Raw genomic sequence first — 57671 nt, forward strand, 5'->3', positions numbered from 1 at the left:
CGCCCGGTTACATTCCGAACCCGGAAGCTAAGCCTCACAGCGCCGATGGTACTGCAGGGGGGACCCTGTGGGAGAGTAGGACGCCGCCGAACAATTCTTCAAAGGGTTGGATCCGGAACTTCGGTTCGGGGTCCAACCCTTTTTTGTTGCGCGTCACTTGAAGTTCACGTTGCGCAACCAACATCCCCGACATGGGTACTGCTGCAATGCTCAGGGCCGCCGGCGTCGGAGTCGGTGACGAGGTCGTCGTACCGGCCTTCGGGAACGCCGAAGTTGCCGAGGCCGTGGTCCTGGCGGGGGCGCTTCCGGTGTTCGCCGACATAGATCCGGTGACCTACTGCCTGGATGCCGCCGCCGTCGAGGCGGTCGTAAGTGCGCGGACGGCGGCTGTCGTTGTCGTGCATCGCTTCGGGCGGTCGGCCGATGTCGTGCGGTTGCGCGGTGTCGGACAGCGGCACGGGCTGCTCGTGCTGGAGCAGGGGGAGTCCGAGGCGCCGTACGACGAGATTGCTCAGCGGCGGCAGCGGGCCTCCTATCTGGATGCCAAGCTGAAGGGTGTGGGAACGCCCGACGGGGGCGACGGGCACACCTATCAGCAGTACGTCGTGCGGGTGCCGGGGAACGGGCGGCCGGACCGGGACGCTTTCGCCCGGGCCGTGCGGGCCAGGGGAGTTGACTGCCGGGTGCCGGTGAAGACGCCCGTGCACCGGCTGCCCGAGTTCCGTCGGTGTGTGTCGCTGCCGGAGACCGAGCGGGCCGCCGACGAGACGCTCGCGCTGCCCGTGGACGCCGCGCTGACGAAGCGGGACATGCAGCGGATCGTCTCCGCGTGCAACGCGCTGGGTGGGTTGTTGCAGCCTGCCGTCTAGGTGCGCTTCTTGGGGTGGGAACGGAAGAACTCCCACAGCAGGTCGGTGGCGTTGACCGTTGTGTCGGTGAAGGCCATGTCGCTGCTGGGGCCGCCGGGCCATGAGTGGGTCATCTCGGCCAGGCGGTAGGTGACCACTCGGGAGCCGTCGGGGCAGCGGGCCGTGGTGCGGGTGGTCTGTTTCGCCACCTTGCCGGGTGGGCCCGTCTCACAGCGCAGGCGTTTCTGCCAGGCCGTGATGCCGGCGTCGAACTCCTCGTAGTACTTGTCGAGTTCGCCGATGAAGGTGATGACCGAGACCGGGGTTTTGGGGACGTATGTGTCGTCGTCCATGGCCGGGCCTATGTAACCGCCGCTGACCGGGGCGATGGCGGCGAAGATGTCGTGGAGTTCCACGGCGGCCTTGAAGGACATGTCGCCGCCGTTGGAGATGCCGGTCGCGTAGATGCGGTCGGGGTTGACGTTCCACTTGTCGACGAAGCGGTCGGTGATGGTGCGGAGAAGGCCCACGTCGTCCTCCGAGCCGCAGCAGATCAGGGCGTTGAAGCCCTGGCCGTGGCCGTCCGGGTAGGCGACCAGGAAGTCCTCCTTGTCGGCCTTCGCTGTCAGACCGGAGATCTGTTCGGCGTCCTCGCCGGTGCCCGGGTAGGGGTGCATGGCGATCACCAGGGGGAGTTGCTGGTCCGTGGTGTAGCCGGGGGGTGCGTGCACCTTGTAGGTGCGGGGAGTGCCCTTCCAGGTCAGTTCTACCGTCTGGTTGCCGGGGCGTGGGGTTTCCTTTTTCGGTGACGGGGTGGGCTTCGCGGACGGGGTGGCGCCGGCGTCGGTGTCGGAATTGGCCTCGGAGGAGCAGCCGGTCAGGCTGAGGGTGGTGCACAGGGCAGCGGCGATGAGTGGGCCGCGTAAGGACGGAGTGCCTCGGGTCAGCATGCGCGCATGGTGGCAGGAGCGGATGGGGCGGTCCAGAGGAATGGGTGGTTCGAACCACGCGCGAATTCGGGGTATGATCTATCTCGTTGCAGCGCGGGAGACCGTAAAGGCAACAGGCCCCTATAGCTCAGTCGGTAGAGCGTCTCCATGGTAAGGAGAAGGTCAACGGTTCGATTCCGTTTGGGGGCTCCACAGATAAGGCCCCTCGCCCTTCCGGGCGGGGGGCCTTACTCATGCCCTGTGTCCTCTCGCTTTCAGTCCTTGTGGAGGCCCGGCACCCGCATCGCCAGGATCGCCATGTCGTCGGACGGGGCGTCCGAGGCGAAGCGCTCCACGGCTCGCATGATGCGGGCGGCGACCGCGCCGGCCGTCAGGCCCGTGCAGGTCGTCAGGACGTCGGTGAGGCCGTCGTCGCCCAGCATGCGGCTGCCCTCGCGGCGTTCGGTGACGCCGTCCGTGACGCAGAGCAGGACGTCGCCGGGGTCGAGGGTGACCGTCTGCTCGTAGAGCTCCAGGTCTTCCATGACGCCGAGCAACGGCTGGGGTTCGGCGGCCGGTTCGACCGTGCCGTCCTGGCGCAGGCGGAGCGGGAGGGGGTGACCGGCGCAGACCACCTTCAGCTCGGCGCTGCCGTCCTCCTGGGGGCGCAGCTCGCCGTAGAGGAGGGTGAGGAAGCGGCTGCGGGCGCCCTCGTCGAGGATCGCGGAGTTCAGGCGCTCCAGGACCGCCGGGCCGCTGAGGCCCTCGCGGGCGAGGAGGCGGAGTGCGTGGCGGGCGAGGCCCGTGACCGCTGCCGCGTTGGGGCCCGTGCCGCAGACGTCGCCGATGGCGAAGCCGTATGCGCCGTCGCTGATGGGGAACAGGTCGTAGAAGTCGCCGCCGACCTCGTTGCCCTCGCCGGCCGCGCGGTAGATGACCTCGACCTCGACGCCGTCGATCTCGGGGAGCTCGGGGGGCAGGAGGCTGCGCTGGAGGGACTGGCTGATGGCCGTGCGCTCCGAGTACAGGCGGGCGTTGTCCAGGGCGAGCGCGGCCCGGCGCGACAGGTCCTCCGCCAGCTCCAGGATTTCCTGGCGGAAGTGTTCGTCGGTGGGCTTGCCGAGGGTGAGCATGCCGATGACGCGGTTGCGGGCGACGAGGGGGAGGACGACGGTCTCGCCGCCCACCGCCGAGGCGGTGGCCAGGGTGGGGCCGATGCCCGTGCTGATACGGCCGACGGGCTGGCCAAGGCCCAGGCTGCGCATGGAGGTGCGCAGGGCGGCCTCGTGGGCGGACTGGGCGGGGGCCGACCAGACGCGGGCGCCGGGGGTGGGGACCGGGTCGGGTGGGGCGATCTTCGAGAGCAACGACTTGATGCCGTCGATGAGTTCCTCGTCCTCGTGCAGGACGTACGACAGGTACGGTTCCGAGGCCTGGTCGGCGATCGTGTAGACGGCGCACCAGGTGGCCAGGGTGGGGACCGTCATCTGGGCCATCAGGGCCAGGGTCTGGTCGCGGTCCAGGGTGCCGGCCAGCAGGTCGGAGGCCTCCACGAGGAAGCTCAGTGAGCCTCGGCGCAGGCGCTCCAGTTCGCCCAGGCGGGCCGACTCGACGGCCAGGGCGATGCGGTCGGCCGCGAACTGGAGGCGAAGGGCCTCTTCGTTGGAGTATCTGCCCGGTCCCTCGGCGGCCACGCCGAGGGAGCCGGTGAGGCGGCCCTCGACCTTCAGCGGGACCGTGACGACCGAGCGCATGCCCGTGCCGCTCAGCAGCGGTACTGCGCCGGGGACCATGGTGAGGTCCTCGTGGACGGCCGGCATGCGGGCGGAGCCGTAGCGGCCGGGGCCCGCCTCGACGGGGACGCGGGCGAAGCGCTGGCGGGCGGAGGGCAGTCCGGTGGAGGCGCGGACCTCCAACTCCGTTTCGTCGTCGGTCGCGAGGAGCAGGAAGGCGGAGTCGCCGTCGAGCATGTCGCGGGCGCGCTCCACCGTGCGCTGGAGGAGGCCGTCCAGGTCGTCCGGGGCGGGCGAGCCGATGAACACCTCGAAGGGGTCGGTGCTCTGGCCCTCGGAGGATGAGGCGTCGGAGGACGGGACGCGCAGCGGGGTCTGGAGTACGGCGCGTTCGTGGTCGCGGACGAGAAGGCAGACGGTGGAGGGCTCGCCGCCGGTGTCGCGGACGCGGAGATGGGAGGCGTACACCGGTGTCACCCGGCCGTTGGCGCCTCGGATGCCGTAACTGCCCTCCCAGCGTGAGAGTTGGAGCGCTTCCGCGATGCCTGTGCCGGTGCCGGGGGTGTGCGGCCAGGCCGCCAGGTCGGTCAGGGGCTTGCCGACGACCTGTTCCGCCGTATAGCCGAAGAGGTCCTCGGCGTCCTCGTTCCAGGACGTGAGGGCGCCGGTGCGGTCGATCTGGACGACGGCGACGCGGACGCGGCCGTCGGCGAGCGGGAGGAGGTCGGCGGGGAGCGACGGGCCGGCGGCGCGGGTGCCCACCGGGCGCTCGGGGAGGTCGAGTTGGAACCAGACCTGCTTGTGCGTGGGCGTGTACTCCACGCCCCAGCGGCCGGCCAGGGCCGCGCACAGCTGGAGGCCGCGGCCGCCCTCGCGGTCGGGGCTGCCCATGTTGACGGCGGCGCCCTGGAGGGGGATCTCGCGCTCCGGGTAGCGGTCGGCGACCTCGATGCGTACGCCGTCGTCGCTGCGCAGGCACAGGACGTCGGCCGAAGTTCCCGCGTGGACCACGGCGTTGGTCACCAGCTCGCTGGTGAGCACTACGGCGTCGTCGACGATGTCGGCGAAGCCCCAGCCCTGCAGGGTGTCGCGGACGAACGAGCGGGCGCTCGCGACCGAACGCCCGACGGGCTCGAAGCTGGCGGCCGCGCGCGCGGTGATCACAGAACTCCTCGACCGGTTGTCGCTGTGCAGGGCTCCGTGGCCGACCGGCTCGTGCCGCTGATGCGGCAGGCCGCCCGTCGGCCGGGGGTCCGAGGGCTGTCCCCCCGGAATCAGTCCGGTGGTCATGTGTGCGGCCGCCCCTCCGATGCCCGCTTGTATCCGTGCCACCGCCCAGGCCGGACGGACCGGTGCGGCTGGACAGCCGCATGCAAGGTTACTTACCTTCGCGGTCCATGCGGATGCCGGTCCGCAGTGTTTCCGTCCGGAGGGTGTGCGGACGATGTGCGAAGCTGCCGAACTGTTATGGCCGGGTTCAGCCAGGGTGAAACACTGGGCAAGCTTCTTGTGAAGGTCCGGGCAGGCTGAGTGTCTTCCGCGTACGACGGGCAGCAGCCCGTGGTGCGGCCTGGTATATCCGGCAGAAAAGCGCAGCAGTACCCGGTACGCCGAGCAGCAGGTACCGCGGAGCACGGCAGTAATGGTCGACCCCTGCGGGAGGGACACAGTGGAGTCTGGCGCAGCGACGCAGGGCACGAGGACGCGTGCGAAAGGCGGACAGTCCCTGACGAACCAGCGGAAACCGCGGGGCGGGACGACCGCGGTGGACACGGCCGCCCTGAACCGACTGCTGGCGGCTCTGGTGTCGATGCGCGACGGGAACTTCCGCAAGCGGCTCACGGTGACCGGCGACGGCGTGATGTCCGAGATCGCGGCGGTTTTCAATGAGGTGGCCGACCGGAATCTCCATCTGACGGGCGAGTTGTCCCGGGTGCGGCGCATGGTGGGCCGTGAGGGCAAGCTCACGGAGCGGCTGGAAACCGGCGCGTGCGAGGGCTCCTGGGCGGCCGCCGTCGACAACTCCAACGCCCTGGTCGACGACCTCGTACGGCCCGTCTCCGAGGTCGGCCGGGTGCTGTCCGCGGTGGCGGAGGGTGATCTGTCGCCCCGTATGGAGCTGCGGACGCAGGCGACGGACGGGACGGGGCATCCGCTGCGCGGTGAGTTCCTGAAGGTCGGGCGGACCGTCAACAATCTGGTCGACCAGCTGTCGACGTTCACCGACGAGGTCACGCGGGTGGCCAGCGAGGTGGGCACCGAGGGCAAGCTGGGCGGGCAGGCACGCGTGCGTGGCATGTCGGGTTCGTGGAAGGACCTGACGGACTCGGTCAACACGATGGCGTACCGGCTGACGGCCCAGGTGCGGGACATCGCGCTGGTGACCACGGCGGTCGCCAAGGGTGATCTGTCCCGGAAGGTCACGGTTCATGTGGCCGGCGAGATGCTGGAGCTGAAGAACACCGTCAACACGATGGTGGACCAGCTGTCGTCCTTCTCCTCCGAGGTGACCCGTGTCGCGCGCGAGGTGGGCACCGAGGGTGAGCTCGGCGGTCAGGCGCAGGTGCCCGGTGTGGCCGGCGTGTGGAAGGACCTCACCGACTCGGTGAACCTGATGGCCGGCAATCTGACCGCCCAGGTGCGCGGTATCGCCGAGGTCACCACCGCGGTCGCCAGCGGTGACCTGTCGCGGAAGGTGACCGTGTCGGCGCGCGGCGAGGTCGCGCAGCTCGCGGACACGATCAACCAGATGACCGAGACGCTGCGCATCTTCGCGGACGAGGTCACGCGGGTGGCCAACGAGGTCGGTGCCGCGGGGCAGCTGGGTGGGCAGGCGAACGTGCCGGGTGCCGCGGGGACCTGGAAGGACCTGACGGACTCCGTCAACACGGTCTTCCGGAACCTCACCACGCAGGTGCGGGACATCGCGGCCGTCACCACGGCCGTGGCCAACGGTGATCTCTCGCAGAAGGTCACCGTCGACGTGGCCGGCGAGATGCTGGAGCTGAAGAACACCGTCAACGGCATGGTCGACCAGCTGTCGTCCTTCGGCTCCGAGGTCACCCGCGTGGCCCGGGAGGTCGGTGTCGAGGGTGAGCTGGGCGGGCAGGCGCAGGTGCCCGGGGCCGCGGGGACCTGGAAGGACCTGACGGACTCCGTCAACACCGCGTTCCGCAACCTCACCGGACAGGTGAGGAACATCGCCCAGGTGACGACGGCCGTGGCCAACGGCGATCTGTCGCAGAAGGTCACCGTGGACGTCTCCGGCGAGATGCTCCAGCTGAAGAACACCGTGAACACGATGGTCGACCAGCTGTCGTCCTTCGCCGACCAGGTCACGCGGATGGCCAGGGACGTGGGCACGGAGGGCCGCCTCGGCGGCCAGGCCGTCGTACCGGGCGTGTCCGGCACCTGGAAGGAGCTCACGGACTCCGTCAACTTCATGGCCGGCAACCTGACCTCGCAGGTGCGTCAGATCGCCCAGGTGACGACCGCGGTGGCCCGCGGCGACCTCTCCCAGAAGATCGACGTCGACGCGCGCGGGGAGATCCTGGAGCTGAAGAACACCATCAACACGATGGTCGACCAGCTCTCCGGCTTCGCCGACCAGGTGACCCGGGTGGCCCGCGAGGTGGGTACGGAGGGCCGGCTCGGCGGGCAGGCGCAGGTGCCCGGCGTCGCCGGTGTGTGGCGGGACCTGACCGACTCCGTGAACGGCATGGCCGGCAACCTCACCGCCCAGGTGCGCAACATCGCCCAGGTCGCCACCGCGGTCGCCCGCGGTGACCTGTCCCAGAAGATCACCGTGGACGCGCGCGGGGAGATCCTGGAGCTGAAGAACACGCTGAACACGATGGTGGACCAGCTGTCGTCGTTCGCGGAGGAGGTCACCAGGGTCGCCCGTGAGGTGGGTACGGAGGGCCAGCTCGGCGGTCAGGCCGAGGTGCAGGGCGTCTCCGGCACCTGGAAGGACCTCACGCAGTCCGTGAACTTCATGGCGAACAACCTGACGATCCAGGTGCGCAATATCGCCGAGGTCACGACCGCGGTCGCCAAGGGTGACCTGTCGAAGAAGATCACCGTCGACGCCAAGGGCGAGATCCTCGAACTCGTCACCACCGTCAACACGATGGTCGATCAGCTGTCGTCCTTCGCCGAGCAGGTGACCCGGGTGGCCCGCGAGGTGGGCACCGAGGGCATCCTGGGCGGTCAGGCGCATGTGCCGGGCGTCACCGGCATCTGGAAGGACCTCAGCGACAACGTCAACCTGATGGCCAAGAACCTGACCGTGCAGGTGCGGAACATCTCGCAGGTCGCGGCGGCCGTCGCCAACGGCGATCTGACCCGGACGGTGACGATCGAGGCGCGCGGCGAGGTCGCGCAGCTGGCCGACACCTTCAACACCATGGTGAAGACGCTGAGTTCGTTCGCCGACCAGGTCACCAAGGTGGCCCGCGAGGTGGGCACGGACGGCATCCTGGGCGGTCAGGCGCGCGTACCGGGCGTGGCCGGCACCTGGAAGGACCTCACCGAGTCGGTGAACCAGATGGCGTCCAACCTGACCGGTCAGGTGCGCAACATCGCCATGGTGACCACCGCCATCGCCAAGGGCGACCTGACCAAGAAGATCGACATCGACGCGCGCGGGGAGATCCTGGAGCTCAAGACCACGATCAACACGATGGTCGACCAGCTCTCCTCGTTCGCCGAGGAGGTCACCCGGGTCGCCCGCGAGGTGGGCACCGAAGGACAACTCGGCGGCCAGGCACGCGTGCGTGACGTCGACGGCACCTGGCGCGACCTCACCGAGTCCGTGAACGAGATGGCCGGGAACCTGACCCGGCAGGTGCGTGCCATCGCGCGCGTGGCGACCGCGGTGACCCGCGGTGACCTGAACCTGAAGATCGACGTCGACGCCTCCGGCGAGATCCAGGAACTCCAGGACTACATCAACAAGATGATCGCCAACCTGCGCGACACCACGATCGCCAACAAGGAGCAGGACTGGCTCAAGGGCAACCTGGCCCGCATCTCCGCCCTCATGCAGGGCCGCCGCGACCTCCAGGACGTGGCCTCGCTGATCATGAGCGAGCTGACGCCCGTGGTCTCCGCGCAGCACGGCGCCTTCTTCCTGGCGATGCCCGACGCGGGCCACAACGGCGACGACCAGTACGAGCTGCGGATGCTGGGCTCGTACGGCTACTCGATGGGCTCCATGCCGACCTCGTTCCGGCCCGGTGAGGCGCTGGTCGGGACGGCCGCCCAGGAGAAACGCACGATCCTCGTGGAGAACGCGCCCAGCGGCTATCTGAAGATCTCCTCCGGGCTAGGCGAGGCGCCGCCCGCGCAGGTGATCGTGCTGCCGGTGCTGTTCGAGGGCAAGGTGCTCGGCGTGATCGAGCTGGCCTCCTTCACGCCGTTCACGCAGATCCAGAAGGACTTCCTGAACCAGATCGCCGAGATGATCGCGACCAGCGTCAACACCATCTCCGTCAACACCAAGACCGAGGTGCTGCTGAAGCAGTCGCAGGAGCTGACCGAGCAACTGCGGGAGCGGTCGGCCGAGTTGGAGAACCGGCAGAAGGCCCTCCAGGCGTCCAACGCCGAACTGGAGGAGAAGGCCGAGCTGCTGGCCCAGCAGAACCGTGACATCGAGGTGAAGAACACCGAGATCGAGGAGGCGCGGCAGGTCCTCGAAGAGCGCGCCGAGCAGCTCGCCGTGTCGATGCGCTACAAGAGCGAGTTCCTCGCCAACATGTCGCACGAGCTGCGTACGCCGCTCAACTCGCTGCTGATCCTGGCCAAGCTGCTCGCCGACAACGCGGACGCCAACCTCTCGCCGAAGCAGGTCGAGTTCGCCGAGACCATCCACGGCGCCGGCTCCGATCTGCTCCAGCTGATCAACGACATCCTCGACCTGTCGAAGGTCGAGGCGGGCAAGATGGACGTCTCCCCGACGCGTATCGCCCTCGTCCAGCTCGTCGACTACGTCGAGGCAACGTTCCGGCCGCTGACCGCGGAGAAGGGCCTGGACCTGTCCGTGCGGGTCTCGCCGGAACTGCCCGCCACGCTCCACACCGACGAGCAGCGGCTCCTTCAGGTGCTGCGCAACCTGCTGTCCAACGCGGTGAAGTTCACGGACTCCGGATCGGTCGAGCTGGTGATCCGGCCGGCCGGCGGGGACGTGCCGATGCAGATCCGGGAGCAGTTGCTGGAGGCCGGTTCGCTGACCGACCCCGACGCGCCGCTGATCGCGTTCTCCGTGACCGACACCGGTATCGGGATCGCGGCCAGCAAGATGCGGGTGATCTTCGAGGCGTTCAAGCAGGCGGACGGTACGACCAGCCGCAAGTACGGCGGTACGGGCCTGGGGCTGTCCATCTCGCGGGAGATCGCGCAACTGCTGGGCGGCGAGATCCATGCGCAGAGCGAGCCGGGACGCGGCTCGACCTTCACCCTGTATCTGCCGCTGCACCCGAGCGAACTGCCGCCGCAGGGCTACCACCAGCAGTCCATGCCCGTCCTGGAGGTCGGCGACTTCGTGGCGTCCGCAGCGGACCTGTCCGAGCTGACGGACGCGGAGATCGAGACGCCGGCCGAGGTGAAGTCGTACCGCGAGACCCAGAACGGCGCCGCCGCGCTCTTCCGGCGTCGTCGCAGGGCCGCCAGTGAGCTCGAACAGCGGCCTGTGCAGCAGGACCAGTGGCCTGTGCAGCAGGACCAGTGGCCGACCGTCGAGCAGGTGCCGACGCCGCAGACGCGCCGCGGGATCCGCTTCGGCGGGGAGAAGGTGCTGATCGTCGACGACGACATCCGCAATGTCTTCGCGCTGACCAGCGTCCTGGAGCAGCACGGCCTGTCCGTGCTGTACGCGGAGAACGGCCGCGAGGGCATCGAGGTCCTGGAGCAGCACGACGACGTGGCGGTCGTCCTGATGGACATCATGATGCCCGAGATGGACGGGTACGCGACAACCACGGCGATCCGCAGGATGCCGCAGTTCGCCGGGCTGCCGATCATCGCGCTGACGGCGAAGGCGATGAAGGGCGACCGGGAGAAGGCGATCGAGTCGGGCGCCTCCGACTACGTGACGAAGCCGGTCGACCCCGATCATCTGCTGTCGGTGATGGAGCAGTGGATGCGGGAGGAGTGACCGGAACGGTCGGAGCTTGTACGGGGTTCGTACGGGCCCGGTGTTCGGGCTGGGGCCGGACCCCGCGGGAACCTACGGTGTTCACGCGGAGTTGCTGACTCAGTGTGCTCGACGCCGTGTAGCAGTACGGGATTCGGGGAACCTTCTGGTCTCCCGCTACGTTTCTGCTACGTGCACAGTGACATCGCGGTGACAGGGTGTGGCGACGGGCGGGGTGCGGCTACCATGACCGGCACGAGGACGGGCGGCGAAAGGGAGTCGTCCCCTGGGGCGGCGCCCGTCGGTGCTTCCCCAAGTCCTGCGGACAGGGGAGGCCCCATGCCGGGGCGAGGAGGGCGGGCCATGGTGCAGAAGGCCAAGATCCTCCTGGTCGATGACCGGCCGGAGAATCTGCTGGCGCTGGAGGCGATCCTCTCTGCGCTCGATCAGAGCCTGGTGCGGGCATCGTCCGGGGAGGAAGCGCTCAAGGCGCTGCTCACGGACGACTTCGCGGTCATTCTGCTGGACGTCCAGATGCCGGGAATGGACGGCTTCGAAACCGCCGCGCACATCAAGCGCCGGGAGCGGACCCGGGACATCCCGATCATCTTCCTCACCGCGATCAACCATGGACCTCACCACACCTTCCGCGGGTACGCGGCGGGCGCGGTGGACTACATCTCCAAGCCGTTCGACCCGTGGGTGCTGCGGGCGAAGGTGTCGGTGTTCGTCGAGCTGTACATGAAGAACTGCCAGCTCAGAGAGCAGGCGGCGCTGCTGCGACTCCAGTTGGAGGGCGGCGGCAAGGTCGCGGGCACGGACACCAAGGAACCGGCGGGGCTGCTCGCCGAACTGTCGGCGCGGCTCGCCGCGGTCGAGGAGCAGGCCGAGGCGCTGTCCAAGCAGCTCGACGACGAGTCGGCGGACGCGGCGGCAGTCGCCACCGCGGCTCATCTCGAACGCAAACTCACGGGCCTGCGGCGGGCGCTGGACGCGCTGGAGCCGGGGGCCGGGAACACGTCGTCGGTGCCTTCGCAGAACTGACGTCCGGGGAAGGTCTGTTGGGCCGCCGCCCGCCCCGGCGGCGGAACGGACACTCCGTCAGTTCGGTGCCGCCGTAATGGCGACACGAACGGGTGAAGCAGTGGGCACACGTGTCCGCTGTCGTCTCCGACGGTAATCTCACACCTATGGCCTCACGTCCCTCCGCTGCCAAGAAGCAGCCCGCGAAGAAGGCGGCGGCTCCGGCGAAGAAGGCCGCTGCGAAAAAGGCCCCGGCCAAGAAGGCGCCCGCCAAGAAGACCGCGGCGAAGAAGTCCGCGCCGCCGCCCAAGCCCGCCCCGAACCCCACCGGCGGCGTCTACCGTCTTGTCCGCGCCGTCTGGCTCGGGCTGGCGCACGCCGTCGGCGCCGTGTTCCGCGGCATAGGGCAGGGCGCCAAGAACCTCGACCCGGCACACCGCAAGGACGGCGTCGCGCTGCTGCTGCTCGCTCTCGCGCTGATCGTCGCCGCCGGCACCTGGTCGAACCTGCGCGGTCCCGTCGGCGACCTGGTCGAGATGCTGGTGACCGGCGCCTTCGGCCGCCTCGACCTGCTCGTGCCGATCCTGCTCGCGGTGATCGCCGTACGGTTCATCCGGCACCCGGAGAAGCCCGACGCCAACGGCCGGATCGTGATCGGCCTGTCCGCGCTCGTGATCGGTGTCCTCGGCCAGGTCCACATCGCCTGCGGCTCGCCCGCCCGCAGCGACGGCATGCAGGCCATAAGGGACGCCGGCGGGCTCATCGGCTGGAGCGCGGCGACTCCGCTGACGTACACCATGGGCGAGGTCCTCGCCGTGCCCCTGCTGGTGCTGCTCACGGTCTTCGGGCTGTTGGTCGTCACGGCCACCCCGGTCAACGCCATCCCGCAGCGGCTGCGGCTGCTCGGGGTGAAGCTCGGGATCGTCCAGGACCTGGAGGCGGAGGAGTTCAGCGACGACGACGAGCGGTACGACGACCAGTGGCGTGAGGCGCTGCCCGCGCGCGGTCGTCGGAGGGGGGCGGCGCCCGAGGCGTACGACCCGGACGGCGCCGAGCAGGAGGCCCTCTCGCGGCGTCGTGGGCGCCCGAGGCGCTCCGCTGTGCCGCAGCCCGAGATGCACCGTCCCATGGACGCTGTGGACGTCGCCGCGGCCGCCGCTGCCGCGCTCGACGGTGCCGTGCTGCACGGGATGCCGCCCTCGCCGATCGTCGCCGACCTCACCCAGGGCGTGAGCGTGGGGGACCGTGAGGAGACCACCCCGACGCCGACCCCCGTCCCGGCCGCGCGCCCCAAGCAGGAGAGGCTCAAGGTCGAGGTCGCGGACCTCACCAAGCCCGCGCCCGAAGCCCCCGGCGACCTGCCCGCGCGCGCGGAGCAGCTCCAGCTGTCCGGCGACATCACCTACTCGCTGCCCTCGCTCGACCTCCTCGCGCGCGGGGGGCCCGGCAAGGCGCGCAGTGCCGCCAACGACGCCGTCGTCGCCTCGCTCACCAACGTCTTCACCGAGTTCAAGGTCGACGCCGCTGTCACCGGCTTCACGCGCGGGCCGACGGTCACGCGCTACGAGGTCGAGCTCGGGCCGGCCGTGAAGGTCGAGCGGATCACCGCGCTGACCAAGAACATCGCGTACGCCGTCGCCAGCCCCGACGTGCGGATCATCTCGCCGATTCCCGGCAAGTCCGCGGTCGGCATCGAGATCCCGAACACCGACCGGGAGATGGTCAACGTCGGTGACGTGTTGCGCCTCGCCGCGGCTGCCGAGGACGACCATCCGATGCTGGTGGCGCTCGGCAAGGACGTCGAGGGCGGCTATGTGATGGCCAACCTCGCGAAGATGCCGCATGTCCTGGTGGCCGGAGCCACGGGGTCGGGTAAGTCCTCGTGCATCAACTGCCTGATCACGTCGATCATGGTCCGGGCGACCCCCGAGGACGTCCGCATGGTCCTCGTCGACCCCAAGCGGGTCGAGCTGACCGCCTACGAGGGCATCCCGCACCTGATCACGCCGATCATCACCAACCCCAAGCGGGCCGCCGAGGCGCTCCAGTGGGTCGTACGCGAGATGGACCTGCGCTACGACGACCTGGCGGCGTACGGCTACCGGCACATCGACGACTTCAACCAGGCCATAAGGGACGGCAAGGTGAAGGCGCCGGAGGGCAGCGAGCGCGAGCTCCAGCCGTATCCGTACCTGCTGGTGATCGTCGACGAGCTCGCCGACCTGATGATGGTCGCGCCCCGGGACGTCGAGGACGCGATCGTGCGCATCACGCAGCTCGCGCGCGCGGCCGGTATCCACCTGGTGCTCGCCACGCAGCGGCCCTCGGTCGACGTCGTCACCGGTCTGATCAAGGCGAACGTGCCCTCGCGGCTCGCCTTCGCCACCTCCTCGCTCGCCGACTCGCGGGTCATCCTCGACCAGCCGGGTGCCGAGAAGCTGATCGGCAAGGGCGACGGGCTGTTCCTGCCGATGGGGGCCAACAAGCCCACCCGTATGCAGGGCGCCTTCGTGACCGAGGACGAGGTCGCAACGGTCGTCCAGCACTGCAAGGACCAGATGGCGCCGATCTTCCGGGACGACGTCGTCGTGGGGACGAAGCAGAAGAAGGAGATCGACGAGGAGATCGGCGACGACCTGGATCTGCTGTGCCAGGCGGCCGAACTGGTGGTCTCCACGCAGTTCGGGTCGACCTCCATGCTCCAGCGGAAGCTGCGGGTCGGGTTCGCGAAGGCGGGGCGCCTGATGGACCTGATGGAGTCCCGGGGGATCGTCGGACCGAGCGAGGGATCCAAGGCTCGTGATGTTCTTGTGAAGGCTGACGAGCTGGACGGAGTGCTTGCGGTGATCCGCGGGGAGGCTTGAGGAGAGCCCGCGCGAGGTGGGGCCACCCGTGTTCGATCGTGACTCACCCGTAAGGGATCATTGAGCAACCGTTTCCCTTCGGCGTACGTCAAGTTGAGGGAAGCGAAAAGCTCGTGCCCCGCCATCGGTGTGTCCGGCCATACCGATGGCGTACAAAGTCCCACCGCCCGGTTGCCCCACCCTTTCGCACCCCCCCTAAACTGAACCTCCAGCACAGGTGGCTACACGCTCGAAAGGCGCCCCCGTGTCCATCGGCAACTCCCCTGAAGACGAGCGTCCGTTCGAAGACGTTTCCGAGGAAGCCCACCTCTCCGTCGGCCGTGCGCTGCAGCAGGCGCGTATCGCCGCCGGGCTGACCGTCGACGACGTCAGCAACGCCACCCGGGTCCGCATCGCCATCGTGCATGCCATCGAGGCGGACGACTTCGCTCCCTGCGGCGGGGACGTCTATGCCCGAGGGCACATCCGGACCCTGGCCAAGGCCGTGGGCCTCGATCCGGCCCCGCTGCTCGCCCAGTACGACGCGGACCACGGCGGGCGCCCGGCGCCGACCCCCGCGGCCCCGCTGTTCGAGGCGGAACGCATCCGTCCGGAGCGGCGCGGGCCGAACTGGACCGCGGCCATGGTCGCCGCGATCGTCGCCGTGATCGGCTTCGTCGGGTTCACCGCCTTCAAGGGTGACGACGAGGGCGGCAAGACGCAGGTCGCCGAGGGCTCCACGCCCTCGACCGACAAGTCCGCCACGACCAAGCCGAAGACCGAGAAGCCCGAGGACCCCAAGGCGGAGCCGTCCGACAGCGCCATCGCCGCCGCGCCCCAGGACAAGGTGACCGTCCAGGTCAGCGCCCCCGACGGCAAGAGCTGGATCTCCGCCAAGGACCACAACGGCCGGCTGCTCTTCGACGGCCTGCTCCAGCAGGGCGAATCCAAGACCTTCCAGGACAGCGAGAAGATCAACCTCGTCCTCGGCGACGCCGGCGCGATCCAGCTGTATGTCAACGGCAAGAAGATCGACGACGACTGGCAGCCGGGCGCGGTGGAGCGCCTGACGTATACGAAGGGCGACCCTCAGGTCGGCTGAGAGGGTGCATGTGCGTACGGGGTTGGCCAAGATCGGCCAACCCCGTCGACGTGGGGTGTCAGTCAGACAAAGTAGTCTTGAGCCCATGCCTGAACGCCGTACCGTCGCACTCGTCACTCTTGGCTGCGCCCGCAACGAGGTGGACTCGGAGGAGCTCGCAGGCCGCTTGGAGGCGGACGGCTGGGACCTCGTGGAGGACGCCGCACAAGCGGATGTCGCGGTCGTCAACACCTGCGGCTTCGTCGACGCCGCCAAGAAGGACTCCGTCGACGCCCTCCTGGAGGCGAACGATCTCAAGGGGCACGGCAGAACCCAGGCCGTCGTGGCGGTGGGCTGCATGGCCGAGCGGTACGGCAAGGACCTCGCCGAGGCCCTCCCCGAGGCCGACGGCGTGCTCGGCTTCGACGACTACGCCGACATCTCCGACCGCCTGCAGACCATCCTGAACGGCGGCATCCACGCCTCGCACACCCCGCGCGACCGGCGCAAGCTGCTGCCGATCAGCCCGGCCGAGCGGCAGGAGTCGGCCGCCGAGGTCGCGCTGCCCGGGCACGGCCCGGCGGACCTCCCCGACGGCCTCGCGCCCGCCTCGGGCCCCCGCGCGCCTCTGCGCCGCCGGCTCGACGGCGCCCCGGTCGCCTCGGTCAAGCTCGCCTCCGGCTGCGACCGGCGCTGCTCCTTCTGCGCCATCCCGTCCTTCCGCGGCTCCTTCATCTCGCGCCGCCCCTCGGACGTGCTCAACGAGGCCCGCTGGCTGGCCGAGCAGGGCGTCAAGGAGATCATGCTGGTCTCCGAGAACAACACCTCCTACGGCAAGGACCTGGGCGACATCCGCCTGCTGGAGTCACTGCTGCCCGAGCTCGCCGACGTCGACGGCCTTGAGCGGGTGCGCGTCAGCTACCTCCAGCCGGCCGAGATGCGGCCCGGCCTCATCGACGTACTGACCTCGACCCCCAAGGTCACCCCGTACTTCGACCTCTCCTTCCAGCACTCCGCCCCGGGCGTGCTGCGTGCGATGCGCCGCTTCGGCGACACCGACCGCTTCCTGGAGTTGCTCGACACCATCCGGAGCAAGGCCCCCCAGGCGGGTGTGCGCTCCAACTTCATCGTGGGCTTCCCCGGTGAGAGCGAGGCCGACCTGGCCGAGCTGGAGCGTTTCCTCAATGGCGCGCGGCTGGACGCCATCGGTGTCTTCGGCTACTCCGACGAGGAGGGCACGGAAGCGGCGACGTACGAGAACAAGCTCGACGAGGACGTCGTCGCCGAGCGGCTGGCGCGGGTCTCGCGGCTCGCCGAGGAGCTTGTCTCGCAGCGGGCCGAGGAGCGCCTGGGCGAGACCGTGCACGTCCTCGTGGAGTCGATCGACGAGGACGGTGTGTACGGCCGTGGGGCGCACCAGGCGCCGGAGACGGACGGCCAGGTGCTGCTCACGAGCGGCGAAGGCCTCGATGTCGGTCGTATGGTCGAGGCGAAGGTGGTCGGCACGGAGGGTGTCGACCTGGTGGCCGAGCCGTTGCAGGGCATGCTCGCACGGAGCGAGGAGGCGGGCAGATGACCGGAGTCCCGGCCTCCGCCGCGGGCGGCTCCTCCAAGGCGACACCGGCGGGCTCGGCCTCCGGCGAACCCGGGGGCGCGAAGCCCGCCCGGGGCGGGAAGATCGCGGCGGCGGCCGTCAACCAGGCCAGCGTCTGGAACATCGCCAACCTGCTGACCATGCTCCGGCTGCTGCTGGTGCCCGCGTTCGTCGCGCTGATGCTGGCCGACGGCGGATACGACCCGGCGTGGCGTTCGCTCGCCTGGGCGGCCTTCGCCATCGCCATGATCACCGACCTGTTCGACGGGCATCTGGCCCGCACGTACAACCTCGTCACCGACTTCGGGAAGATCGCCGACCCCATCGCCGACAAGGCGATCATGGGTGCGGCGCTGATCTGTCTGTCGGCGCTCGGCGATCTGCCGTGGTGGGTGACGGCCGTGATCCTCGGCCGGGAACTCGGGATCACGCTGCTGCGTTTTCTTGTCATCCGGTACGGCGTCATCCCGGCGAGCCGGGGCGGCAAGCTCAAGACCCTCACCCAGGGCGTGGCCGTCGGGATGTACATCCTGGCGCTGACGGGGTGGCTGGCCACTCTGAGGTGGTGGGTGATGGCTGCGGCGGTCGTCCTGACCGTGGTCACCGGGCTCGACTATGTAAGACAGGCCATTGTGCTGCGCAGGCAGGGAATCGCCGAGCGCAAGGCAGCGTTGGAGGAGACGGAAGCGTGAGTTCCGTGGCCGCCGACGTGGTGCGACTACTGACGGTGAGGGGCGAGACCGTCGCCGTCGCCGAGTCGCTCACCGGTGGCCTGGTTGCGGCGGAGATCACAGCGACCCCCGGGGCCTCCAAGGCCTTCCGGGGTTCGGTGACCGCCTACGCCACCGAACTCAAGCACGAACTGCTCGGTGTCGACGCCACCCTGCTGGCGCAGCGAGGAGCGGTGGATCCGCAGGTCGCAGCCCAGATGGCGGCCGGCGTCCGCAAGGCTCTGAGCGCCGACTGGGGCATCGCGACGACCGGCGTCGCGGGGCCCGAGAAGCAGGACGGGCAGCCCGTGGGGACGGTTTTCGTGGCCGTCGACGGGCCCCGCACAGCGGATTCCGCGGCCTTCAGTGGCGGGAAAGTGGCCTCGCTGCGGTTGAACGGCGACCGGGCGGAAATTCGTATGGAGAGTGTACGGAGCGTACTCGCACTGCTTCTTCAGGAGCTTGCGGGCGAACAGACCGGGAATGAGCGGGCACAGGATACGGAACAGAACGGGGGGTTTTGATGTTTGCAGCCCTGAGTGAACACGACATCGCTCCCCGCACGGCCGCGGCGCAAGGCGGTACGGTGGGGCGTGAAGGATGCGGCTACGCGGTCCGAGGAGGGAGCCACCGATGATTCTGCTCCGTCGCCTGTTGGGTGACGTGCTGCGTCGGCAGCGCCAGCGCCAGGGCCGTACTCTGCGCGAAGTCTCCTCGTCCGCCCGAGTCTCACTCGGCTATCTCTCCGAGGTGGAGCGGGGGCAGAAGGAGGCATCCTCCGAGCTGCTCGCCGCCATCTGCGACGCGCTGGACGTACGGATGTCCGAGCTCATGCGGGAAGTGAGCGACGAGCTCGCCCTCGCGGAGCTGGCCCAGTCTGCTGCGGCCACACCCAGCGAGCCCGTGCCCACGTCGGTCCGTCCGATGCTGGGTTCCGTCTCGGTGACCGGTGTGCCACCGGAACGGGTGACCATCAAGGCGCCCGCGGAGGCCGTGGACGTGGTCGCCGCGTGAGCTTCACGTGCGACGGCGCATGAACTGACCATGCGCTGAGGAAGTGTGCGAAGCCCCGGCCGGGGTTTCTCCAGGCGAACTGGAGAGGCGACGGCCGGGGCTTTCGTGCATCGTGGAGGGCGTGGGACTCGGGGCCGAGCACAGCGATCGGAGCATGTGGATGTACGTCGTGAAGAGCCCGTTGTCCGACGCCGACCTGAAGACCGTGTCCGAGGCGCTGCAAGGCGCGCTGGTCGACCTGGTGGACCTCGCCCTGGTGGCGAAGCAGATCCACTGGAACGTGGTCGGGCCGCGCTTCCGTTCCGTCCATCTCCAGCTCGACGAGGTCGTGGACACCGCGCGGATGCACTCCGACACGGTGGCCGAGCGGGCCTCGGCGCTGGGTGTCCCGCCCGACGGGCGCGCCGCGACGGTGGCCGCCGGCAGCGGCATCGGGGCGGTTGCCGACGGCTGGGTCAAGGACACGGACGCGGTCGGCACGCTCGTGAACGCGCTCGGAGCGGTGATCGTCCGGATGCGCGAGCGCGTGCAGGCTACCGGGGAGGCCGATCCGGTCAGCCAGGACCTCTTCATCGGGATCACGGCGGACCTGGAGAAGCATCACTGGATGTTCCGGGCCGAGAACGGCTGACACACGGCGAGGGCACCGGACGGTCTGCTTCCGTGTGCCGCCGGTGCGCCCTCCCGGTGGCCGAGGGCGGCGGACCAGCATCGGGCTCATCGGGCTGGAGGAGGCGGGCCATGGCGGGGCGGATAGTGCGCTGGGGGGCTGCTCTCGGGCTCGGGGCGCTGTGGTGGTGGGCCGTGCTGCGGCTCGCGGTGGCGCCGGACGCCGGAGTGCTGGAGGGGGCGGTCGCGGCCGGCGGCTGGGGGCTGAGTCTGCTGCCGGTGCACTGTGTGCCCAAGGCGCGGGCGGCGGGTGCCCTGGCCGCCGGGCGCTGGGCTCGGGCCTGGCGGGCGGCCGGGGTCACCACGGCATCGCCACACCGCCGTTCGGACGCAGGATCTGACCCGTCGTGAAGGCCGACGCGTCGCAGGCCAGGTGCAGTACGGCGTGGGCGACGTCCTCCGGTTCGCCGACCCGGCCCAGCGGCGACATCCGGGCCATGAGCGCCTCGGTGCGCGCCTGGGTCTCGCCGTGGCGGTCGGTCATGGGGGTGCGGATCCAGCCCGGCGCGACCGCGTTGACGCGGATGCCGTGGCGGCCGACCTCGGCGGCCAGGGTCTTCGTCAGCTGGACGACCGCCGCCTTGGCCGCGCCGTAGCAGAGCAGGCCGGGGCCGCCGGTGTCCACGGCGCCCGAGGCCATGGTGATGATGCTGCCCCTGACGTGCCGGGCGAGCATCAGGCGGGCGGCCTCCTGGCAGGCGTAGAGCACGCCCTTGAAGTTGACGTTCAGGACGCGGTCGAGGTCCTCGTCGCTGGTCTCCAGGACGGGGCTGCTGTGCATGATCCCGGCGACGGCGGCCATCACGTCCAGGGTTCCGCAGCTTTCGACCGCCTGTTTGAGCTGGGTGCGGTCCGTGACGTCGAGGGGGTGGGTGCGGGCGGTGCCGCCGCGGTCCTTGATCAGGGTCGCCGTCTCGTGCAGGCCCTGCGCGTCGCGGTCCGCGCAGTGCACGGTGGCGCCCGCCTCGGCGAGGAGGACGGCCGAGGCGCGGCCGATGCCGCTCGCGGCGCCCGTGACGAATGCGGTGCGTCCGGTGAGGTCGTACGCGCTGACGGCCATGGGGGGACGGTACGAGGGTTTCTGACGGGACGTCAATTAGTCGGGCGGCGTGGGTTCTTGCGTGCGGGGCCGGGGGTCGGGGCCGGACCGGACTGGCACGTGGGGCACCAGTAGGTGGGGCGCTCGCGGGAGCCGTCGCCCTGGTCGGCGGAGCGGATCGGGGTGTGGCAGCGCAGGCAGGGGCGGGGCGCGCGGCCGTAGACGAACAGGTCCTGGCCGCGGCGGCCCGTGGTGCTGCGGACCGGGCGGTCGCGATTGGCCTCCAGGAGCTTCTTGGCGAGCACGGGGAGTTTCGCGGCGCGGTCGGCCGGGAGTGCGCCGGCCGGGAGCCAGGGGGTGACGCCGAGCAGGAAGCAGAGCTCGCTCTTGTAGATGTTGCCGATGCCGGCGAGGTTGCGCTGGTCGAGGAGGGCCTCGCCGAGGGGGCGGGCGGGGTCCTTCAGCACGTTCGCGAGGGCCAGTTCGGGATCCCAGTCCGGGCCCAGGAGGTCGGGGCCGAGGTGGCCGACGGCCCGGGACTCGTCGGTGGTGCGGAGCAGTTCGAGGACCGGGAGACGGTAGCCGACGGCGGTGCGGTCGGCCGTGGCGAGGACGGCGCGGATCTGGTGGGTGGGGCCGCCGCTCCAGCGCTGACGGGTGCCGTAGACCTTCCAGGCGCCGTCCATGCCGAGGTGGGAGTGCAGGGTCAGGCCGCCCTCTACGCGGGTGAGGAGGTGCTTGCCGCGCGGGGTGACGTCGAGGACCGTGCGGCCCGTGAGGTCGGCCGTGGCCAGCTTGGGCACCCTCAGGTCGCTGCGGGTCAGCACCTCGCCGGCGAGGGCGCCGTGCAGACGCTGCGCGGCCTGCCAGACCGTGTCTCCTTCGGGCATGGGTCAAGGGTGGCACGGGGCTTCCACCGCGGGGGGCGGGTCAGGCGCGGAGGCGTAGGCCGCGGGGAGTGGCGATGAAGCCTGCTCCTTCCAGGAGGGCACCGATGGGGGAGGTCAGGGCCGAGGTGCCGTTGACGCGCTCGACCGTGACGGTGCCGAGCGAGCCTGCGCGGGCCGCCGCGGCGAGCGCATCCGCGGCTGCCCCCAGGCGGGGGTCGTCGGCGGGGGTGTCGTCCGGGGCGGTGGGCCAGGCCAGCAGGGTCTTGCCGCCGCGCTCCATGTAGAGGGTCAGTTCGCCGTCGACCAGGACCACCAGCGAACCCGCCTTGCGGCCCGGCTTGTGCCCGGCGCCGGTCGGGGGCTCGGGCCAGGCCAGGGCGGCGCCGTACGCGTTCGCCGGGTCGGCGGCGGCGAGGACCACGGCACGGGAGTCGGGGGCGGGGCGCGGCCGGTGGCCGACGGGGTGGGCGTAGTCGCGGGGGGAGACGTACTCGTCCGGCCTGGCGGGGATGTGGGGGGTGTCCCAGGCTTCGGCCGGGTCGAAGGGGTCGAAGACCCCGGTGTTCGCGAAGGGGTCGTCGGAGGAGGCGGGGGCCGGGCCCGGGAGGCTCTCGCCGCGGTCCCGGGCGTTCGCCACCGCGCGCAGGCGGTCCACCGCGCCGTCCATCGCGAACTGGGCGGCGCCCAGCCCCTCCACCACGTAGCCGCGCCGGGCCTGGCCGCTCTCCTCGAACACGGACAGGATGCGGTACGTCGCCGAGAAGCCGCCCTCGACGCCCTCCGCGGCGACCGCTCCCCGCGTCACCACGCCGTGCCGGTCGAGGAGGGTGCGGGCCAGGGCGTGGGCGCGGACGGTGGGGTCGGCCTCGTGGGCCGGGAGCAGGGACCAGCGGCCGGCGACCGTCGGCGGGCCCGTGCGGGACGCGGAGCGGGCGGCGGCCGTGAGGGAGCCGTAGCGCCCGCGCGGGACGGTGCGCTTGGCGCGGTGGGCCGTGGAGCCTGCGGTGCGGCCCGAGCCGAGCAGGGAGCGCATGGGGGCCAGCGTGTCGTTCGTCAGCCGGCCCGACCAGGCCAGGTCCCAGATGGTGTCGGCGAGTTGGGGGTCGGTGACGTCCGGGTGCGTGGTGGCGCGGACCTGGTCGGCGATCTGCCGGAAGAACAGGCCGTAGCCGCCGGACAGCGCGTCCAGGACGGACTGGTGGAGCGCCGTCAGCTCCAGGGGGTGGGGCGGGGGCAGCAGCAGGGGAGCCGCGTCCGCCATGTAGAGGGAGACCCAGCCGTCCTTGCCGGGGAGGGCGCCTGCTCCGGCCCACACCACCTCTCCGGCCGCGGTCAGCTCGTCGAGCATGGCGGGCGTGTAGTTCGCGACGCGGGACGGCAGGACGAGCTTCTCCAGGGCGGAGGCGGGTACCGAGGCGCCCTGCAACTGCTCTACGGCGCGCACGAGTCCGTCGATACCGCGCAGTCCGTGGCCCTTGCCGATGTGCTGCCACTGGGGGAGGAACTGGGCGAGGGCGGCAGGGGAGACGGGTTCGAGTTCGTGGCGCAGGGCGGCCAGGGAGCGGCGGCGCAGCCGGCGCAGGACGGCCGCGTCGCACCACTCCTGGCCGATGCCGGCCGGATGGAACTCGCCCTGTACGACCCTTCCCGTCGCGGCGAGCCGCTGGAGGGCCCCTTCGGTGACCGCGACACCGAGGCCGAAGCGGGCCGCCGCCGCGACCGACGTGAACGGGCCGTGGGTGCGGGCGTAGCGCGCGAGGAGGTCGCCCAGGGGGTCCTTCACCGGCTCCGTGAAGGCCTCCGGGACGCCGACCGGCAGCGCGGTGCCGAGGGCGTCGCGCAGGCGGCCGGCATCCTCGATCGCCGCCCAGTGGTCGGCGCCGGCGATGCGGACCCGGATGGTGCGGCGGGCGGCGGCCAGCTCCTGGGCCCACTGCGGTTCGGCGCCCCGCTCGGCCAGCTCGGCGTCGGTGAGCGGGCCGAGCAGGCGCAGGATGTCCGCGACACCCTCGGGGTCCTTGACGCGGCGGTCCTCGCTGAGCCACTGGAGCTCCCGCTCCAGCTCGGTGAGCACCTCGGCGTCGAGCAGTTCGCGCAGCTCCGCCTGGCCGAGCAGTTCGGCCAGCAGCCGGGAGTCGAGGGAGAGAGCGGCGGCGCGGCGTTCGGCGAGCGGGGAGTCGCCCTCGTACAGGAACTGGGCGACGTATCCGAACAGGAGCGAGCGGGCGAAGGGGGACGGCTCGGGGGTGGTGACCTCGACCAGGCGTACCTTGCGGGACTCCAGGTCGCCCATAAGCTCGGTGAGCCCGGGGACGTCGAAGACGTCCTGGAGGCATTCGCGGACCGCCTCCAGGACGATCGGGAACGAGCCGAACTCACTGGCCACCTGAAGCAGTTGGGCCGCGCGCTGGCGCTGCTGCCACAGGGGGGTGCGCTTGCCGGGGTTGCGGCGCGGCAGCAGCAGGGCGCGGGCCGCGCACTCGCGGAAGCGGGAGGCGAACAGGGCCGAGCCGCCCACCTGGTCGGTGACGATCTGGTCGACGTCGCCCTTGTCGAAGACGACGTCGGCCGCTCCGACGGGGGCCTGGTCCGCGTCGTACTCCGTGCCGATCTTCGCCGGTTCCTGGTCGAGCAGTTCGAGGCTCATCAGGTCGGCGTCGGGCAGGCGCAGGACGATGCCGTCGTCGGCGTGCATGACCTGCGCGTCCATGCCGTAGCGCTCGGACAGGCGGGCGCCGAGCGCCAGGGCCCACGGGGCGTGCACCTGGGCGCCGAAGGGGGAGTGCACGACGACCCGCCAGTCGCCGAGCTCGTCCCGGAAGCGCTCCACGACGATGGTGCGGTCGTCGGGGATGTGGCCGCAGGCCTCGCGCTGTTCGTCCAGGTAGGACAGGACGTTGTCCGCGGCCCAGGCGTCCAGACCCGCGGCGAGCAGGCGCAGACGGGCGTCCTCCTTGGTGAGCGAGCCGACCTCGCGCAGGAACGCGCCCACCGCGCGGCCCAGTTCGAGCGGGCGGCCCAGCTGGTCGCCCTTCCAGAAGGGGAGCCTGCCGGGGACGCCGGGGGCGGGGGAGACCAGGACGCGGTCGCGGGTGATGTCCTCGATGCGCCAGGAGCTGGTGCCGAGCGTGAAGACGTCGCCGACCCGGGACTCGTAGACCATCTCCTCGTCGAGTTCGCCGACCCGGCCGCCGCCCTTCTTGGGGTCGGAGCCCGCGAGGAAGACCCCGAACAGGCCGCGGTCGGGGATCGTGCCACCGGAGGTGACGGCGAGGCGCTGTGCTCCGGGGCGGCCGGTGATGGTGCCCGCGACTCGGTCCCACACCACGCGGGGGCGCAGTTCCGCGAAGGCGTCGGAAGGGTAGCGGCCGGCGAGCATGTCGAGGACCGCTGTGAAGGCCGATTCGGGGAGGGAGGCGAACGGGGCGGCTCGGCGGACGGTGGCCAGGAGGTCGTCGAGCTGCCAGGTGTCCATTGCCGTCATGGCGACGAGTTGCTGGGCCAGGACGTCCAGGGGGTTGGCCGGGACGCGCAGGGATTCGATGGACCCTGTGCGCATGCGCTCGGTGACCACGGCCGCCTGGACGAGGTCGCCCCGGTACTTCGGGAAGACCACGCCGGTGGAGACCGCGCCCACCTGGTGTCCGGCGCGGCCCACTCGTTGGAGGCCGGAGGCCACGGAGGGCGGGGACTCGACCTGGACGACCAGGTCCACCGCGCCCATGTCGATGCCCAGTTCGAGGCTGGAGGTGGCCACGACGGCGGGGAGACGGCCCGCCTTGAGGTCCTCCTCGACGAGCGCGCGCTGTTCCTTGGAGACCGAGCCGTGGTGGGCGCGGGCGATGACCGGGGGCGCGCCCTGGGCGGCGCCCGAGCCGCCCATCAGCTCGGCGGGGGCGTGGTGTTCGTCCAGAGGCTCGCCCGTTGCGCGCTCGTATGCGATCTCGTTCAGGCGGTTGCACAGGCGCTCCGCCAGGCGGCGGGAGTTCGCGAAGACGATCGTGGAACGGTGGGCCTGGACGAGGTCGGTGATGCGCTCCTCGACGTGCGGCCAGATCGACGGGCGTTCCGCGCCTTCGTTGCCGTCGGCCACGGGGGAGCCGCCGAGTTCGCCGAGGTCCTCGACGGGGACCACCACCGAGAGGTCGAACTCCTTGCCCGACTTCGGCTGGACGATCTCCACCTTGCGGCGGGGGGAGAGGTAGCGGGCGACCTCGTCGACCGGGCGGACGGTCGCGGAGAGGCCGATGCGGCGGGCCGGCTTCGGGAGGAGTTCGTCCAGGCGCTCCAGGGTGAGGGCGAGGTGGGCGCCGCGCTTGGTGCCCGCGACCGCGTGCACCTCGTCCAGGATCACCGTCTCGATGCCGGTCAGTGCGTCTCGGGTGGCCGAGGTCAGCATGAGGAACAGGGACTCGGGGGTGGTGATCAGGATGTCCGGGGGGCGGGTGGACAGGGCGCGGCGCTCGGCTGGAGGGGTGTCGCCCGAGCGGATGCCGACTTTTACCTCGGGCTCGGGCTGGCCGAGGCGTACGGATTCCTGGCGGATGCCGGTCAGGGGGCTGCGGAGGTTGCGCTCGACGTCCACCGCGAGGGCCTTGAGCGGGGAGACGTACAGGACGCGGCAGCGCTTCTTGGGGTCGGCGGGTGGGGGTGTCGAGGCGAGCTGGTCGAGGGCGGCGAGGAAGGCGGCCAGGGTTTTGCCGGAGCCGGTGGGGGCGACGACGAGGACGTCCGAGCCCTCGCGGATGGCCTGCCATGCGCCTGCCTGGGCCGCGGTGGGCGCGTCGAAGGCGCCCGTGAACCAGCCGCGGGTGGCGGGGGAGAAGCCGTCCAGGGCTCGGTGTGCATTGCTGGCCATGCGTCCATCCTGCACCGGGGGACTGACAATGGGGTTGAGCTGGGCTGACCGCTCCGGGATGCCTGCGGCGGCCCGTTGCGGTTCGGGGGGTGCGCGTTGCGCCTCGTGTGCGGTTGGGGGTCGGGGCCGCGCCGGGGGGTGTCCGTCCTCGGACCGGCGGTGCTGTGGGTTTGGGGGGTGCTGTGTCCTAGCGCCGGCCTCTGCGGGCGGACACCCCCCGGCACGTCCCCTTCCCGCCGTGGGCGGCTGCGGCGCCGTGTCCCTGGCCCTGGTGGCGGACACTGGGGGCATGCGTTCGGGTTCCGGTTCGGGTGAGCAGGCGCGGCACTGGCGGTACGGGGAGTTGCCCGGTGTTGATCTGCTGCGGGCTCGGTACATCCGGAAGACGTTTGTGCGGCATACGCATGAGCACTTTGTGATCGCTGCCATTACCGAGGGGGTGGAGGTTTTTCATCATCGGGGGGCCGATCAGTACGCGGGGTCGGGGGCTCTTGCGCTGGTCAATCCCGATACTCCGCATACCGGGCGGGCCGGGGTGCCCGAGGGGTGGAGGTATGGGGCCGTGTATCCGTCTCCGGAGGTGGTGGCGGAGATTGCGGCCGAGACCGTGGCCATACGCGGGACGCCTGGGTTTGTTTCGCCGGTGCTCGATGATCCGTATGCCGTGTCGCTCGTGCATAAGGTGCTGCGTGCCGCTGAGGACGGGAACGGGCTGGCTGCCGACACGCTGTTGCGGGTGGCTGTGACTCGGCTGCTTCGGTTGAACGGCGGGGCGATGCCGCGGCGGGAGGTGCGGACGGCGGGTGCTCGGGTCGCGGCTCGTGCGCGTGAGGTGCTCCTTGAGCGGATGGCCGAGCCGCCGTCCCTTGAGCAGTTGGCCGGGGAGTTCGGTGTCAGTCCCTTTGCGCTGTTGCGTGCCTTCCGGGACGCCTATGGGATGCCGCCGCATGCCTGGCTGACGGATGCCCGGGTACGGCGGGCTCGGCGGCTGTTGGAGGAGGGGGTGGCGCCGGGGGAGGCGGCCGTTGTTGTGGGGTTCACGGATCAGCCGCATCTGAACCGGCACTTCACGCGGATCGTGGGGGTGCCTCCGGGGGCCTATCAGCGGGAGCGCAAGAACGTACAAGACGTGCGGGGGCGGCTGCTCCTACCGTCCGGGGCGTGGTCGAGCAAACAGTTGTGGAGATACGGGACGGTGGAGGGAAGCCGGACTCCGCCGTCGTCCGGGACGCCCTCGGAGTCGGGGTCGCCGTGGGGCTCTCCGGGTTCGCCTTCGGGGTGACCTCGGCGGGTAGCGGATTGACGTTGTGGCAGACGTGTGCGCTCAGTCTGCTGGTTTTTACGGGGGCCTCGCAGTTCGCGTTGGTGGGCGCGCTGGCGGCGGGTGGGGGTGTGTTGACCGCGGCCGCCGGGGCCTTCTTTCTGGGGGTGCGCAACGCCTTCTACGGGCTGCGTCTGTCGCAGGTGCTTGTTCTGTCGGCTGCCGTGCGTCCGTTTGCTGCCCAGTGGGTCATTGACGAGACGGCGGCCGTCGCGCTTGCGCAGCCCTCGCGGCGGAGTGCGCGGATCGGGTTCGTGGTGACCGGGCTGAGTCTCTATGTGCTGTGGAATCTCACGACTCTGGGGGGCGCGTTGGGGGCGGAGGCCATCGGGGACACCGATGCCTGGGGGCTCGACGCGGCCGGGCCCGCTGTCTTCCTGGCGCTGCTCGCGCCCATGCTGACGAGCGCGACCGAGCGTGCGGTCGCCGGGGGTGCCGTGGTGCTGGGGCTCGGGCTGCTGCCCGTTCTGCCGGCCGGGGTGCCGGTGCTGGTGGCCGCGCTGTCGGCTCCTGTTGTGCTGTGGGTCCGGGGGCGGCGTTGAACATCTGGATCGCTGTCGGGGTGACCGCTGTCGGCTGTTACGCGGTCAAGCTCGCGGGGCTGCTGGTGCCGGCGGGGGTTCTGGAGAAGCCGCTCGTCAGGCGGCTGGCCGCGCTGCTGCCCGTTGCTCTGCTCGCCGCGCTCACGGCTCAGCAGACGTTCGCTGACGGGCGGGCGCTGGTGTTGGACGCGAGGGCGGCCGGGGTCGCGGCTGCTGCTGTGGCGTTGGTGCTGCGGGCGCCGTTTCTGGTGGTGGTCGGGGCGGCCGTGGTCGTGACTGCGGGGGTGCGGGCCTTGAGTGGGTGAGCCCTCAGCCGATGGCCCGGCCGTACGCCCTCAGGGTGCACAGGGCCGCGACCGTCACCATGGGGCGTGCCTCCAGGGAGGGGGCAGGGGCCCACTGGCGCCAGCGGATCGGCCAGCCGCCGTCCTCCTGCTGCTCGCCGGTGAGGAAGTCCAGGGAGCGCGTCATTTCGTCGTCGGTGAACCACGCGCGCGCGAGGGAGTGCGGGGTCTTCGCGTAGTCGTGCGGGAAGTGGTGCTCGGCGGGCGCGTAGCCGGGTGCGACCGGGTACGCGTCGAGGTCGTCCGGGTCCAGGGCCGCGAGCCGGTTCTCGCGCACCAGGCGGCCGAGACGGTCGGCGGCCGCTTCCGCGCGCGGGCGGTCGGGGGCGGAGTCCAGGAAGGCCACGGCGGCCTCGATCTCGTACGGGTGGGACTCCTCCAGGGACTCGACGGCCTGCCAGCAGAAGTCCGTGGCGCGGAACAGCCAGGCGTGCCACACCTCGTTGCGGTGCAGCAGGCCGACCACCGGTCCGGTGGCCAACAGCTCGCTGGGCGGGTCGTCCACGACCGGGATGAACGGGGCCGCCGGGTAGCCGCGCTGACTGGGATCGATCGCCGGCAGCGCGCCGTCGGGGGTGGAGACCGAGGTCAGATAGCGGCACACGCGCTCCACGCGCTGTCCCCCGCAGCGCCCGACGGCATCCAGTACGTGCAGGGCGTGCGCGGTGTGCAGCGGCTGGCTGACCGGGCCGCGCAGATCGGGCTCCAGGGCGTGCCCGTAGCCGCCGTCCTCGTTGCGGTAGGCGTCCAGCGCGGTCTCCACGGGGTCGGCTCCGCCGTGCAGGAAGTGGTACGCGAAGAGGCGTTGCTCCAGCACGCGCGCGGTGAGCCACATGAACTGCTCGGCGCGGAAGAGCGGGGGGTGCGCCGGGGGCGTCGGGGGGAGTGGGGAAGCTCCTGTTTCGGCCATGCGTCAGACCGTAGGGCGGAAAGCGTTCTCGGCAAGGGGTACCGGCTCGGACCCACTCTCAGGGGCGGGATACTGATGCCATGAGGTTGACGGTCTTCTGGGAGCGGATGGCGGAGCATTTCGGTACGGGCTACGCCGAGACCTTCGCGCACGATCACGTCATGTCGGAGCTCGGCGGACGCACCGTGCACGAGGCACTGAACGCCGGCTGGGAGGCCAAGGACGTGTGGCGAGTCATCTGCCACGTCATGAACGTGCCACAGGAACAGCGTTGACAGGTCACGAAGATCGCACGACGGCATCGATTGTCGGCGGCGTGGGCGAGACTTGCTCCGTGGCACCCACTGACGACACCGGGCAGCTCGCCCAGCAGGCATCCCCGTACGGAACGACGCCGCCGAACCGGCCCCCGGTCGACGGCGGCGCCAGGCCGAACGCCCGTATGCCCCGCTGGCTGCCGCGCGCCATGGTGCTCGCCCTCGCGCTCGTCGGCGCGTTCCAGCTGGGCAGCTGGGCCTTCCACCAGCTCACCGGGCTGCTGATCAACATCCTGATCGCGTTCTTCCTGGCCCTGGCCATCGAGCCCGCCGTGAGCTGGATGGCCGGACGGGGAATGCGCAGGGGACTGGCCACCGGGCTGGTCTTCCTCGCCGTCATAGTGGTGTCCGCCGGCTTCGTCACACTGCTCGGCTCGATGCTCGCCGGCCAGATCATCAAGATGGTCGAGGGATTCCCGGACTACCTCGACTCCGTCATCAACTGGATCAACACGCACTTCCAGACCGATCTGAAGCGGGTGGACATCCAGGAGGGGCTGCTGCGCTCCGACTGGCTGCGCAACTACGTGCAGAACAGCGCCACGGGCGTGCTGGACGTGTCCGCCCAGGTCATCGGCGGTCTCTTCCAGCTGCTGACGATCACGCTGTTCTCGTTCTACTTCGCCGCGGACGGCCCGCGGCTGCGTCGCGCCCTGTGCTCCGTGCTGCCGCCCGCCAAGCAGGCGGAGGTGCTGCGTGCGTGGGAGATCGCGGTGAACAAGACCGGCGGCTATCTGTACTCGCGCGGTCTGATGGCGCTCATCTCCGGGATCGCGCACTACATCCTGTTGCAGTTCCTGGGCGTGCCCTACGCGCCCGTGCTCGCCGTCTGGGTAGGGCTGGTCTCGCAGTTCATCCCCACCATCGGCACCTATCTGGCGGGCGCCCTGCCCATGCTGATCGCCTTCACGGTCGACCCCTGGTACGCGCTGTGGGTGCTGATCTTCGTGGTGGTCTACCAGCAGTTCGAGAACTACGTGCTCCAGCCCAAGCTGACCTCGAAGACCGTCGACGTGCACCCCGCGGTCGCCTTCGGTTCCGTCATCGCGGGCACGGCCCTGCTCGGTGCGGTGGGCGCCCTGATCGCGATCCCGGCCGTCGCCACGCTGCAGGCGTTCCTCGGGGCGTACGTGAAGCGCTACGACGTCACGGACGACCCCCGGGTCCACGGGCACCGGGGACGGGGAGCGGGTGCGGGCCGGTTCTCGCGCGCGCGGGGGCTGTGGGAACGGCGGCCGGGGGCCGCCCGGGCGGACGCGGCGGAGGGCTCTTCCGCGGGCGGGTGAACCACTCCGCCCAGGGGCCCGCCGACCGGTTGCCGGTGTGCGAACGCAGTCTTCGGGATGCCGCGTGGTGCGCTTGACACGAAAATCGAACATCCATTCTCATGGAGGCTCCGGCGAGGCTTTCGGCGGGCGTTTTGCCATGGTTTTGATGGGGAAGTGCCCGAGTTATCCACAGGCTGGACGGGCGTCGGGGCGCATTGTCAGTGGCAGGCGTTAGCGTCTTTGACGTGAAGCGATCGACTCAAGCAAATCGGGTGGAACCCATGGCAGGAACCGACCGCGAGAAGGCCCTGGATGCCGCACTCGCACAAATTGAACGGCAATTCGGCAAGGGCGCGGTCATGCGCCTGGGCGAGCGGCCGAACGAGCCCATCGAGGTCATCCCCACCGGGTCGACCGCGCTCGACGTCGCCCTCGGCGTCGGCGGCCTGCCGCGCGGCCGCGTGGTGGAGGTGTACGGTCCGGAGTCCTCCGGTAAGACCACGCTGACCCTGCACGCGGTGGCGAACGCCCAGAAGGCGGGTGGCCAGGTCGCCTTCGTGGACGCGGAGCACGCCCTCGACCCCGAGTACGCGAAGAAGCTCGGCGTCGACATCGACAACCTGATCCTCTCCCAGCCCGACAACGGCGAGCAGGCCCTGGAGATCGTGGACATGCTGGTCCGCTCCGGCGCCCTCGACCTCATCGTCATCGACTCCGTCGCCGCGCTCGTCCCGCGCGCGGAGATCGAGGGCGAGATGGGCGACAGCCACGTCGGTCTGCAGGCCCGTCTGATGAGCCAGGCCCTGCGGAAGATCACCAGTGCGCTCAACCAGTCGAAGACCACGGCGATCTTCATCAACCAGCTCCGCGAGAAGATCGGCGTGATGTTCGGCTCCCCGGAGACCACGACCGGTGGCCGGGCGCTGAAGTTCTACGCCTCGGTGCGTATCGACATCCGTCGCATCGAGACCCTGAAGGACGGCACGGAGGCGGTCGGCAACCGCACCCGTTGCAAGGTCGTCAAGAACAAGGTCGCGCCGCCCTTCAAGCAGGCCGAGTTCGACATCCTCTACGGCCAGGGCATCAGCCGTGAGGGCGGTCTGATCGACATGGGCGTGGAGCACGGCTTCGTCCGCAAGGCCGGCGCCTGGTACACGTACGAGGGCGACCAGCTCGGCCAGGGCAAGGAGAACGCGCGCAACTTCCTCAAGGACAACCCCGACCTGGCCAACGAGATCGAGAAGAAGATCAAGGAGAAGCTGGGCGTCGGCGTACGTCCGGAGGAGCCGGCCGCCGAGCCGGGCGCGGACGCCGCGGGCTCCGCCGCCGACGACGCCGCGAAGACGGTGCCGGCTCCGGCGGCCAAGGCCGCCAAGACCAAGGCCGCGGTGGCCAAGAGCTGACCCGTGACGCGACGAACGGACTGGGCCGAGTACACCTACCCGGAGCCGCCGCGCGAGGCCGGCACCGGCGACGGTGGGTACGGCGATGACGCGGCCCAGGGCACGGACGAACCGTACGGCGACGGGCGCCGGGTGAGTGGCGGTTCGGCGTTCGGGGCCGATGGGCTCGCCGGCGGCTCGCGCCGGGGGGCCGGCGGGGCCGGGGGCGCGGGCGGCGCCCGGGGGCGTCGTCGGCGCGGTCGCGAAGAGCCGTTCGGTGAGGACGGAGGTGTCTCCGCCTCGTCGAGGGCCGAGAAGGAGGAGCCTCCGGCGGACCCGGTGGAGCGGGCACGGGCGATCTGTCTGCGCCTGCTCACCGGGACCCCGCGCACGCGCAAGCAACTCGCGGACGCCCTGCGCAAGCGGGAGATCCCGGACGAGGCCGCCGAGGAGGTGCTGTCGCGGTTCGAGGAGGTCGGACTGATCAACGACAGTGCCTTCGCGGACGCCTGGGTGGAGTCACGGCACCACGGGCGGGGGCTGGCCCGCCGTGCGCTCGCCCGGGAACTGCGGACCAAGGGCGTCGACTCCTCGCTGATCGACGAGGCCGTAGGACAGCTCGACTCCGAGCAGGAAGAGGCGACGGCACGCGAACTCGTCGCCCGCAAACTCCGCTCCACACGCGGCCTCGACCGCGACAAGAGAATCCGCCGCCTCGCCGGCATGCTCGCCCGCAAGGGCTATCCCGAAGGCATGGCCCTCCGGGTGGTCCGCCAGGCACTGGAGTCCGAGGGCGAGGACACGGAGTTCGTGGGGGACGAGGGGTACTGAGCGGGGCGGGCGTGGGTGGGCCTCGACGGGCGTGGGGCCGGGCGGGTGCCGAGCACCGCTGCCGCGTGCGTCGGTCCATCACCTCCGGCGATCGTCCTGCCGTATGCAGCATTACCTTGCGCGCCCGGAAGGGTGAGTGTCCGTGCCGCGGCTGTACCGTCTGCTGCCGTCGCGCGGACGTCCCGAGCCTGTGCCGGCTCCCCAGTCTGTGACCCCACCGACGCATCGAACCCGCACAGGCCCCTCCCGTACGCCCGAAAGGCAGTCCCGCCATGCCTCAACGCGCCCGCCGCCGAAGAACCCTGACCGTGTCGGTGCTCGGCGGCAGTCTGCTCCTCGGCGGCTGCGATGTGCTTCAGCCCGAGGCCGAGGACCGGGCCGACGGCCCACTCACGCTCGGCTTCGTCAACGGCGGTACCACGCAGTTCCACAACTGCCTGGAGGCGTCCGTGGAGAACACGGCCCGGAACAACCTCGCCGAGGTCCATGTCGCCAACTCCCGCCAGGACGCGGCGAGAGAGCTGGCCAACATCGAGGACATGATCGCTCGCGGCGTGGACGCGATCATCGTGCAGACGGTCGACGTCGACGCCCTCCACGACGACATCGCCAAGGCCGCGAAGGCGGATGTCCCCGTCTTTCTCACCTCGGTCGTCCCCGAGGACGTGGCGGACATCCTGGGCGCCGTCGTCGTCGACCTCGACCACGTCGGCCGTCTGGACGCCGGCTGGATAGGGAAGGACGCCGCCGGCCGGGACGTCCGGGTCGGCATCGTCGCCGGTGCACCGGGCGCCGCCTCCGACCTCCTGGTGGGCGGCTTCAAGGCCGCCCTCCCCGCCAACGCGGAGGTCGTCGCGAACGAGCCGGGCATGTTCGAGCCCGCCAGGGCCCGGGACGTAGCCACGGACATGATCCGCACCCACCCCGACCTCGACTACGCCTTCGTCGCCAACGAGGAGATGGCCTTCGCCGTACGCAAGGCCTTCGACGCGGCCGGTGCGAAGGACGTCGCGATCGTGACGGTCAACGGCACGGACAAGGGCCTGGCCGCCCTCAAGGACGGCCGTTTCGCGGCCACGGTCGCCAACTCGCCCGCCGACACCGGCGAGTTGGCGGTGACGAACGCCATCGCCCTGCTGCGCGGCTGGGAGGCCGACAGGATCGCCGAGACTCCCGTCCGCCTTGTCACCCGGAGCAACGCGGACACCGCCCCGCTCTACTGCCCTTCCGGGGGCCTGTGACCATCGCCGGCGAGCCCGGGGCCGTCGCAAGCGGTCGGCAGCCCGCACACCGCCCCGCTCCAACGCTCCTCCGACGTCCTCCGACCGTCCACCGCCGAGCCCGGCCCCGCCCCCGTCACCGGCAACCCCGCCGCCCGCCAGGCCTGGAACCCCCCGACCAGATCGGTCGCCCGGCGAAGTCCCAGTCGGTGCAGGGACTCGGCCGCCAGGCTGGAGGCGTACCCCTCGTTGCAGAACACCACCACGCGCAGATCGTGCCCTGTGGCCTCGGGGGCTCGATGGTTGCCGCGGGGGTCGAGCCGCCACTCCAGTTCGTTGCGCTCGACGACCAGGGCGCCGGGGATCAGGCCGTCCCGCTCGCGCAGGGCGGCGTAACGGATGTCCACCAGCAGCGCCTCGCCGGCCCCGGCGGCGTCGTAGGCCTCCCGCGGCCCGACGCGGGCGTACCCCGCGCGGACCCGCTCAAGCAACTCGTCGATCCCCACCTGATGCTCGCTCAACTCCAGTCCTCCGGTCGCTCGACCTGCTCCAGGCGCAGAACGGGGCCGCTGCGGCTGTAGCGGCGGATCCGCGGCAGGGGCGGGTAGTAGGCGTGGACGGAGACAGCGTGCCGGTCCTGGGACTCGTTGAGTACCTCGTGGACGTGATGGCGGCCGAAGGAGCGGCCCTTGCCCGCCGGCAGCCGGCGCTCCCGGTCGACGTCCTCGCTGAGCTCCAGGGTCTTCCAGCCGTCGGTGGGCAGCCGGGCGGCGAGCGAGTTCTCCTTCAGCTCGCCTGCCGCGGTCAGGAACGCGCCGACCGAGTCGGCGTGGTCGTGCCAGCCGGTGCCCGAGCCGGGCGGCCAGCCGATCAGCCAGGCCTCGCTGCCGCCGGGGCCCTCCAGACGGACCCAGGTGCGGCCCTCGGGGTCGAGCGGGAGCGAGGCGATCAACTCGGCGTCGGCGGCCGTACGCCGTACGAAGTCGAGCAGGTCGGACTGCGTGGGGGCGGCTGAGACAGCGTCGGACTGCGGGGAGGCGGCCGCAGCGGAAGAAGAGACAGAGACAGACACGAGTACCGTCCTGATGAGGGTTCGCGGGAAGCGCGCGGCGGCACGTCGTGGCGCCGCGCGGGGAAGAGAGATGCGAATTCAGCAGGAACGACGACACATGCAGCCCGCATAGCGGACCAGGTCCACATGGACCTTCCGCCACAGGTGCACACAGGTGTCGGTCACGTTGCGGAGTACACCACGCCCGTCGGGGCCGGTCAACTCACGGTCGTAGCAGCCTCCACCGGCCCGCCCAGCGTCGCCTCCGCCGCCGCGTACAGGTCGGCCGGACGCACTCCGCCGAGCGCGGTGACCAGATGGCCGTCGGGCCGGACGAGCAGCACCGTATGGGCGGCCGCGCCCGGATAGCTCTCGGCGACCAGCAGTTCCGCCGGGTGCGGCAGCGCCGTCACGGCCGCCGCCAGCCGGGGCATGATCCCCGCCGTCACCCAGTGCTTGCGGTCCCACACCCCCGTGCCCGGCGCGATCAGCACCACCAGCAGCGCACCCCGGCCCAGCCGGTCCCGCAGCCGGACGAAGGTGCCGTCCTCCGCGGTCACCCGGACGTCGGAGACCGGCGCGCCCACCGGCGTGTCGACGACAACCTCGCCCTCCAGGTGCTTCGGCGCGAGCGGCGAGTCGGCGTACGCCCCCGGCGCACCCAGCGCTCCGTGCCCCAGATGGCCCTCGGCGAGCAGCGCGTCGTGGTTCCGGGCGGAGCCGGGGACGTAACTGCGCAGCCCTCCGCCGCCGCGCACCAGCGGCAGCGCCTGGTCGGCGGCGCGCAGCCGGGCCGCGACGACCGCGCGCCGTTCCGTCTGGTAGCTGTCGAGCAGCGCCTCGTGCGGCCCGTGGTGCCAGGCGAGCGCCAGCTTCCAGGCGAGGTTGTCGGCGTCCCGGAAGCCCTCGTCGAGCCCCTGCGTACCGAGCGCCCCGAGCAGGTGCGCCGCGTCCCCGGCGAGAAACACCCGCCCGGCCCGCCAGCGCCGGGCCAGCCGGTGGTGCACGGTGTGGACGCCGGTGTCGAGGAGTTCGTACGGCGGGGTCGAGCCGCCGGTCCAGCCCGCGAGTGTCTCCCGGACGCGGGCCACCAGCAGCTCGGGCGTGACCAGGTCCTTGCCCGGCGGGAGCAGCCAGTCCAGCCGCCAGGCCCCGTCCGGCAGGGGACGGGCGGTGACCTCGCCGGCCGAGGGGCCGGAGGTCCGCCACGGCGGCATCCGGTGCAGCAACGCCTCGTCGGGCCAGGGGAGTTCCGTGCGCAGCGCGGCGACGGCGTGCCGTTCGACGGCCGTACGGCCGGGGAAGCGGATGTCCTGGAGCTTGCGCACGGTCGAGCGGGGGCCGTCGCAGCCGACCAGGTAACTGCCGCGCCACCAGGTGCCCTTGGGGCCGCGGGTGTGCGCGGTGACGCCGGAGGTCTCCTGCTCGATGCCGTCGAGGCGGCTGTCGTTGACGATTCTGACGAGCCGTTCGCCGGCGAGCGCCTCGCGCAGGGCGGCGGTCACCAGGTGCTGGGCGATGTGCACGGGAGCGAAGTCGTCGAAAGCGACCTCGCGCATCACCTGCTTGCGCCGCAGTGACCGCCATCCGGCCCAGCGGCAGCCCGCCTCGGTGAGGGCCGCTCCGGTGAGGCGCTCCAGCAGGGCGGCGGTGTCCTCGCGCAGTACGACGGTGCGCGCCAGGCGCGGTTCGTCCTTGCCCGGCCCCTCGTCGAGGACGACGGACGGCACCTCCTGACGCGCCAGGGCCAGGGCGAGCGTGAGCCCGACGGGCCCCGCTCCGACGATGATCACCGGGTCCACGGCGTGGCTCCCCCTGCTCGCAGCGGTGCCCCGAGGGACGTATGTGAACAGGAGGTTGGAGCAGGGTGCACGATCACAGAACGTATGCAACCCATTGCCGGTGCTTGCGTCAAGTGACGGAGGCAGTGGCGATCATGCCACTGCCTCCGTGTCGTTCACGCCATGGTTCGCGTGTCGCTCAAGTCACTTGACTGCGCGTCAGACGATACCTTCCTTGCCGGTCCCGGGGGCGCCGATCTCCGCGGCGTTGAGCTCGTCCACGTCCTCCGCGCCGAGCACCACGCCCGTGCTCCGCTTGCTGCGCCGCAGCCTGCCCTCCAGCCAGCTCGCGAAGCTGGTCAGGATGAAGTTCAGGATGATGTAGATGACGGCCACCACGATGAAGCTCGGGATGACGTTGGCGTAGTTGGCCGCGAGCGTGCCGCGCGAGTTCAGCAGCTCGGTGAAGCCGATCATGACGCCGCCGAGCGCGGTGTCCTTCACGATGACGACCAGCTGGCTGACGATCGCCGGGAGCATCGCCGTGACGGCCTGCGGGAGCAGGATGGTGGTCATCGTCTGGCCCTTGCGCAGTCCGATCGCCTGCGCGGCCTCCGTCTGCCCCCTGGGCAGGGCGAGGATGCCCGCGCGGACGATCTCGGCGAGGACCGAGGCGTTGTAGAGCACCAGACCGGTGACGACCGCGTACAGGGGCCGGTCCGCGCTGCTGACGTCCGTGGAGCGGGCGTAGAACTCGTTCGCGAACAGCATCAGCAGCAGCACCGGGATCGCCCGGAAGAACTCGACCACGGCGCCGGCCGGGATCCGCACCCAGCGGTGGTCGGACATCCGGGAGATACCGAAGACGGCGCCCAGCGGCAGCGCGATGATCATCGAGAGCGCGGCGGCCTTCAGGGTGTCGCCGAGACCGGGCAGCAGATACGTCGTCCACGCCTCGGACTGGGTGAAGGGCTCCCACAGGGACCACTTCAGCTGGCCCTTCTCGTCCATCACGGCCCAGACCCACCACGCCAGCAGGGCGAGCAGGACGAAGAAGACGACCGAGAAGATCAGATTGCGCCGCTTGGCCTTGGGGCCGGGGGCGTCGTACAGAACGGAGGTCACCGCTTCACCGCCAGTCGCTTGCTCAGCCAGCCCAGGAACAGACCGGTGGGCAGGGTCAGTACCACGAAACCGAAGGCGAAGACCGCGCCGATGAGCAGCGTCTGAGCCTCGTTCTCGATCATTTCCTTCATCAGCAGGGCCGCTTCCGCCACACCGATGGTCGCCGCCACCGTCGTGTTCTTGGTCAGCGCGATCAGCACGTTGGCGAGCGGACCGATGACCGAGCGGAACGCCTGCGGCAGGACGATGAGCCGCAGCACCTGGCTGAAGCTCAGTCCGATGGCACGGGCCGCCTCGGCCTGCCCGACCGGCACGGTGTTGATGCCGGAGCGCAGCGCCTCGCACACGAAGGCGGCGGTGTAGGCGACGAGGCCGAGGATGGCCAGGCGGAAGCCCTGGGCATCGAAGTCGTCGGGCGCGCCCATCGTCATCCCGAAGATGTCGGCGAGGCCGAGCGAGGTGAAGACGATGATCACCGTCAGCGGGATGTTCCGGACGATGTTCACATAGGCGGTGCCGAATCCGCGCATCAGCGGAACCGGGCTGACCCGCATGGCCGCCAGCAGGGTGCCCCAGATCAGGGAACCGATGCCGGAGAAGACGGTGAGCTGCACCGTCACCCAGAAGGCGCCCAGCAGGCTCGGGTCGTCATAGTCAGAAAGAAAGTCGAACACGATCTCCCGCGCTTCCGGGTGTGTGGCGTACGTGGTGTACGGGGGCGGTCGTGTCACGCCGCCGTCGTACTGACGTGCCGCGCCGCCGCCGTGTGCATCAGGCCGACGGCGGCGGCGCGTTCGCGGAGTTCCGCGTTACGAAACGACGTTCCCGATCGTCGGGGCGGGCTCGTTCTTGTAGTCGGCCGGGCCGAAGTTGTCCGTGACGGCCTTGTCCCAGGCCTTGTCGCTGACCATCTTCTCCAGCGCGTCGTTGATCTTGTTCACCATCTCGGTGTCGCCCTTCTTGACACCGATGCCGTAGTTCTCGTTGCTCAGCTTCAGGCCGGCGAGCTTGAACTGGCCCTTGTACTGGTCCTGCGCGGCGAAGCCCGCGAGGATCGAGTCGTCGGTGGTCACGGCGTCGACGGCGCCGCTCTGCAGACCGGCGATGCACTCGGAGTACGTGCCGTACTCCTTCAGCTGGGCGTCGGGGGCGATCTCGTCCTTGACGTTCTGCGCCGAGGTCGAGCCGGTGACCGAGCAGAGCTTCTTGCCGTTGAGGTCGGTGCCCTCGGCGATGTCCGAGTCGGCCTTGACCAGCAGGTCCTGGTGGGCCAGCAGGTACGGGCCGGCGAAGTCGACCTTCTCCTTGCGCTCGTCGGTGATCGAGTACGTGGCGGCGATGAAGTCCACGTCGCCACGGGCGAGGGCGTTCTCGCGGTCGGCGCTCTTGGTCTCGATGAAGTCGATCTGGTCGGCCTCGTAGCCGAGCTCCTTGGCCACGTAGGTGGCCACGTCGACGTCGAAGCCGGAGAAGGACCCGTCGGGCTCCTTCAGACCCAGACCCGGCTGGTCGTACTTGATGCCGACCTTGATCTTGTCGCCACCGCCGGAGCCGGTGTCGGCGCTGTCGCTGTCGTCGTCGCCGCCACAGGCGGTCGCGGTCAGGGAGAGGACGAGCGCAGCGGCCGCCGCGGCGGTGACCTTGCGGAGCTTCATGGTGAACTTCCTTTGTCTGGTGAAGAGATGCGAGCCGTCTGTGCGGGTGACGCAGGTTACGCCGGTGCGCCCTCAGTGGTGCAGGATCTTGGACAGAAAGTCCTTGGCGCGGTCGCTGCGCGGGTTGCTGAAGAACTGGTCCGGCACAGCCTCTTCGACGATTCGTCCGTCGGCCATGAACACCACTCGGTTCGCGGCCGAACGGGCGAAGCCCATCTCATGGGTGACAACGATCATGGTCATGCCGTCGTGGGCGAGCTGCTGCATGACCTCCAGGACCTCGTTGATCATCTCCGGGTCGAGAGCCGACGTCGGCTCGTCGAAGAGCATGACCTTGGGGTCCATTGCCAGGGCGCGCGCGATGGCGACACGCTGCTGCTGGCCGCCGGAGAGCTGGGCGGGGTACTTGTCCGCCTGGCTGCCCACGCCGACCCTGTCGAGCAGGGCGCGGGCCTTCTCCTCGGCCTTCTTCTTGTCGGTCCTGCGGACCTTGATCTGGCCCAGCATCACGTTTTCGAGCACGGTCTTGTGCGCGAAAAGGTTGAACGACTGGAAGACCATCCCGACGTCGGCGCGCAGTCGGGCCAGCTCCTTGCCCTCTGCGGGCAGCGGCTTGCCGTCGATGACGATCGTCCCCGAGTCGATCGTCTCCAGGCGGTTGATGGTGCGGCACAGGGTGGACTTTCCGGACCCGGAGGGCCCGATGACCACGACGACCTCACCGCGGGCGATCGTCAGATCGATGTCCTGGAGCACGTGCAACGCGCCGAAATGCTTGTTGACACTCTTCAGGACGACCAGGTCGCCGGTCGCGGCCACATCTTCCTTGGCCACCGATACTTCGGTCATCGCTCTCAGGCTCCGTCCTCCTCGGTTTCGGAGGACAGTAATAACCGTATCCGACCTGCGTCATTAGTCCTGAGGGGAATTTGAGCATCACGATCCGATAGCAATCGGACACGTGTCGTAGCACTTGTGAGCTGGGCGCGTACCGGCTGGATAACGACAAGCCCCGCGCAACCGGAACCCACTTGACGGCATCGTCGTCCATCAGCGTGACTGCCATGATGCACGCGCGCGTGTGCATCACTGTGTTTACAAGACCCACCCGTACGGCCGATGAACAGGAGGGGGCCCGGATGAGACTGCTCCTCGTCGAGGACGACAACCATGTCGCCGCCGCCCTTTCCGCGGTTCTGGCGCGACACGGGTTCGAGGTCACGCACGCCCGTAACGGCGAGGAGGCCCTCCAGGCGCTCGTTCCGGAGGGGGCCGGCTTCGGTGTCGTCCTGCTCGACCTGGGGCTGCCCGACCAGGACGGCTACGAGGTGTGCGGCAAGATCCGCAAGCGCACCAGCACCCCCGTGATCATGGTGACCGCCCGCTCCGACGTACGCTCCCGCATCCACGGCCTCAACCTGGGCGCCGACGACTACGTGGTCAAGCCGTACGACACCGGCGAGCTGCTCGCCCGGATCCACGCCGTCAGCCGGCGCACCGCCCACGAGGACCCGGGCGCGGGCGGCGACACCGTGCTGCGGCTGGGCCCGGTGCACATCGAGCTGCCCACCCGCCAGGTCAGCGTCGACGGCACGGTCGTCCAGCTGACCCGCAAGGAGTTCGACCTCCTCGCGCTGCTCGCGCAGCGGCCCGGCGTGGTCTTCCGCCGGGAGCAGATCATCAGCGAGGTCTGGCGGACCAGCTGGGAGGGGACCGGGCGCACTCTTGAGGTGCATGTGGCGTCCCTGCGCGCCAAGCTGCGCATGCCCGCGCTGATCGAGACCGTGCGCGGCGTCGGGTACCGGCTCGTCGCCCCGGCCGCCTAGCGGGTACGGGTGCGCACGCGACTCCTCCCGCTGCTCATCGTCCTGATGGCGGCCGTGCTGCTGGCCCTCGGCATTCCGCTCGCCGTCAGCCTGGCGGCCGCCCAGCAGCAGAAGGTGGTCGTCGACCGGATCGACGACACGGCGTACTTCGCGGCCATCACCCGGTCCGTCATGGACACCTCCCAGGGCCCGCGCGACGAGGGCCGCACCCTGAACCGGGCCCTGGAGAGCTACTACGGCATCTACGGCATCCGGGTCGGCGTCTTCCTGCCGGGCGACGCGCCCCTGGCCAACGCGCCGGAGACGTGGTTACTGCCGGACACGGGCGAGGTCCGCGACGCCTTCGACGAGGCGCTGCTCAGCCGCCGCAGCCACGACCCGAAGCAGGTGTGGCCCTGGCAGCGGGGCCGTCTCGTCGTCGCCTCACCGGTCGTCCGGGACGGTGACGTCGTCGCGGTCGTCGTCACCGACTCGCCCACCGGGCAGATGCGCTCGGGGATACTGCGCGGCTGGCTGCTCATCGGCGCCGGCGAGATCGCCGCGATGCTGTTGGCCGTCGGCGCCGCGCTACGGCTGACCGGCTGGGTCCTCAGACCCGTACGGGTCCTGGACGCCACCACGCACGCGATCGCGAGCGGCCGGCTGAAGTCCAGGGTCGCGGCGGCCGGCGGACCGCCGGAACTCAGGCGGCTGGCCCGGGCGTTCAACGAGATGGCGGACAACGTCGAGGACGTGCTGGAGCAGCAGCGTGCCTTCGTCGCCGACGCCTCGCACCAGCTGCGCAACCCGCTCTCGGCGCTGCTGCTGCGCATCGAGCTGCTCGCCCTGGAGCTGCCCGAGGGCAACGAGGAGATCGCCTCCGTGCAGGCCGAGGGCAAACGCCTGGCCCAGGTCCTGGACGACCTGCTCGACCTGGCGCTGGCCGAGCACACCGCGGCCGACCTGAGGATCACGGACGTCGGCGCGCTGGCCGCGGAGCGGGTCGCGGCCTGGTCGCCGACCGCCGAGGCCAAGGGCGTGACGCTGGTCGGGGAGTGCCCGGCCACCACCGCCTGGGTGGACCCGGTGGCGCTGTCGTCCGCGCTGGACGCGGTGATCGACAACGCGGTGAAGTTCACGCCCGAGGATGAGCGCGTGGAGGTGACCGTCGCCGCCGACGGCGACACCGTGACCGTCGTGGTCACCGACCTCGGCCCCGGGCTCACCGACGAGGAGCTCGCCCGCGTCGGCGACCGCTTCTGGCGCAGCGGCCGCCACCAGAACATCAAGGGCTCCGGTCTCGGCCTGTCCATCTCCCGGGCGCTGCTCGCGGCGGGCGGCGGGTCGATCGCGTACGAGCACCACGAGCCGCACGGCCTGAAGGTGACGGTGACGGTGCCGAGGAGCGGGTCGGCGGCCGCGCGGCTGCCTAGGGCTTGACGGACTTGTAGTAGCGCCGGGCGCCCGTGTGGAGCGGGAGGGGATCGGTGTAGATCGCCGTGCGGACGTCGACCAGCTGCGCGGAGTGGACGTGCGCGCCGATGCCGTCACGGCTGTCGAGCACGGTGCGGGTCAGCCACTCGGTGAGCCGGGGATCGAGGTCCTTGCGGGTCACCAGCAGGTTGGACACCGCCATCGTCGCCACCGTGGACCCGTTCGGAATGGTCTTGTAGGCCGACGCCGGCATGTTGGTGGCCCGGTAGTAGCGGGTGGCGCCGCCCTGGGCGTGCACCTTGGCGACCAGCTCGGCGTCGATCGGCACGAAGCGGAAGTCCGAGGTCTCGGCGATCTCCCTGAGCCCGCGCGTGGGCAGCCCGCCCGACCAGAAGAACGCGTCGAGCCCGTGCCCCAGCTCCTTGGGCCCGGTGTCGATGCCGTCCGACCGGGCCGTGATGTCCTTCTCCGGGTCGATACCGGCCGCCTCCAGCACCTGGTTGGCGATCAGCCGCACTCCCGAGTGGGGCAGCCCTATGGCCACCCGCTTGCCCCGCAGGTCCGCGACCGACTCGATGTCCGAGTCCGGCGGGACGACGAGCTGCACATAGTCGTCGTACAGACGCGCGACACCGCGCAGCCGGTCGGCGCCGGGCCCGTCCTCGATCTGGTACGTCTCCACCGCGTCGGCGGCGGCGATGGTGAGGTCGGCCTCGCCGGTCGCCACCCGCCTGACGTTCTCCTGCGATCCGGCGCTGGTCCTGAGCTCCACCTTCAGGTCCGGCATGTCCTTGGCGAGCTCGGCGCGCAGCCGGTCGCCGTACTCGTGGTAGACGCCGGCGCGGGTTCCCGTGCTGAAGATGATCGTCCCGCTCGGGGGCTCCTCGCCCAGGGGCAGCAGCCACCACAGCAGCAGCCCGAAGGCGACGAAGCCGGCGGCCGCGCCCTGGAGGGCCCGGCGCCTGCTGATACGGGGGAGCACCTTGGACATGCGGGCGATCCTGCCAGGCGGTGCTCCCCGCTGACCAGGGGAGGTGGGGTCGGGCGGGGTCGATAGGGTTGGGGGATGAGTTCCTCGCCCGCCGAACTGGTCCGTGTCTTCCACCACGCCTTCGGGCTCGACGTCCGCAGCACCCCCACCGAGGTCTCACCGGAACTGGCGGCCCACCGGGGCGAGTTGCTCGCGGAGGAGGCCTCGGAGGTGGCCGAGGTCTCGGTCACCGGCTTGCTCGACAAGCTCGCGCACGAACTGGCGGACGTGGTGTACGTCGCCTACGGCACGGCCCTCGTCCACGGGATCGACCTCGACGCGGTGATCGCCGAGATCCACCGGTCCAACATGACGAAGCTGGGACCCGACGGTCATGTGGCCCGCCGGGCCGACGGGAAGGTCCTCAAGGGGGAGCACTACCGGGCACCGGACGTGGCGGAGGTGCTGCGGCGGCAGGGGTGGAGCGGGGGGTCGGGGGCTACGGCGTCGTAGGCCCCGGAGGCGTCAAGTGGCGGGGTCTACGGCGGCGTAGGCCCCTGAATGCGCCGAGCGGCGGGTTCCAAGGCGGCGTAGCCCCCCGGATGCGCCCAGCGGCAGGTTCTACGGCGGCGTAGGCCCCCGAACGCGCCAAGCGGCGGGCCCTACGGCGTCGTAGCGTTCCCGTGCGCTCAGTCGTAGAGCTCCCGTGCGCTCAAAGGGGCGCTGCCTCCTCCGCCGTCTCGCGTGGTTCCGTCCTGCGTCGGCCCGTCCACCACATTGCCACCGGCTCCGTGAAGCGTGCGGTGAGGGGGCCGAGGACGACCAGGATGAGGACGTAGGCCGTGGCGAGGGGGCCGAGGGACGGTTCGATGCCCGCGCTCACGGCCAGGCCCGCGATGACGATCGAGAACTCGCCGCGTGCCACCAGCGCCCCGCCCGCGCGCCAGCGGCCCTTGACGGAGATGCCGGCCCGCCGTGCCGCCCAGTAGCCGGTGGCGATCTTCGTTGCCGCGGTGACGACCGCCAGGGCGAGCGCGGGCAGCAGGACCGGCGGGATGCTCGCCGGGTCGGTGTGCAGCCCGAAGAAGACGAAGAAGACCGCGGCGAACAGGTCGCGCAAAGGGCTGAGCAGGGTGTGCGCGCCCTCCGCGACCTCCCCGGACAGCGCGATGCCGACCAGGAAGGCGCCGACCGCGGCCGAGACCTGGAGCTGCTGGGCGACGCCCGCGACCAGGATGGTCAGCCCGAGCACCACGAGCAGCAGCTTCTCCGGGTCGTCGCTGGAGACGAACCGCGAGATGACCCGGCCGTAGCGGACGGCGACGAACAGCACGAGCCCCGCCGCGCCCAGGGCGATCGCCAGGGTCACGCTGCCCGCCGCCAGCCCGGCCCCGGCCACCAGGGCGGTGACGATGGGCAGGTACACCGCCATCGCCAGGTCCTCCAGGACCAGCACGCTCAGGATCACCGGGGTCTCCCGGTTGCCCACCCGGCCCAGGTCGCCGAGCACCTTCGCGATGACACCCGAGGACGAGATCCAGGTGACGCCCGCCAGGACCACGGCGGCCACCGGCCCCCAGCCGAGCAGCAGCGCCGCCGCCGCACCCGGGACGGCGTTGAGCGCGCCGTCGACCAGGCCCGCGGAGTAGTGGGCCTTGAGGTTGGTCACCAGGTCCCCGGCCGTGTACTCCAGGCCGAGCATCAACAGCAGCAGGATGACGCCGATCTCCGCCCCGGCGGCGACGAACTCCTCGCTCGCGCCCAGCGGCAGCAGCCCGCCCGTGCCGAAGGCCAGACCGGCGAGCAGGTAGAGCGGGATCGGCGACAGCCGGAAACGGGCGGCGGCCCGGCCCAGCAGGCCCAGGGCGAGGATGATGGAACCGAACTCGATCAGCAGGACGCCGGAGTGCACCGGTTCACTCCCGACCGAGTATCGTCGCGGCGCCGTCCACGCCCTCCCGGGTGCCGATGACGATGAGGGTGTCCCCGCCCGCCAGCCGGAAGTCCGGCGCGGGGGAGGGGATCGCCTCGGCGCGGCGCAGCACCGCCACGATCGACGCGCCCGTCTCGGTGCGCATCCGGGTGTCGCCCAGCAGCCGTCCGTTCCAGCGCGAGGTCGCCGCCACCTCGATCCGCTCGGCGACCAGACCCAGGTCCGTGGTGTAGAGCAGGCTCGCGCTGTGGTGGGACGGCTTCAGCGCGTCGATCAGCGAGTCCGCCTCGGACTCCGTCAGCCGCAGGGACTGGGCGCAGGAGTCGGGGTCGTCCGTCCGGTACACGTTCACCGTGCGGCCGCCGTCGCGGTGCGCCACCACGGACAGATGGCGGTGGTCCCGCGTCACGAGGTCGTACTGGACCCCGATACCCGGCAGCGGCGTCGCCCTCAGGCGTGCAGCAGACACGTTTCTTCCCCTCTCCCGCTGGATGCTTGATCGTTCGGCATGCTGCCAGGCCCCCGTACGGTGGCGACATGGGTGACGTCACGGATATACGCGGCCGGAGCGCGACGGAGAGGGTGGTGGTGACGGGGTCGTGGAGTGCGGGAAGGAGCGGGTACGCCAACGTGTCGCTGTTCTGGCGCATCTTCTCGCTCAACGCCGCCGGCCTGGTCGTGGCCGCCGCCCTGCTCCTCGGCCCGGTCACCGTGTCGACCCCGATCCTGCCCGCCGAGGCGCTGGTCGTCGTCGGCGGACTGGCGGTCCTGCTCGCCGCCAACGCCGTCGTCCTGCGCCTCGGACTCGCCCCGCTGCAGCGGCTCGGCCGGGCCATGGCCGCCGCCGACCTGCTGCGCCCGGGAGCCCGCGCGGCGGTCGCCGGTCCGGCCGAGACGGCGGAGCTGATCACGACGTACAACACGATGCTCGACCGGCTGGAGAGCGAGCGGGCCGCCGGGGCCGCGCGTGCCCTGTCCGCGCAGGAGCGCGAGCGCCGCCGGATCGCGCAGGAGCTGCACGACGAGGTGGGCCAGACCCTCACCGCCGTGCTGCTCCAGCTCAAGCGGGTCGCCGACCGGGCGCCCGAGGGGCTGCGCGAGGAGGTGAGCCAGGCGCAGGAGGCCACCCGGACCGGCCTCGACGAGATCCGTCGGATCGCCCGCCGGCTGCGCCCCGGTGTGCTGGAGGAGCTCGGTCTGGCCAGCGCCCTGCGCTCGCTCGCCGGCGAGTTCACCACGCACGGCCTGTCGGTGCGCCACCACGTTCCCGGCGAACTGCCCCCGCTCACCGAGGAGTCGGAACTCGTGCTCTACCGGGTGGCCCAGGAGGGCCTGACCAACACCGCCCGCCACTCGGGCGCCGACCGCGCGGAAATCCGTCTCCGTCCCTACCCGGACGCCGTCGAACTCGTCGTGCGCGACAACGGCAAGGGCCTCGGCGAGGCGCAGGACGGCGCCGGGATCCGGGGGATGCGTGAGCGGGCCCTGCTGGTGGGGGCGCGGCTCTCGGTCGGGCCGGGACAGGAGATACGGCTGCGGGTTCCGGCGGGGGGCGGCCGTTGATCCGCGTCCTGCTCGCCGACGACCACACCCTCGTACGCCGTGGAGTGCGCCTGATCCTCGACGGCGAGCCGGATCTCCAGGTCGTCGCCGAGGCCGCCGACGGCGCCGAGGCGGTCGCGCTCGCCCGTGCCACCGAGGTCGACCTGGCCGTCCTGGACATCGCCATGCCCCGCATGACCGGCCTCCAGGCGGCCCGGGAGCTCTCCCGGCGGCTGCCCGCCCTGCGCATCCTCGTCCTGACCATGTACGACAACGAGCAGTACTTCTTCGAGGCCCTCAAGGCGGGCGCCGTCGGCTACGTCCTCAAGTCCGTCGCCGACCGCGACCTGGTCGAGGCGTGCCGCGCGGCCGTACGCGACGAACCGTTCATCTACCCGGGTGCCGAACGGGCCCTCGTCCGCTCCTACCTGGACCGTCTGCACCGCGGCCAGGGCCTGCCCGAGCGGCCGGTGACCGAGCGCGAGGAGGAGATCCTCAAGCTGGTCGCCGAGGGCCACACCTCCAAGGAGATCGGCGAGCTCCTCTTCATCAGCGCGAAGACGGTCGAACGGCACCGCGCCAACCTGCTCCAGAAGCTGGGCATGCGCGACCGGCTGGAGCTGACCCGGTACGCGATCAGGGCGGGGCTGATCGAGCCCTGACGGGCCGGGGTGCCGGCCCGCCGGCGACGGCCGGGAACGCACTGGGGAAGCGATCTCCGCGCACCGCCTACCCTTGACCCATGACCAGCAGCAGCGACCGGAGCCCGGCAGTGGACGTTCAAGGACTCAAGACCTACGAAGTGCGCACCTACGGGTGCCAGATGAACGTCCACGATTCCGAGCGATTGTCCGGGCTGCTGGAGGACGCCGGGTACGTCCGCGCCCCCGAGGGCTCCGACGGTGACGCCGATGTCGTCGTCTTCAACACCTGCGCGGTGCGGGAGAACGCCGACAACCGGCTGTACGGCAACCTCGGCCGCCTCGCCCCCATGAAGACGAAGCGCCCCGGCATGCAGATCGCGGTCGGCGGCTGCCTCGCGCAGAAGGACCGCGACACCATCGTGCAGAAGGCGCCGTGGGTCGACGTCGTCTTCGGCACGCACAACATCGGCAAGCTGCCGGTCCTGCTGGAACGCGCGCGCGTGCAGGAGGAGGCGCAGGTCGAGATCGCCGAGTCCCTGGAGGCGTTCCCCTCCACGCTGCCGACCCGCCGCGAGAGCGCGTACGCGGCCTGGGTCTCGATCTCCGTCGGCTGCAACAACACCTGCACCTTCTGCATCGTCCCGGCGCTGCGCGGCAAGGAGAAGGACCGCCGCACCGGCGACATCCTCGCCGAGATCGAGGCCCTGGTCGGCGAGGGCGTCTCCGAGATCACGCTGCTCGGCCAGAACGTGAACGCCTACGGCTCCGACATCGGCGACCGTGAGGCGTTCAGCAAGCTGCTGCGGGCCTGCGGCACCATCGACGGCCTGGAGCGGGTGCGCTTCACGTCCCCGCACCCGCGCGACTTCACCGACGACGTGATCGCGGCGATGGCGGAGACCCCGAACGTGATGCCGCAACTGCACATGCCCCTGCAGTCCGGCTCGGACACGGTCCTGAAGGCGATGCGGCGCTCGTACCGGCAGGAACGGTACCTCGGCATCATCGAGAAGGTCCGCGCCGCGATCCCGCACGCGGCGATCACCACCGACATCATCGTGGGCTTCCCCGGCGAGACCGAGGAGGACTTCGAGCAGACCATGCACGTGGTCCGCGAGGCCCGCTTCACGCAGGCGTTCACCTTCCAGTACTCCAAGCGCCCCGGCACCCCGGCCGCCACCATGGAGAACCAGATCCCCAAGGAGGTCGTCCAGGCGCGCTACGAGCGTCTCGTCGCCCTCCAGGAGGAGATCTCCTGGGAGGAGAACAAGAAGCAGGTCGGCCGCACACTGGAGCTGATGGTCGCCGAGGGCGAGGGCCGCAAGGACGGCGCCACCCACCGCCTCTCCGGCCGCGCCCCCGACAACCGCCTGGTCCACTTCACCAAGCCGGACCAGGAGGTGCGCCCCGGCGACGTCGTGACCGTCGAGATCACCTACGCCGCCCCGCACCACCTCCTCGCCGAGGGCGCCGTCCTGGACGTGCGCCGCACGCGCGCGGGTGACGCGTGGGAGAAGCGCAACGCCGCGGAGCAGGCGAAGCCGGCCGGTGTGCTGCTGGGCCTGCCCAAGGTGGGTGTGCCGGCGCCGCTGCCGGTCGTCACCGGGGGCTGCGCCGTCGACTGACGCCGCGGGCAGGCGAGCGGTTAGGCTGCCGATCATGCTTGTCGCCGCCGCCGTCTGCCCCTGCCCGCCGCTGCTCGTGCCCGAGGTCGCCGCCGGGGCGGCCCCGGAGCTCGACGCCGTGCGCACGGCGTGCCAGGAGGCGCTGGACGCGGTCCGCGCGGCACGCCCCGACCTGCTCGTGGTGGTCGCGGAGGGCACCCGCAACGCGTTTCACGAGGCGGGCGCCCGCGGAACCTTCCGCCCGTTCGGCGTCGACGTCGACGTGGTCCTCGGCGCCCCGTCCGCCAAGGGCGCCGAGGCCGACCTGCCGCCGGCCCTCGCCGTGGGCGCGTGGCTGCTCGCGCGCGCGGGCTGGGACGGTCCCGTGCGCGGCTACGAGGTGACCGGCGACCGCTCCTGGCCGGCCAACGGCGAGGACGGCGTGCACCTCGCGTCCCTGGCCGAGCGGGTCGGCCTGCTGGTGATGGGCGACGGCACGGCCTGCCGCACGCTGAAGGCCCCCGGCTACCTGGACGAGCGCGCCGAAGGCGTCGACGCCGGTATCGCCGCCGCCCTGCGCGGCCTCGACTCCGACGGCTGGTTCGCGCGGCTCGACCGGGGTCTGGCCCGCGAGCTCAAGATCTCCGGCTACTCCCCGTGGCAGATCCTCTCCGCGGCCTGGGAGAAGGACCAGGGCACCGGCCGCCTCCTGTACGAGGGCGCGCCCTACGGAGTCGGCTACTTCGTGGCTTCCTGGACGTAGCGGAACGGACCGGGCACGGCGGACAGCCGGGAGCGTGCTGTCGCTCCTCGGCCGTCCGTCGGTGTGCCGTGCTGCAGTGTTCAGGAAACCGGTGGCGGGCCGCTCGGCGGCTCGGTGCCGCCGCCCGTGTCCGTACCGCCTTCCTTGTGCGCGAGTCGGTCCATGGCGTCCTTGGCCTTGCCGGTGCCCGTCTGGATCTTGTCGCTGTACTTGCCCTTGGTCTTCTTGTCGACGGCCTTCGCCGCCTTGTCCAGACCGTGCTGAACCTTGTCCCCGTGCTGCTGTGCGAGTCCGGAGACCTTGTCCTTGGCCGGGGCAAGCTTGGCCTTCAAATTGTCCAGGAGACCCATTCGTTCACCTTCCCACGCGGGATCGTCACGTACGGGCGCCCTCGCCAGCCTCACGGTCGGCCGCCTCCTCGGCGGACTGCTGCTTGGGAATCCCGGCGCCGTCGGCGGACTCGGCGGCGGCCTCCGTCGCCTTCTCCGCGGCCTCGGCCTCGGCCGGCTCCTTCGCCTCGGCCGGCTGCTCCGCCTCGGACTCCGTCACGGTCTCGGCCGGCGCCTCGGCGGTCGCCGTCTCCTCCTGAGCCTTCGACCTCCGGAAAAGTCGTGCCAAAACGCCCATATCCACTCCATACGTTACTCGTGCGGGCGAATTCCCGCGTCGTCCGGTGCGTCCGTTTGCGCCGCCCGGATCGCCGCCTTCGCAAACCGGCGGCGCGAACCTCGCAACTGGCAACGACGTCGGACCCGCGCCGTCACGTAACTCGTTCGAGGTCGCCGCGCGAGGTTTGCGAGACTGGGTCGGTGAGCAGCACACCCTCCGCCCCCCGCGTCATCGCCGTCGTCGGTCCCACTGCGGCCGGAAAGTCCGATCTGGGCGTTTTTCTCGCCCGGCAACTCGGCGGCGAGGTCGTCAACGCCGACTCCATGCAGCTCTACCAAGGGATGGACATCGGCACCGCCAAGCTGACGCCCGAGGAACGCGCCGGCGTCCCGCACCATCTGCTGGACATCTGGGACGTGACCGTCACCGCCTCGGTCGCCGAGTACCAGCGGCTCGCCCGGAAGCGGATCGACGCCCTGCTCGCCGACGGACGCTGGCCGATCCTGGTCGGCGGTTCCGGCCTGTACGTCCGTGGCGCCGTCGACAACCTGGAGTTCCCCGGCACCGACCCCGAGGTGCGGGCCCGGCTGGAGGAGGAGCTCGCCCTGCGCGGCTCCGGCGCGCTGCACGCCCGCCTCGCCGCCGCCGACCCCGAGGCCGCGCAGGCGATCCTGCCCAGCAACGGCCGCCGTATCGTCCGGGCCCTTGAGGTGATCGAGATCACCGGTAAGCCCTTCACGGCCAACCTCCCGGGGCACGACTCGGTCTACGACACCCTGCAGATCGGCGTCGACGTGGCCCGCCCCGAGCTCGACGAGCGCATCGCGCGCCGGGTCGACCGGATGTGGGACGCCGGACTCGTGGACGAGGTGCGCGCACTGGAGGCGCAGGGGTTGCGCGAGGGGCGTACGGCGTCGCGCGCGCTCGGCTACCAGCAGGTGCTCGCGGCGCTCGCCGGGGAGTGCACCCTGGAGGAGGCCCGGGTCGAGACCGTACGAGCCACCAAACGCTTCGCGCGCCGCCAGGATTCATGGTTCAGACGCGATCCGCGGGTGCACTGGCTGAGTGGGGCTGCGGCGGATCTCACAGAACTTCCGCACCTCGCACTGGCGTTGGTCGAACGACCGGTTACAGCCTGATCACGTCATGGCATCGGGACGCTCCGGCCGTCATCGCGGCCTTCGGTGCCGTGCCATCATCGAGCTTCGATCGACCAAGTGGAGTCCGAGTTGGGAGGGCGCGTGGCGATGGAGGCCGGCCCTCGCGACACCGCACAAGGCACCGAGCCCGTCACCAGTGACGGGGGCGAACCGGAGCAGGACGGCGACCGTCTGAGCCCGGACGGACCCGACGAGACACCGGACGGCGTGACCGACGACGGACCCGAGCCCGAGGAGATGTTCGCGGGCGGCCCCGAGGTCGAGGTCGAGCTGCGTCCGCAGCGGCGCATGCGCATCTGGCAGCTCGCACCCATCGTGGCCCTGGCCGCCGTCGGCTCCCTGATGTTCGCCTTCCCGCTGGCCTTCGACTTCGGCGACAGCGGCGCCGTGATCGCCATGCTGGGACTGCTGATCTCCTCGTGCGCGGCGGGCTGGGGCATGATGGCCGCCCGCCGGGTCGGCTACACCTGGCCGGGGCTGCCGCAACGGGGCTCGGGGCGCAGACCGGACTGGCGGGTCGTCCTGGCCTACGTGGTGATGGTCGCCGCGGTGGTCGTGCTGGCCGTGTGGCGCGTGGCCCGGCTGCGCTGAGCTGCGGCTCCGTTTTCGGCGTTGTCGGTCCGGCACCGTACGATCGGGGAATGAGCACGCGCGCGCGGATCGCCTTCCTCAAGGGTCACGGCACCGAGAACGACTTCGTGATCGTCCCCGACCCCGAGAACGCCATCGACCTGCCCCCGACGGCCGTAGCCGCCCTGTGCGACCGCCGCGCGGGCATCGGCGGCGACGGCCTCCTGCATGTCGTACGGTCCGCCGCGCACCCCGAGGCCAGGGACATGGCGGCCGAGGCGGAGTGGTTCATGGACTACCGCAACGGCGACGGCTCGATCGCCGAGATGTGCGGCAACGGCGTCCGCGTCTTCGCGCGCTACCTCCAGCGCGCCGGGCATGTGGCCGAGGGCGACCTCGCCGTCGCCACCCGCGGCGGCGTGAAGACCGTGCACATCGCCAAGAACGGCGACGTCACCGTCGGCATGGGCCGGGCGCGCCTCCCGGAGGGCGACGTCACGGTGAGCGTCGGCGAGCGCAGCTGGCCCGCGCGCAACGTGAACATGGGCAACCCGCACGCCGTGGCCTTCGTGGACGATCTCGCGCACGCCGGCAACCTGTACTCCCCGCCCCCGTTCAGCCCGGCCTCCGCCTACCCGGACGGGGTCAACGTCGAGTTCGTCGTCGACCGGGGACCCCGGCACGTCGCGCTGCGCGTGCACGAGCGCGGGGCCGGCGAGACCCGTTCGTGCGGCACGGGCGCGTGTGCCGTCGCCGTGGCCGCGGCCCGCAGGGACGGCGCCGACCCGACGGCCACCGGCACCCCGGCGACGTACACCGTCGACGTGCCCGGCGGCACCCTGGTGATCACCGAGCGGCCCGACGGCGAGATCGAGATGACCGGACCCGCGGTGATCGTCGCCGAGGGCGAGATCGATGCCGAATGGCTGGAAACGTTCGCTCGCTGAGCGAGGCGACAACCGGGCAGTGGTGCGCCGGACTCCCGATCGGCCGAGGTGGGGCCGGTTGGACAACCCGGCGGCCGGGAGGGGAAAGCACGACCGGCCGTCGGCCGCATGGCGTGAAACCGTAAACCTGCGAACCTTCGCTCGAATGGGTGATCCGTTTCACGCTCGGCGAGAGGCGGTCAGCCGCACGTGATGGGCTCGGTAGCATCAAGCACCGGCCCGGACGGGGGACCGTTGCCAGTCCCCTGAGCCGTGTCCGCCATGGGGCACCCCGTCCGCCGGTCCACGCAGCCGGAGGTGCCCATGAGTGCGGAGGCCACAAACCCCGCGACGCCAGGTCCGGTAGCAGGGGCGCGCTGGCGGGCGCGGATCGACCTGCGCCGACTGGGCCGGGCCGCGCTGCTCGGTCCCGCCGCCCGCGACCGGCTGCCCGACGCCATCAGCCACGTCGCCGAGGCCCACCGCGCCCATCACCCCGACGCCGACCTCGAACCCCTGCGCCGGGCCTATGTGCTGGCCGAGTCCTCGCACCGCGGCCAGATGCGCAAGAGCGGCGAGCCGTACATCACGCACCCGCTCGCCGTGACCCTGATCCTCGCCGAACTCGGCGCCGAGACCACGACCTTGACCGCGTCCCTGCTCCACGACACCGTCGAGGACACGGATGTGACGCTCGATCAGGTCGGGGACCAGTTCGGCGAGGAGGTGCGCTTCCTCGTCGACGGTGTCACCAAGCTGGAGAAGGTCGACTACGGCGCCGCCGCCGAGCCCGAGACCTTCCGCAAGATGCTCGTCGCGACCGGCAACGACGTCCGCGTGATGTCGATCAAACTCGCCGACCGGCTGCACAACATGCGCACCCTCGGCGTCATGCGCCCCGAGAAACAGGCGCGCATCGCCAAGGTGACCCGGGACGTCCTCATCCCGCTCGCCGAGCGGCTCGGCGTCCAGGCCCTCAAGACCGAACTGGAAGACCTCGTCTTCGCGATCCTGCACCCCGAGGAGTACGAGCACACCCGGGAGCTGATCGTCGAAAACGCCTCCCGCGCGGACGACCCGCTCGCCGAGGTCGCCGACGAGATGCGCACGGTGCTGCGCGACGCCGACATCCAGGCCGAAGTCCTCATCCGGCCACGGCACTTCGTCTCCGTGCACCGAGTGGCCCGCAAACGCGGCCGGCTGCGCGGCGCCGACTTCGGCCGGCTGCTGGTCCTGGTGGCCGAGGACGCGGACTGCTACGGCGTCCTGGGCGAGCTGCACACCTGTATGACGCCCGTGGTCTCGGAGTTCAAGGACTTCATCGCCGTACCCAAGTTCAACCTGTACCAGTCGCTGCACACCGCGGTCGCCTGCGCGGACGGACAGGTCGTCGAGGTCCTCATCCGCACCCACCAGATGCACAAGGTGGCGGAGGCCGGAGTGGTCGCGCTCGGCAATCCCTACGCCCCGCCCTCCGACGAGCCCGTCGACGGCGAGCGCGCCGACCCCACGCGCCCCGGCTGGCTCTCCCGCCTCCTCGACTGGCAGGAGGCCGCACCGGACCCCGACACGTTCTGGTCCACCCTCCGCGAGGACCTCGCCCAGGACCGCGAGATCACCGTCTTCCGCCCGGACGGCGGCACGCTCGGCCTGCCCGAGGGGGCGACCTGCGTGGACGCCGCCTACGCGCAGTACGGCGAGGACGCGCACGCGTGTATCGGCGCCCGCGTCAACGGTCGGCTGGCGACCCTGAGCACGGTCCTGAGGGACGGTGACACCGTCCAGCTCCTCATGGGCCAGGACCCGGCCTCCGAGCCCTCCAGGGAGTGGCTGGAGCACGCCCACACGCCCGCCGCGCGGATCGCCATCCAGCGGTGGCTCGCCTCCCATCCGTCGCCCGAGGGCGAGCAGCAGCGGCCCGAGGAGACCGCGCCCTCGCCCCGGCCCGCCGCGGAGGGGCCGACGGTGCGTCCGGCCGCCAACGTCGTCGTCGACCAGCCCGGCGCGACCGTACGGCTCGCCGGCTGCTGTACGCCCGTACCGCCCGACGAGGTCACCGGCTTCCCCGTGCGCGGGGGAGCGGTGACCGTGCACCGCGTGGAGTGCGCCGCGGTGGCGCGCATGAAGGACGCGGGGCGCGCGGAGGTCGCCGTGCACTGGGGGGACACCGCCGAGTGCCGGGTCACCCTGCTCGCCGAATCGTTCGTCCGCCCGCACCTCCTGGCCGACCTCACCGAAGCGATGGCCCTCGAAGGCGCCGAGATCGTCTCGGCCACGGTCGAACCCCCGACCCAGCAGCGCGTCCGCCACACCTACACCGTCCAACTCCCGGACGCGGCCCACCTGCCCAACCTGATGCGCGCGATGCGCAATGTGGCGGGCGTGTACGACGTGAGCAGGGCACAGCCGCAGGCGGGGCAGCTGTAGCGGAACAGGGGGCGGCGGCCGCGGGCGGAGCGGCTGTAGTGGCCCGGGGGGTGTGAACGGGCAGTCGGCCGCGACCCCGTTCGGGTGGGCCGGTCGCGCGTCGCCGCAGCGTCGGACGCCCGCGCTGGTAGCGGTGGTTCATGCCGCACACCCCCCGCCGGAAGGCCCTCGCCCTCCTCGCCTCCGCCACCACGGTCTGCCTCCTCGCCGCAAGCGCGCCCGCCGAACCCCTCGGCCTCGGTGACCGCCTCTTCCCCCATCTCGGCAACCCCGGCTACGACGTGGCGTCGTACGACCTCTCCTTCACCTATCCCGGCACCAACAGCAAGCCCCTCCAGGCCGTCACCACCATCGACGCCTGGACGACCACGGCCCTCGACCGCGTGAACCTCGACTTCGCCCACGGCAAGGTCGACTCCGTGGAGGTCGACGGCGAGCCGGCCGCCTTCGCCGACGCCGGCGAGGACCTCGTCGTCACCCCCGACGAGCCACTGCCCGACGGCAGCTGGATGCGGATCACCGTGCGCCACACCAGCGACCCGGTGCCCGCCGAGGACCGCGACGGCGGCTGGGTGCGCACCGCGGACGGCCTCGCCATGGCCAACCAGGCCGACGCCGCCCACCTGGTCTTCCCGTGCAACGACCACCCCTCGGACAAGGCGATGTTCACCATCCAGGTCACCGCCCCCAACGGCTACACCGCCGTCGCCAACGGCCTGCCGACCGGCGCGGACCGCTCGGGCCGGTCGACGACCTGGACGTACCGCACCCAGCACCCGATGGCCACCGAGCTCGCGCAGGTCTCCATCGGCCGCTCCACCGTGCTGCGCCGCTCGGGCCCGCACGGGCTGCCCCTGAGGGACGTCGTGCCCACCAAGGACCGCGAGCGGCTCGAACCGTGGCTGGAGAAGACGCCGGAGCAGATCTCGTGGATGGAGGGCAAGGTCGGGCGGTATCCGTTCGAGACGTACGGCCTGCTCATGGCCGATGTCTCCACCGGCTTCGAACTGGAGACACAGACCCTCTCCCTCTTCGAGAAGGGCCTGTTCACCGAGCCCGCCTACCCCGCCTGGTACGTCGAGTCGATCATGGTGCACGAGCTGGCCCACCAGTGGTTCGGCGACAGCGTCAGCCCGCGCACCTGGTCCGACCTGTGGCTCAACGAGGGCCACGC

At 71.0% G+C, this 57671-nt stretch carries 49 protein-coding genes, 1 tRNA gene, 1 rRNA gene and 1 pseudogene (1 of these 52 running past the window's edge); 33 read left to right on the forward strand and 19 right to left on the reverse strand.

Annotated features, from left to right (window positions below):
• Positions 1-92: ribosomal RNA gene (rrf, locus tag AB0Q90_RS40245) — 5S ribosomal RNA — on the forward strand; the annotation flags it as partial.
• A gap of 114 nt (positions 93-206) precedes the next feature.
• A complete protein-coding gene (locus AB0Q90_RS40250; protein ID WP_363165401.1) occupies positions 207-869 on the forward strand; it encodes a DegT/DnrJ/EryC1/StrS family aminotransferase in 663 nt (220 codons plus the stop codon).
• On the opposite strand, the gene AB0Q90_RS40255 is transcribed toward AB0Q90_RS40250, so the two are convergent.
• Entirely contained in the window at positions 866-1798 is a 933-nt protein-coding gene (locus AB0Q90_RS40255; RefSeq protein WP_363165348.1) for a PHB depolymerase family esterase, read from the reverse strand. The genes AB0Q90_RS40250 and AB0Q90_RS40255 overlap by 4 nt on opposite strands.
• Positions 1799-1914: 116 nt before the next feature.
• On the opposite strand from AB0Q90_RS40255, the gene AB0Q90_RS40260 reads away from it, so the two are divergent.
• Positions 1915-1990: transfer RNA gene (locus tag AB0Q90_RS40260), tRNA-Thr, on the forward strand.
• Positions 1991-2052: 62 nt separating this feature from the next.
• On the opposite strand, the gene AB0Q90_RS40265 is transcribed toward AB0Q90_RS40260, so the two are convergent.
• Entirely contained in the window at positions 2053-4800 is a 2748-nt protein-coding gene (locus AB0Q90_RS40265; RefSeq protein WP_363165349.1) for a SpoIIE family protein phosphatase, read from the reverse strand.
• A gap of 379 nt (positions 4801-5179) precedes the next feature.
• Between AB0Q90_RS40265 and AB0Q90_RS40270 the strand changes: the two genes are divergently transcribed.
• From AB0Q90_RS40270 to AB0Q90_RS40315, 10 genes are all read left to right on the forward strand, one after another.
• Positions 5180-10663, forward strand: coding sequence for a HAMP domain-containing protein (locus AB0Q90_RS40270; RefSeq protein ID WP_363165350.1), 5484 nt, complete (start codon positions 5180-5182; stop codon positions 10661-10663).
• Positions 10664-11005: 342 nt separating this feature from the next.
• On the forward strand, positions 11006-11686 hold the full coding sequence (locus AB0Q90_RS40275) for a response regulator (protein ID WP_363165351.1): 681 nt from the start codon (positions 11006-11008) through the stop codon (positions 11684-11686).
• Positions 11687-11832: 146 nt separating this feature from the next.
• Positions 11833-14529, forward strand: a complete 2697-nt coding sequence (locus AB0Q90_RS40280; protein WP_363165353.1) for a DNA translocase FtsK — start codon at positions 11833-11835, stop codon at positions 14527-14529.
• 244 nt (positions 14530-14773) lie between these two features.
• Positions 14774-15610, forward strand: a complete 837-nt coding sequence (locus AB0Q90_RS40285; protein WP_363165354.1) for a RodZ domain-containing protein — start codon at positions 14774-14776, stop codon at positions 15608-15610.
• Positions 15611-15695: 85 nt separating this feature from the next.
• On the forward strand, positions 15696-17165 hold the full coding sequence (gene rimO, locus AB0Q90_RS40290; protein ID WP_363165355.1) for a 30S ribosomal protein S12 methylthiotransferase RimO: 1470 nt from the start codon (positions 15696-15698) through the stop codon (positions 17163-17165).
• Positions 17162-17875, forward strand: a complete 714-nt coding sequence (gene pgsA, locus AB0Q90_RS40295) for a CDP-diacylglycerol--glycerol-3-phosphate 3-phosphatidyltransferase (RefSeq protein ID WP_363165356.1) — start codon at positions 17162-17164, stop codon at positions 17873-17875. Before rimO ends, pgsA begins: the two co-directional genes overlap by 4 nt.
• Positions 17872-18417 carry a CinA family protein gene (locus AB0Q90_RS40300; RefSeq protein ID WP_363165357.1) on the forward strand — a complete coding sequence of 182 codons (546 nt, stop codon included), beginning with the start codon at positions 17872-17874 and terminating at the stop codon, positions 18415-18417. Before pgsA ends, AB0Q90_RS40300 begins: the two co-directional genes overlap by 4 nt.
• A 109-nt stretch (positions 18418-18526) precedes the next feature.
• Complete coding sequence (locus AB0Q90_RS40305) at positions 18527-18907, forward strand: helix-turn-helix transcriptional regulator (protein WP_110631461.1); 381 nt, start codon at positions 18527-18529, stop codon at positions 18905-18907.
• 160 nt (positions 18908-19067) lie between these two features.
• Complete coding sequence (locus AB0Q90_RS40310; RefSeq protein ID WP_363165402.1) at positions 19068-19538, forward strand: DNA starvation/stationary phase protection protein; 471 nt, start codon at positions 19068-19070, stop codon at positions 19536-19538.
• A gap of 110 nt (positions 19539-19648) precedes the next feature.
• Positions 19649-19927: a hypothetical protein gene (locus AB0Q90_RS40315; RefSeq protein WP_363165358.1), complete on the forward strand. Its 279-nt coding sequence runs from the start codon at positions 19649-19651 to the stop codon at positions 19925-19927.
• Here AB0Q90_RS40315 and AB0Q90_RS40320 read toward each other — a convergent pair.
• From AB0Q90_RS40320 to AB0Q90_RS40330, 3 genes are read right to left on the reverse strand one after another with little or no spacing between them, the layout of a single operon-like run.
• Entirely contained in the window at positions 19875-20636 is a 762-nt protein-coding gene (locus AB0Q90_RS40320; RefSeq protein WP_363165359.1) for an SDR family NAD(P)-dependent oxidoreductase, read from the reverse strand. The two genes, AB0Q90_RS40315 and AB0Q90_RS40320, sit on opposite strands and share 53 nt — an antisense overlap.
• Before the next feature lie 32 nt (positions 20637-20668).
• On the reverse strand, positions 20669-21505 hold the full coding sequence (locus tag AB0Q90_RS40325; protein WP_363165360.1) for a DNA-formamidopyrimidine glycosylase family protein: 837 nt from the start codon (positions 21503-21505) through the stop codon (positions 20669-20671).
• A gap of 40 nt (positions 21506-21545) precedes the next feature.
• Complete coding sequence (locus AB0Q90_RS40330; protein WP_363165361.1) at positions 21546-26363, reverse strand: ATP-dependent helicase; 4818 nt, start codon at positions 26361-26363, stop codon at positions 21546-21548.
• 289 nt (positions 26364-26652) lie between these two features.
• On the opposite strand from AB0Q90_RS40330, the gene AB0Q90_RS40335 reads away from it, so the two are divergent.
• The 3 genes from AB0Q90_RS40335 to AB0Q90_RS40345 are packed head-to-tail and all read left to right on the forward strand — an operon-like array spanning position 26653 to position 28531.
• A complete protein-coding gene (locus AB0Q90_RS40335) occupies positions 26653-27645 on the forward strand; it encodes an AraC family transcriptional regulator (protein WP_363165362.1) in 993 nt (330 codons plus the stop codon).
• The gene (locus tag AB0Q90_RS40340; protein ID WP_363165363.1) at positions 27543-28226 is read left to right on the forward strand and encodes an AzlC family ABC transporter permease; all 684 of its coding nucleotides are present in this window, start codon (positions 27543-27545) and stop codon (positions 28224-28226) included. The genes AB0Q90_RS40335 and AB0Q90_RS40340 overlap by 103 nt, the downstream gene beginning before the upstream one ends.
• Positions 28223-28531, forward strand: a complete 309-nt coding sequence (locus tag AB0Q90_RS40345; RefSeq protein WP_363165364.1) for an AzlD domain-containing protein — start codon at positions 28223-28225, stop codon at positions 28529-28531. The genes AB0Q90_RS40340 and AB0Q90_RS40345 overlap by 4 nt, the downstream gene beginning before the upstream one ends.
• Positions 28532-28535: 4 nt before the next feature.
• Here the strand turns inward: AB0Q90_RS40345 and AB0Q90_RS40350 are convergent, their stop codons facing one another.
• A complete protein-coding gene (locus AB0Q90_RS40350; RefSeq protein ID WP_363165365.1) occupies positions 28536-29480 on the reverse strand; it encodes a hypothetical protein in 945 nt (314 codons plus the stop codon).
• A gap of 80 nt (positions 29481-29560) precedes the next feature.
• Here AB0Q90_RS40350 and AB0Q90_RS40355 point away from each other — a divergent pair, with 80 nt between their 5' ends.
• The 5 genes from AB0Q90_RS40355 (at position 29561) to AB0Q90_RS40375 (ending at position 34519) form a co-directional block, all read left to right on the forward strand.
• Positions 29561-29755 carry a DUF3046 domain-containing protein gene (locus AB0Q90_RS40355; RefSeq protein WP_363165366.1) on the forward strand — a complete coding sequence of 65 codons (195 nt, stop codon included), beginning with the start codon at positions 29561-29563 and terminating at the stop codon, positions 29753-29755.
• Positions 29756-29814: 59 nt separating this feature from the next.
• Positions 29815-31083, forward strand: a complete 1269-nt coding sequence (locus AB0Q90_RS40360) for an AI-2E family transporter (protein WP_363165367.1) — start codon at positions 29815-29817, stop codon at positions 31081-31083.
• A 263-nt stretch (positions 31084-31346) separates the two neighbouring features.
• Complete coding sequence (recA, locus tag AB0Q90_RS40365; protein ID WP_363165368.1) at positions 31347-32468, forward strand: recombinase RecA; 1122 nt, start codon at positions 31347-31349, stop codon at positions 32466-32468.
• 3 nt (positions 32469-32471) lie between these two features.
• Positions 32472-33278 carry a recombination regulator RecX gene (gene recX, locus AB0Q90_RS40370; RefSeq protein WP_363165369.1) on the forward strand — a complete coding sequence of 269 codons (807 nt, stop codon included), beginning with the start codon at positions 32472-32474 and terminating at the stop codon, positions 33276-33278.
• Positions 33279-33550: 272 nt separating this feature from the next.
• Entirely contained in the window at positions 33551-34519 is a 969-nt protein-coding gene (locus AB0Q90_RS40375) for a sugar ABC transporter substrate-binding protein (RefSeq protein WP_363165370.1), read from the forward strand.
• A gap of 113 nt (positions 34520-34632) precedes the next feature.
• Here AB0Q90_RS40375 and AB0Q90_RS40380 read toward each other — a convergent pair.
• From AB0Q90_RS40380 to AB0Q90_RS40415, 8 genes and pseudogenes are all read right to left on the reverse strand, one after another.
• Positions 34633-35025, reverse strand: a pseudogene (locus AB0Q90_RS40380) (rhodanese-like domain-containing protein); the annotation flags it as partial.
• Complete coding sequence (locus tag AB0Q90_RS40385) at positions 35016-35570, reverse strand: cysteine dioxygenase (RefSeq protein WP_363165371.1); 555 nt, start codon at positions 35568-35570, stop codon at positions 35016-35018. The gene AB0Q90_RS40385 and the pseudogene AB0Q90_RS40380, both read right to left, overlap by 10 nt.
• A gap of 78 nt (positions 35571-35648) precedes the next feature.
• The gene (locus AB0Q90_RS40390; RefSeq protein ID WP_349239932.1) at positions 35649-35735 is read right to left on the reverse strand and encodes a putative leader peptide; all 87 of its coding nucleotides are present in this window, start codon (positions 35733-35735) and stop codon (positions 35649-35651) included.
• 32 nt (positions 35736-35767) lie between these two features.
• Positions 35768-37351, reverse strand: a complete 1584-nt coding sequence (locus AB0Q90_RS40395) for an FAD-dependent monooxygenase (protein WP_363165372.1) — start codon at positions 37349-37351, stop codon at positions 35768-35770.
• A gap of 198 nt (positions 37352-37549) precedes the next feature.
• Complete coding sequence (locus AB0Q90_RS40400) at positions 37550-38455, reverse strand: amino acid ABC transporter permease (RefSeq protein ID WP_363165374.1); 906 nt, start codon at positions 38453-38455, stop codon at positions 37550-37552.
• Positions 38452-39129: an amino acid ABC transporter permease gene (locus AB0Q90_RS40405; RefSeq protein ID WP_363165403.1), complete on the reverse strand. Its 678-nt coding sequence runs from the start codon at positions 39127-39129 to the stop codon at positions 38452-38454. The genes AB0Q90_RS40400 and AB0Q90_RS40405 overlap by 4 nt, the downstream gene beginning before the upstream one ends.
• Positions 39130-39264: 135 nt before the next feature.
• Positions 39265-40110, reverse strand: a complete 846-nt coding sequence (locus AB0Q90_RS40410) for a glutamate ABC transporter substrate-binding protein (RefSeq protein ID WP_363165375.1) — start codon at positions 40108-40110, stop codon at positions 39265-39267.
• A gap of 72 nt (positions 40111-40182) precedes the next feature.
• The gene (locus AB0Q90_RS40415; protein WP_363165376.1) at positions 40183-40959 is read right to left on the reverse strand and encodes an amino acid ABC transporter ATP-binding protein; all 777 of its coding nucleotides are present in this window, start codon (positions 40957-40959) and stop codon (positions 40183-40185) included.
• 290 nt (positions 40960-41249) lie between these two features.
• Here AB0Q90_RS40415 and AB0Q90_RS40420 point away from each other — a divergent pair, with 290 nt between their 5' ends.
• Positions 41250-41936, forward strand: a complete 687-nt coding sequence (locus tag AB0Q90_RS40420) for a response regulator transcription factor (protein ID WP_363165377.1) — start codon at positions 41250-41252, stop codon at positions 41934-41936.
• 9 nt (positions 41937-41945) lie between these two features.
• Positions 41946-43355: a HAMP domain-containing sensor histidine kinase gene (locus tag AB0Q90_RS40425; protein ID WP_363165378.1), complete on the forward strand. Its 1410-nt coding sequence runs from the start codon at positions 41946-41948 to the stop codon at positions 43353-43355.
• Here the strand turns inward: AB0Q90_RS40425 and AB0Q90_RS40430 are convergent.
• On the reverse strand, positions 43345-44340 hold the full coding sequence (locus AB0Q90_RS40430; RefSeq protein WP_363165379.1) for a TAXI family TRAP transporter solute-binding subunit: 996 nt from the start codon (positions 44338-44340) through the stop codon (positions 43345-43347). The two genes, AB0Q90_RS40425 and AB0Q90_RS40430, sit on opposite strands and share 11 nt — an antisense overlap.
• 75 nt (positions 44341-44415) lie before the next feature.
• Here AB0Q90_RS40430 and AB0Q90_RS40435 point away from each other — a divergent pair, with 75 nt between their 5' ends.
• Entirely contained in the window at positions 44416-44832 is a 417-nt protein-coding gene (locus tag AB0Q90_RS40435) for a MazG nucleotide pyrophosphohydrolase domain-containing protein (protein WP_363165381.1), read from the forward strand.
• 199 nt (positions 44833-45031) lie between these two features.
• Here AB0Q90_RS40435 and AB0Q90_RS40440 read toward each other — a convergent pair whose 3' ends face one another.
• Together AB0Q90_RS40440 and AB0Q90_RS40445 are read right to left on the reverse strand one after the other, a co-directional pair.
• The gene (locus tag AB0Q90_RS40440) at positions 45032-46231 is read right to left on the reverse strand and encodes a cation:proton antiporter (protein WP_363165382.1); all 1200 of its coding nucleotides are present in this window, start codon (positions 46229-46231) and stop codon (positions 45032-45034) included.
• A gap of 4 nt (positions 46232-46235) precedes the next feature.
• On the reverse strand, positions 46236-46721 hold the full coding sequence (locus tag AB0Q90_RS40445) for a TrkA C-terminal domain-containing protein (RefSeq protein WP_363165383.1): 486 nt from the start codon (positions 46719-46721) through the stop codon (positions 46236-46238).
• Positions 46722-46789: 68 nt separating this feature from the next.
• Here AB0Q90_RS40445 and AB0Q90_RS40450 point away from each other — a divergent pair, with 68 nt between their 5' ends.
• The 4 genes from AB0Q90_RS40450 (at position 46790) to AB0Q90_RS40465 (ending at position 50805) form a co-directional block, all read left to right on the forward strand.
• Complete coding sequence (locus AB0Q90_RS40450; RefSeq protein ID WP_363165384.1) at positions 46790-47815, forward strand: HAMP domain-containing sensor histidine kinase; 1026 nt, start codon at positions 46790-46792, stop codon at positions 47813-47815.
• Positions 47812-48456: a response regulator transcription factor gene (locus tag AB0Q90_RS40455; protein ID WP_363165385.1), complete on the forward strand. Its 645-nt coding sequence runs from the start codon at positions 47812-47814 to the stop codon at positions 48454-48456. The genes AB0Q90_RS40450 and AB0Q90_RS40455 overlap by 4 nt, the downstream gene beginning before the upstream one ends.
• 80 nt (positions 48457-48536) lie before the next feature.
• Positions 48537-50063 carry a tRNA (N6-isopentenyl adenosine(37)-C2)-methylthiotransferase MiaB gene (gene miaB, locus AB0Q90_RS40460; RefSeq protein ID WP_363165386.1) on the forward strand — a complete coding sequence of 509 codons (1527 nt, stop codon included), beginning with the start codon at positions 48537-48539 and terminating at the stop codon, positions 50061-50063.
• Between the two features lie 34 nt (positions 50064-50097).
• On the forward strand, positions 50098-50805 hold the full coding sequence (locus tag AB0Q90_RS40465) for a class III extradiol dioxygenase subunit B-like domain-containing protein (protein WP_363165387.1): 708 nt from the start codon (positions 50098-50100) through the stop codon (positions 50803-50805).
• Positions 50806-50885: 80 nt separating this feature from the next.
• Here the strand turns inward: AB0Q90_RS40465 and AB0Q90_RS40470 are convergent, their stop codons facing one another.
• Together AB0Q90_RS40470 and AB0Q90_RS40475 are read right to left on the reverse strand one after the other, a co-directional pair.
• Positions 50886-51155, reverse strand: coding sequence for an antitoxin (locus tag AB0Q90_RS40470; RefSeq protein ID WP_363165388.1), 270 nt, complete (start codon positions 51153-51155; stop codon positions 50886-50888).
• Positions 51156-51180: 25 nt separating this feature from the next.
• Positions 51181-51432, reverse strand: coding sequence for a hypothetical protein (locus tag AB0Q90_RS40475; RefSeq protein WP_363165389.1), 252 nt, complete (start codon positions 51430-51432; stop codon positions 51181-51183).
• 182 nt (positions 51433-51614) lie between these two features.
• Between AB0Q90_RS40475 and miaA the strand changes: the two genes are divergently transcribed.
• From miaA to AB0Q90_RS40500, 5 genes are all read left to right on the forward strand, one after another.
• Positions 51615-52553: a tRNA (adenosine(37)-N6)-dimethylallyltransferase MiaA gene (gene miaA / locus AB0Q90_RS40480; protein WP_363165390.1), complete on the forward strand. Its 939-nt coding sequence runs from the start codon at positions 51615-51617 to the stop codon at positions 52551-52553.
• 108 nt (positions 52554-52661) lie between these two features.
• Positions 52662-53165, forward strand: coding sequence for a hypothetical protein (locus AB0Q90_RS40485; RefSeq protein WP_363165404.1), 504 nt, complete (start codon positions 52662-52664; stop codon positions 53163-53165).
• A 50-nt stretch (positions 53166-53215) separates the two neighbouring features.
• The gene (gene dapF / locus AB0Q90_RS40490; RefSeq protein ID WP_363165391.1) at positions 53216-54091 is read left to right on the forward strand and encodes a diaminopimelate epimerase; all 876 of its coding nucleotides are present in this window, start codon (positions 53216-53218) and stop codon (positions 54089-54091) included.
• 303 nt (positions 54092-54394) lie between these two features.
• Positions 54395-56497: an HD domain-containing protein gene (locus AB0Q90_RS40495; protein WP_363165392.1), complete on the forward strand. Its 2103-nt coding sequence runs from the start codon at positions 54395-54397 to the stop codon at positions 56495-56497.
• A gap of 140 nt (positions 56498-56637) precedes the next feature.
• Positions 56638-57671 carry the 5' portion of a M1 family metallopeptidase gene (locus AB0Q90_RS40500; RefSeq protein WP_363165393.1) on the forward strand. The gene runs 418 nt beyond the window's last position, so only the first 1034 of its 1452 coding nucleotides appear in the window; the start codon lies at positions 56638-56640; its stop codon lies beyond the right edge, outside the window.

It is taken from the genome of Streptomyces sp. NPDC079141, from assembly GCF_040686775.1.
Taxonomy (GTDB): Bacteria; Actinomycetota; Actinomycetes; order Streptomycetales; family Streptomycetaceae; genus Streptomyces.

Bases quoted from the DNA above. Each gene is read 5' to 3' on its own strand.
- AB0Q90_RS40250 (WP_363165401.1), top strand. From the start codon at position 207: ATGCTCAGGGCCGCCGGCGTCGGAGTCGGTGACGAGGTCGTCGTACCG.
- AB0Q90_RS40255 (WP_363165348.1), bottom strand. From the start codon at position 1,798: ATGCTGACCCGAGGCACTCCGTCCTTACGCGGCCCACTCATCGCCGCT.
- AB0Q90_RS40265 (WP_363165349.1), bottom strand. From the start codon at position 4,800: ATGACCACCGGACTGATTCCGGGGGGACAGCCCTCGGACCCCCGGCCG.
- AB0Q90_RS40275 (WP_363165351.1), top strand. From the start codon at position 11,006: ATGGTGCAGAAGGCCAAGATCCTCCTGGTCGATGACCGGCCGGAGAAT.
- AB0Q90_RS40280 (WP_363165353.1), top strand. From the start codon at position 11,833: ATGGCCTCACGTCCCTCCGCTGCCAAGAAGCAGCCCGCGAAGAAGGCG.
- rimO (WP_363165355.1), top strand. From the start codon at position 15,696: ATGCCTGAACGCCGTACCGTCGCACTCGTCACTCTTGGCTGCGCCCGC.
- pgsA (WP_363165356.1), top strand. From the start codon at position 17,162: ATGACCGGAGTCCCGGCCTCCGCCGCGGGCGGCTCCTCCAAGGCGACA.
- AB0Q90_RS40305 (WP_110631461.1), top strand. From the start codon at position 18,527: ATGATTCTGCTCCGTCGCCTGTTGGGTGACGTGCTGCGTCGGCAGCGC.
- AB0Q90_RS40310 (WP_363165402.1), top strand. From the start codon at position 19,068: ATGTACGTCGTGAAGAGCCCGTTGTCCGACGCCGACCTGAAGACCGTG.
- AB0Q90_RS40315 (WP_363165358.1), top strand. From the start codon at position 19,649: ATGGCGGGGCGGATAGTGCGCTGGGGGGCTGCTCTCGGGCTCGGGGCG.
- AB0Q90_RS40320 (WP_363165359.1), bottom strand. From the start codon at position 20,636: ATGGCCGTCAGCGCGTACGACCTCACCGGACGCACCGCATTCGTCACG.
- AB0Q90_RS40325 (WP_363165360.1), bottom strand. From the start codon at position 21,505: ATGCCCGAAGGAGACACGGTCTGGCAGGCCGCGCAGCGTCTGCACGGC.
- AB0Q90_RS40330 (WP_363165361.1), bottom strand. From the start codon at position 26,363: ATGGCCAGCAATGCACACCGAGCCCTGGACGGCTTCTCCCCCGCCACC.
- AB0Q90_RS40335 (WP_363165362.1), top strand. From the start codon at position 26,653: ATGCGTTCGGGTTCCGGTTCGGGTGAGCAGGCGCGGCACTGGCGGTAC.
- AB0Q90_RS40350 (WP_363165365.1), bottom strand. From the start codon at position 29,480: ATGGCCGAAACAGGAGCTTCCCCACTCCCCCCGACGCCCCCGGCGCAC.
- AB0Q90_RS40355 (WP_363165366.1), top strand. From the start codon at position 29,561: ATGAGGTTGACGGTCTTCTGGGAGCGGATGGCGGAGCATTTCGGTACG.
- recA (WP_363165368.1), top strand. From the start codon at position 31,347: ATGGCAGGAACCGACCGCGAGAAGGCCCTGGATGCCGCACTCGCACAA.
- AB0Q90_RS40375 (WP_363165370.1), top strand. From the start codon at position 33,551: ATGCCTCAACGCGCCCGCCGCCGAAGAACCCTGACCGTGTCGGTGCTC.
- AB0Q90_RS40410 (WP_363165375.1), bottom strand. From the start codon at position 40,110: ATGAAGCTCCGCAAGGTCACCGCCGCGGCGGCCGCTGCGCTCGTCCTC.
- AB0Q90_RS40415 (WP_363165376.1), bottom strand. From the start codon at position 40,959: ATGACCGAAGTATCGGTGGCCAAGGAAGATGTGGCCGCGACCGGCGAC.
- AB0Q90_RS40420 (WP_363165377.1), top strand. From the start codon at position 41,250: ATGAGACTGCTCCTCGTCGAGGACGACAACCATGTCGCCGCCGCCCTT.
- AB0Q90_RS40430 (WP_363165379.1), bottom strand. From the start codon at position 44,340: ATGTCCAAGGTGCTCCCCCGTATCAGCAGGCGCCGGGCCCTCCAGGGC.
- AB0Q90_RS40435 (WP_363165381.1), top strand. From the start codon at position 44,416: ATGAGTTCCTCGCCCGCCGAACTGGTCCGTGTCTTCCACCACGCCTTC.
- AB0Q90_RS40450 (WP_363165384.1), top strand. From the start codon at position 46,790: ATGGGTGACGTCACGGATATACGCGGCCGGAGCGCGACGGAGAGGGTG.
- miaB (WP_363165386.1), top strand. From the start codon at position 48,537: ATGACCAGCAGCAGCGACCGGAGCCCGGCAGTGGACGTTCAAGGACTC.
- AB0Q90_RS40465 (WP_363165387.1), top strand. From the start codon at position 50,098: ATGCTTGTCGCCGCCGCCGTCTGCCCCTGCCCGCCGCTGCTCGTGCCC.
- AB0Q90_RS40470 (WP_363165388.1), bottom strand. From the start codon at position 51,155: ATGGGTCTCCTGGACAATTTGAAGGCCAAGCTTGCCCCGGCCAAGGAC.
- AB0Q90_RS40475 (WP_363165389.1), bottom strand. From the start codon at position 51,432: ATGGGCGTTTTGGCACGACTTTTCCGGAGGTCGAAGGCTCAGGAGGAG.
- AB0Q90_RS40485 (WP_363165404.1), top strand. From the start codon at position 52,662: ATGGAGGCCGGCCCTCGCGACACCGCACAAGGCACCGAGCCCGTCACC.
- dapF (WP_363165391.1), top strand. From the start codon at position 53,216: ATGAGCACGCGCGCGCGGATCGCCTTCCTCAAGGGTCACGGCACCGAG.
- AB0Q90_RS40495 (WP_363165392.1), top strand. From the start codon at position 54,395: ATGAGTGCGGAGGCCACAAACCCCGCGACGCCAGGTCCGGTAGCAGGG.